Annotated in this window: 58 protein-coding genes, 1 tRNA gene and 2 pseudogenes (2 of these 61 running past the window's edge); 36 read left to right on the forward strand and 25 right to left on the reverse strand. The window is 43.0% G+C overall.

Annotation, left to right across the window (positions count from 1 at the left end; all coding sequences use genetic code 11):
- The 7 genes from V9W66_RS10035 to V9W66_RS10065 form a co-directional block, all read right to left on the reverse strand.
- Positions 1-638 carry the 5' portion of a tyrosine-type recombinase/integrase gene (locus V9W66_RS10035; protein WP_186292801.1) on the reverse strand. 526 nt of this gene lie to the left of the window's left edge, so 638 of the gene's 1,164 nt are visible here — the first part of the coding sequence; the start codon lies at positions 636-638; its stop codon lies off the left edge, out of view.
- 20 nt (positions 639-658) lie between these two features.
- Positions 659-865 carry a helix-turn-helix domain-containing protein gene (locus V9W66_RS10040; RefSeq protein WP_144100337.1) on the reverse strand — a complete coding sequence of 69 codons (207 nt, stop codon included), beginning with the start codon at positions 863-865 and terminating at the stop codon, positions 659-661.
- A gap of 532 nt (positions 866-1,397) precedes the next feature.
- Positions 1,398-1,580, reverse strand: coding sequence for a hypothetical protein (locus V9W66_RS10045; RefSeq protein ID WP_243121809.1), 183 nt, complete (start codon positions 1,578-1,580; stop codon positions 1,398-1,400).
- Between the two features lie 505 nt (positions 1,581-2,085).
- Positions 2,086-2,625 carry a hypothetical protein gene (locus V9W66_RS10050; RefSeq protein ID WP_144095070.1) on the reverse strand — a complete coding sequence of 180 codons (540 nt, stop codon included), beginning with the start codon at positions 2,623-2,625 and terminating at the stop codon, positions 2,086-2,088.
- 97 nt (positions 2,626-2,722) lie between these two features.
- Positions 2,723-4,174 (reverse strand): sensor histidine kinase, encoded by a 1,452-nt coding sequence (locus V9W66_RS10055; RefSeq protein ID WP_144095068.1) that lies wholly within the window; start codon positions 4,172-4,174, stop codon positions 2,723-2,725.
- On the reverse strand, positions 4,158-4,823 hold the full coding sequence (locus tag V9W66_RS10060; protein WP_144095065.1) for a response regulator transcription factor: 666 nt from the start codon (positions 4,821-4,823) through the stop codon (positions 4,158-4,160). Before V9W66_RS10060 ends, V9W66_RS10055 begins: the two co-directional genes overlap by 17 nt.
- A gap of 57 nt (positions 4,824-4,880) precedes the next feature.
- Positions 4,881-5,069 (reverse strand): helix-turn-helix domain-containing protein, encoded by a 189-nt coding sequence (locus V9W66_RS10065; RefSeq protein WP_144095063.1) that lies wholly within the window; start codon positions 5,067-5,069, stop codon positions 4,881-4,883.
- 157 nt (positions 5,070-5,226) lie between these two features.
- Here V9W66_RS10065 and V9W66_RS10070 point away from each other — a divergent pair, with 157 nt between their 5' ends.
- The 5 genes from V9W66_RS10070 to V9W66_RS10090 all read left to right on the forward strand — a co-directional run bounded on the left by V9W66_RS10070 (position 5,227) and on the right by V9W66_RS10090 (position 8,949).
- On the forward strand, positions 5,227-5,595 hold the full coding sequence (locus V9W66_RS10070) for a helix-turn-helix transcriptional regulator (protein ID WP_144095061.1): 369 nt from the start codon (positions 5,227-5,229) through the stop codon (positions 5,593-5,595).
- Positions 5,596-5,789: 194 nt separating this feature from the next.
- Positions 5,790-6,119, forward strand: a complete 330-nt coding sequence (locus V9W66_RS10075) for a plasmid mobilization protein (protein ID WP_144095059.1) — start codon at positions 5,790-5,792, stop codon at positions 6,117-6,119.
- A complete protein-coding gene (locus V9W66_RS10080) occupies positions 6,080-7,393 on the forward strand; it encodes a relaxase/mobilization nuclease domain-containing protein (RefSeq protein WP_144100339.1) in 1,314 nt (437 codons plus the stop codon). The genes V9W66_RS10075 and V9W66_RS10080 overlap by 40 nt, the downstream gene beginning before the upstream one ends.
- A gap of 101 nt (positions 7,394-7,494) precedes the next feature.
- On the forward strand, positions 7,495-7,827 hold the full coding sequence (locus V9W66_RS10085; RefSeq protein ID WP_144093943.1) for a DUF6050 family protein: 333 nt from the start codon (positions 7,495-7,497) through the stop codon (positions 7,825-7,827).
- A 243-nt stretch (positions 7,828-8,070) separates the two neighbouring features.
- On the forward strand, positions 8,071-8,949 hold the full coding sequence (locus tag V9W66_RS10090; protein ID WP_144093942.1) for a BRO-N domain-containing protein: 879 nt from the start codon (positions 8,071-8,073) through the stop codon (positions 8,947-8,949).
- Between the two features lie 236 nt (positions 8,950-9,185).
- Here V9W66_RS10090 and V9W66_RS10095 read toward each other — a convergent pair whose 3' ends face one another.
- Positions 9,186-10,934: an IS1634 family transposase gene (locus V9W66_RS10095; protein ID WP_439362749.1), complete on the reverse strand. Its 1,749-nt coding sequence runs from the start codon at positions 10,932-10,934 to the stop codon at positions 9,186-9,188.
- Between the two features lie 304 nt (positions 10,935-11,238).
- On the opposite strand from V9W66_RS10095, the gene V9W66_RS10100 reads away from it, so the two are divergent.
- The 12 genes from V9W66_RS10100 to V9W66_RS10155 all read left to right on the forward strand — a co-directional run bounded on the left by V9W66_RS10100 (position 11,239) and on the right by V9W66_RS10155 (position 19,890).
- On the forward strand, positions 11,239-11,580 hold the full coding sequence (locus V9W66_RS10100; protein WP_144094922.1) for a nucleotidyltransferase domain-containing protein: 342 nt from the start codon (positions 11,239-11,241) through the stop codon (positions 11,578-11,580).
- Positions 11,581-11,608: 28 nt separating this feature from the next.
- Positions 11,609-11,983 (forward strand): HEPN domain-containing protein, encoded by a 375-nt coding sequence (locus V9W66_RS10105; RefSeq protein WP_144094924.1) that lies wholly within the window; start codon positions 11,609-11,611, stop codon positions 11,981-11,983.
- A gap of 677 nt (positions 11,984-12,660) precedes the next feature.
- Positions 12,661-12,957, forward strand: a complete 297-nt coding sequence (locus V9W66_RS10110) for a hypothetical protein (protein WP_186290096.1) — start codon at positions 12,661-12,663, stop codon at positions 12,955-12,957.
- 5 nt (positions 12,958-12,962) lie between these two features.
- Complete coding sequence (locus V9W66_RS10115) at positions 12,963-13,778, forward strand: alpha/beta fold hydrolase (RefSeq protein WP_144094926.1); 816 nt, start codon at positions 12,963-12,965, stop codon at positions 13,776-13,778.
- 54 nt (positions 13,779-13,832) lie between these two features.
- Positions 13,833-14,006: a hypothetical protein gene (locus V9W66_RS10120; protein ID WP_173909108.1), complete on the forward strand. Its 174-nt coding sequence runs from the start codon at positions 13,833-13,835 to the stop codon at positions 14,004-14,006.
- Between the two features lie 128 nt (positions 14,007-14,134).
- On the forward strand, positions 14,135-15,634 hold the full coding sequence (locus V9W66_RS10125) for a hypothetical protein (RefSeq protein ID WP_144094929.1): 1,500 nt from the start codon (positions 14,135-14,137) through the stop codon (positions 15,632-15,634).
- Between the two features lie 29 nt (positions 15,635-15,663).
- Positions 15,664-15,783 carry a helix-turn-helix transcriptional regulator gene (locus V9W66_RS10130; protein WP_082432734.1) on the forward strand — a complete coding sequence of 40 codons (120 nt, stop codon included), beginning with the start codon at positions 15,664-15,666 and terminating at the stop codon, positions 15,781-15,783.
- A gap of 66 nt (positions 15,784-15,849) precedes the next feature.
- The gene (locus V9W66_RS10135; RefSeq protein WP_144094931.1) at positions 15,850-16,260 is read left to right on the forward strand and encodes a TIGR04076 family protein; all 411 of its coding nucleotides are present in this window, start codon (positions 15,850-15,852) and stop codon (positions 16,258-16,260) included.
- Positions 16,261-16,574: 314 nt separating this feature from the next.
- Positions 16,575-17,828: an ATP-binding protein gene (locus tag V9W66_RS10140; protein ID WP_144094933.1), complete on the forward strand. Its 1,254-nt coding sequence runs from the start codon at positions 16,575-16,577 to the stop codon at positions 17,826-17,828.
- 466 nt (positions 17,829-18,294) lie between these two features.
- Positions 18,295-18,471, forward strand: coding sequence for a helix-turn-helix domain-containing protein (locus V9W66_RS10145; RefSeq protein WP_003864535.1), 177 nt, complete (start codon positions 18,295-18,297; stop codon positions 18,469-18,471).
- A gap of 119 nt (positions 18,472-18,590) precedes the next feature.
- Positions 18,591-19,580 carry a helix-turn-helix domain-containing protein gene (locus V9W66_RS10150; protein ID WP_144094935.1) on the forward strand — a complete coding sequence of 330 codons (990 nt, stop codon included), beginning with the start codon at positions 18,591-18,593 and terminating at the stop codon, positions 19,578-19,580.
- A 1-nt stretch (position 19,581) separates the two neighbouring features.
- Positions 19,582-19,890 (forward strand): hypothetical protein, encoded by a 309-nt coding sequence (locus V9W66_RS10155; protein WP_243121800.1) that lies wholly within the window; start codon positions 19,582-19,584, stop codon positions 19,888-19,890.
- Between the two features lie 107 nt (positions 19,891-19,997).
- Here the strand turns inward: V9W66_RS10155 and V9W66_RS10160 are convergent, their stop codons facing one another.
- The 3 genes from V9W66_RS10160 to V9W66_RS10170 form a co-directional block, all read right to left on the reverse strand.
- Positions 19,998-20,816: an ExeA family protein gene (locus V9W66_RS10160; RefSeq protein WP_439362754.1), complete on the reverse strand. Its 819-nt coding sequence runs from the start codon at positions 20,814-20,816 to the stop codon at positions 19,998-20,000.
- Entirely contained in the window at positions 20,816-22,228 is a 1,413-nt protein-coding gene (locus V9W66_RS10165; RefSeq protein WP_439362756.1) for a DDE-type integrase/transposase/recombinase, read from the reverse strand. Before V9W66_RS10165 ends, V9W66_RS10160 begins: the two co-directional genes overlap by 1 nt.
- Before the next feature lie 74 nt (positions 22,229-22,302).
- On the reverse strand, positions 22,303-22,803 hold the full coding sequence (locus V9W66_RS10170) for a DUF6431 domain-containing protein (RefSeq protein ID WP_186290064.1): 501 nt from the start codon (positions 22,801-22,803) through the stop codon (positions 22,303-22,305).
- 261 nt (positions 22,804-23,064) lie between these two features.
- On the opposite strand from V9W66_RS10170, the gene V9W66_RS10175 reads away from it, so the two are divergent.
- From V9W66_RS10175 to V9W66_RS10195, 5 genes are all read left to right on the forward strand, one after another.
- A complete protein-coding gene (locus V9W66_RS10175) occupies positions 23,065-23,193 on the forward strand; it encodes a hypothetical protein (RefSeq protein ID WP_279231859.1) in 129 nt (42 codons plus the stop codon).
- 254 nt (positions 23,194-23,447) lie between these two features.
- Positions 23,448-23,969, forward strand: coding sequence for a hypothetical protein (locus V9W66_RS10180; RefSeq protein WP_242828381.1), 522 nt, complete (start codon positions 23,448-23,450; stop codon positions 23,967-23,969).
- A 52-nt stretch (positions 23,970-24,021) separates the two neighbouring features.
- A complete protein-coding gene (locus V9W66_RS10185; RefSeq protein ID WP_243121639.1) occupies positions 24,022-25,275 on the forward strand; it encodes a DDE-type integrase/transposase/recombinase in 1,254 nt (417 codons plus the stop codon).
- Positions 25,276-25,277: 2 nt separating this feature from the next.
- Positions 25,278-26,081 (forward strand): ExeA family protein, encoded by an 804-nt coding sequence (locus V9W66_RS10190; RefSeq protein WP_243125600.1) that lies wholly within the window; start codon positions 25,278-25,280, stop codon positions 26,079-26,081.
- 307 nt (positions 26,082-26,388) lie between these two features.
- Positions 26,389-27,450: a Fic family protein gene (locus V9W66_RS10195; RefSeq protein ID WP_144093629.1), complete on the forward strand. Its 1,062-nt coding sequence runs from the start codon at positions 26,389-26,391 to the stop codon at positions 27,448-27,450.
- 930 nt (positions 27,451-28,380) lie between these two features.
- On the opposite strand, the gene V9W66_RS10200 is transcribed toward V9W66_RS10195, so the two are convergent.
- Positions 28,381-29,619, reverse strand: a complete 1,239-nt coding sequence (locus tag V9W66_RS10200) for an IS110 family transposase (protein WP_144094729.1) — start codon at positions 29,617-29,619, stop codon at positions 28,381-28,383.
- Between the two features lie 366 nt (positions 29,620-29,985).
- On the opposite strand from V9W66_RS10200, the pseudogene V9W66_RS10205 reads away from it, so the two are divergent.
- From V9W66_RS10205 to V9W66_RS10235, 7 genes and pseudogenes are all read left to right on the forward strand, one after another.
- Positions 29,986-31,047: pseudogene (locus V9W66_RS10205) on the forward strand (IS4 family transposase); the annotation flags it as partial.
- Between the two features lie 325 nt (positions 31,048-31,372).
- A complete protein-coding gene (locus tag V9W66_RS10210; RefSeq protein WP_144093525.1) occupies positions 31,373-32,344 on the forward strand; it encodes a LacI family DNA-binding transcriptional regulator in 972 nt (323 codons plus the stop codon).
- Positions 32,345-32,562: 218 nt separating this feature from the next.
- Positions 32,563-33,918, forward strand: a complete 1,356-nt coding sequence (locus V9W66_RS10215; protein ID WP_243121628.1) for an ABC transporter substrate-binding protein — start codon at positions 32,563-32,565, stop codon at positions 33,916-33,918.
- Positions 33,919-33,984: 66 nt separating this feature from the next.
- Complete coding sequence (locus V9W66_RS10220) at positions 33,985-34,869, forward strand: carbohydrate ABC transporter permease (RefSeq protein ID WP_144093523.1); 885 nt, start codon at positions 33,985-33,987, stop codon at positions 34,867-34,869.
- 8 nt (positions 34,870-34,877) lie between these two features.
- A complete protein-coding gene (locus V9W66_RS10225) occupies positions 34,878-35,711 on the forward strand; it encodes a carbohydrate ABC transporter permease (protein WP_144093521.1) in 834 nt (277 codons plus the stop codon).
- A 28-nt stretch (positions 35,712-35,739) separates the two neighbouring features.
- The gene (locus V9W66_RS10230; protein ID WP_144093519.1) at positions 35,740-38,199 is read left to right on the forward strand and encodes a GH116 family glycosyl-hydrolase; all 2,460 of its coding nucleotides are present in this window, start codon (positions 35,740-35,742) and stop codon (positions 38,197-38,199) included.
- A 33-nt stretch (positions 38,200-38,232) separates the two neighbouring features.
- A complete protein-coding gene (locus V9W66_RS10235) occupies positions 38,233-39,936 on the forward strand; it encodes a glycoside hydrolase family 13 protein (RefSeq protein WP_144093517.1) in 1,704 nt (567 codons plus the stop codon).
- 310 nt (positions 39,937-40,246) lie between these two features.
- On the opposite strand, the pseudogene tnpC reads toward V9W66_RS10235, so the two are convergent.
- Positions 40,247-41,229: pseudogene (gene tnpC / locus V9W66_RS10240) on the reverse strand (IS66 family transposase); the annotation flags it as partial.
- A 20-nt stretch (positions 41,230-41,249) separates the two neighbouring features.
- Between tnpC and V9W66_RS10245 the strand changes: the two are divergent.
- The 3 genes from V9W66_RS10245 (at position 41,250) to V9W66_RS10255 (ending at position 43,040) form a co-directional block, all read left to right on the forward strand.
- On the forward strand, positions 41,250-42,014 hold the full coding sequence (locus tag V9W66_RS10245; protein WP_420313827.1) for an AlbA family DNA-binding domain-containing protein: 765 nt from the start codon (positions 41,250-41,252) through the stop codon (positions 42,012-42,014).
- 28 nt (positions 42,015-42,042) lie between these two features.
- The gene (locus V9W66_RS10250; protein ID WP_243125570.1) at positions 42,043-42,468 is read left to right on the forward strand and encodes an ATP-binding protein; all 426 of its coding nucleotides are present in this window, start codon (positions 42,043-42,045) and stop codon (positions 42,466-42,468) included.
- A 495-nt stretch (positions 42,469-42,963) separates the two neighbouring features.
- Positions 42,964-43,040 (forward strand) — tRNA-Arg (locus V9W66_RS10255).
- 185 nt (positions 43,041-43,225) lie between these two features.
- Here V9W66_RS10255 and V9W66_RS10260 read toward each other — a convergent pair.
- From V9W66_RS10260 to V9W66_RS10300, 9 genes are all read right to left on the reverse strand, one after another.
- Complete coding sequence (locus V9W66_RS10260; RefSeq protein ID WP_186292809.1) at positions 43,226-44,620, reverse strand: site-specific integrase; 1,395 nt, start codon at positions 44,618-44,620, stop codon at positions 43,226-43,228.
- Between the two features lie 20 nt (positions 44,621-44,640).
- Positions 44,641-44,847, reverse strand: coding sequence for a helix-turn-helix domain-containing protein (locus tag V9W66_RS10265; RefSeq protein ID WP_005541444.1), 207 nt, complete (start codon positions 44,845-44,847; stop codon positions 44,641-44,643).
- 522 nt (positions 44,848-45,369) lie between these two features.
- Complete coding sequence (locus tag V9W66_RS10270; RefSeq protein ID WP_144094842.1) at positions 45,370-45,609, reverse strand: helix-turn-helix domain-containing protein; 240 nt, start codon at positions 45,607-45,609, stop codon at positions 45,370-45,372.
- The gene (locus V9W66_RS10275) at positions 45,594-46,028 is read right to left on the reverse strand and encodes a sigma-70 family RNA polymerase sigma factor (protein ID WP_144094840.1); all 435 of its coding nucleotides are present in this window, start codon (positions 46,026-46,028) and stop codon (positions 45,594-45,596) included. Before V9W66_RS10275 ends, V9W66_RS10270 begins: the two co-directional genes overlap by 16 nt.
- A gap of 488 nt (positions 46,029-46,516) precedes the next feature.
- Positions 46,517-47,431: a sensor histidine kinase gene (locus tag V9W66_RS10280; RefSeq protein WP_014081148.1), complete on the reverse strand. Its 915-nt coding sequence runs from the start codon at positions 47,429-47,431 to the stop codon at positions 46,517-46,519.
- Positions 47,432-47,445: 14 nt separating this feature from the next.
- Positions 47,446-48,252, reverse strand: coding sequence for an ABC transporter permease (locus V9W66_RS10285; RefSeq protein ID WP_055057437.1), 807 nt, complete (start codon positions 48,250-48,252; stop codon positions 47,446-47,448).
- Positions 48,245-49,165 carry an ATP-binding cassette domain-containing protein gene (locus tag V9W66_RS10290; protein ID WP_144094838.1) on the reverse strand — a complete coding sequence of 307 codons (921 nt, stop codon included), beginning with the start codon at positions 49,163-49,165 and terminating at the stop codon, positions 48,245-48,247. Before V9W66_RS10290 ends, V9W66_RS10285 begins: the two co-directional genes overlap by 8 nt.
- A gap of 84 nt (positions 49,166-49,249) precedes the next feature.
- Complete coding sequence (locus V9W66_RS10295) at positions 49,250-49,915, reverse strand: response regulator transcription factor (RefSeq protein WP_014081151.1); 666 nt, start codon at positions 49,913-49,915, stop codon at positions 49,250-49,252.
- Positions 49,908-50,087, reverse strand: coding sequence for a helix-turn-helix domain-containing protein (locus V9W66_RS10300; protein ID WP_144094844.1), 180 nt, complete (start codon positions 50,085-50,087; stop codon positions 49,908-49,910). The genes V9W66_RS10295 and V9W66_RS10300 overlap by 8 nt, the downstream gene beginning before the upstream one ends.
- Before the next feature lie 159 nt (positions 50,088-50,246).
- Between V9W66_RS10300 and V9W66_RS10305 the strand changes: the two genes are divergently transcribed.
- The 4 genes from V9W66_RS10305 to V9W66_RS10320 all read left to right on the forward strand — a co-directional run bounded on the left by V9W66_RS10305 (position 50,247) and on the right by V9W66_RS10320 (position 52,890).
- Positions 50,247-50,603, forward strand: a complete 357-nt coding sequence (locus V9W66_RS10305; RefSeq protein ID WP_144094836.1) for a helix-turn-helix transcriptional regulator — start codon at positions 50,247-50,249, stop codon at positions 50,601-50,603.
- A 249-nt stretch (positions 50,604-50,852) separates the two neighbouring features.
- On the forward strand, positions 50,853-51,182 hold the full coding sequence (locus V9W66_RS10310; RefSeq protein ID WP_144094834.1) for a plasmid mobilization protein: 330 nt from the start codon (positions 50,853-50,855) through the stop codon (positions 51,180-51,182).
- Positions 51,143-52,486, forward strand: a complete 1,344-nt coding sequence (locus V9W66_RS10315; RefSeq protein WP_144100482.1) for a relaxase/mobilization nuclease domain-containing protein — start codon at positions 51,143-51,145, stop codon at positions 52,484-52,486. Before V9W66_RS10310 ends, V9W66_RS10315 begins: the two co-directional genes overlap by 40 nt.
- Before the next feature lie 71 nt (positions 52,487-52,557).
- Entirely contained in the window at positions 52,558-52,890 is a 333-nt protein-coding gene (locus V9W66_RS10320; RefSeq protein ID WP_117513598.1) for a DUF6050 family protein, read from the forward strand.
- Between the two features lie 649 nt (positions 52,891-53,539).
- On the opposite strand, the gene V9W66_RS10325 is transcribed toward V9W66_RS10320, so the two are convergent.
- The 3 genes in view from V9W66_RS10325 to V9W66_RS10335 are tightly spaced (at most 12 nt apart) and all read right to left on the reverse strand, a layout consistent with a single transcriptional unit that may run on beyond the window.
- On the reverse strand, positions 53,540-55,366 hold the full coding sequence (locus tag V9W66_RS10325; protein ID WP_144094174.1) for an antirestriction protein ArdA: 1,827 nt from the start codon (positions 55,364-55,366) through the stop codon (positions 53,540-53,542).
- Between the two features lie 12 nt (positions 55,367-55,378).
- On the reverse strand, positions 55,379-55,858 hold the full coding sequence (locus V9W66_RS10330; protein ID WP_144094173.1) for a hypothetical protein: 480 nt from the start codon (positions 55,856-55,858) through the stop codon (positions 55,379-55,381).
- Positions 55,845-57,671: the 3' portion of a type IA DNA topoisomerase gene (locus tag V9W66_RS10335; RefSeq protein WP_144094172.1), read on the reverse strand. Its footprint extends 273 nt past the window's final position; the window shows 1,827 of its 2,100 coding nt (coding positions 274-2,100); its start codon lies off the right edge, out of view — the gene reads right to left on this strand; it ends in the stop codon at positions 55,845-55,847. The genes V9W66_RS10330 and V9W66_RS10335 overlap by 14 nt, the downstream gene beginning before the upstream one ends.

Below are 57,671 nucleotides of genomic sequence, written 5' to 3' on the forward strand. Positions count from 1 at the left end.
CCCATACGCAGAGAGCAGGCAAAGGAAAGGTTCATTGCTACATAGAGCTTGCTGTCCGTGCATTTGTCCAAGGCAAGACGGATCATGTCCGCTGTCCAGATATCCCGTTTTGCGTACTCCGTTTTCGGGAGGATCACATTGTCAAAGGGATTTCTTGCAATGATTTCCCATCGTACCGCCTGCTTAAACGCACACCGCAGGAGCTTGATGATCTTTTCAATGGTTTTGTCGCTGACATAGGTGGTAACGGCCTTTCGGGTCTTGGTAGACACCGACTTGGTTTTCTGCAAGGTCTGAATATAACCGTCAACCGCACGGGGAGTAACCGCCTGTACCTCCATATCACCGATGATCGGATTGATATAGTTCGCAATCAGTGCCGTTTGGCCGTCATACATAGACACGCCCCATTTCTTTTCTCCGTAAAGAGATACGAAGTCATAAAGGAACTCGGTGATCGTCTGATTGCTTGGTGGGAGAAAAGTTCCCGTGTGCTGCTGATTTTCGATTTCCGCCTTGCGCTTTAAGGCCTCTTTGTGGGTATGCCAGGTTTCCCACTTCTGTTTGGTTTCTCCGTTTTCATCCACATAGTTGTAAACAACGGAATAATTTTTCTTTCGCTTGATTATAGATGCCATATCGTTCTTCCTTTCTTGGATCACAGATCGAGGGAGTCAAGCCACTCGTTAAATGACCGCTTGGAAATGCGTATGGCGTTACCAATTCGCACGATTTTGAAGTGCCCTTCTTTTACAAGGATATATGCGGAAGTTCTTCCGATGCCCAGAATTTGAGCAATATCGTCAACCGTATACGTCCTTCTTTCAGGGGGTTCTTTCTTCGTGCCGTTCCATGTTTGAGACATGAGAACCCCCTTTCAGTTATGAAAAGGAACAGCACGAATATGTGTGGGTAATATAACTTCCACCATTATTTTACCGTGCTGCTCCGTGTTTGTCTGCTGCTAATTGAAAAGTTTACGATCTATCCATAAACTTTCAAAAAAGAAAAGTAGGCTTACGGACGGCTGCTGGCACAGCTCCACGGGAGTCTAACCCCGGCCCATGCTGATGGGTGCGGCGCACAATGCTTTGCGGGCGTTCAATGCGCGAGTATCTTTGACCCTGTCTGTGTGTCATTGCCCGCAAGCCGCTACGCTTGCTTTGCGGTCTGGTGCTGTTCGCTCGCCCGTTACAGTGGTCCCGTCCTGCGGACTTGAAACGAGGTCATGGCGCACCTGTCGTATGGCTCGGCATAAACAGGAATGTATCCGTTTGCCTTATACTGCGGCGTTGGCCTCCCAACGGGCTTTCTTTGTCAAGGTGCTTACTCCGTTCACGAAAGAGAGAAACAGGGAAAGGGTAAGCTGTTTCCGCTTTCAGACCGGGCTTGTCAGCTCATGCTGACAATGGAATGAGCTTGTCCATCTCCATCTGCGGAAGGTCGCTGAATGACAGTTCCCTGTCACGGCGCCTCTGCATTTCCCGGAGGTAGTCGATTGCCTCATGGTACAGTACCAGCTTGCAGTAAGCATCGAACTGGCACCGCTCGCCATAGTCATTGCGGGGGATCATATCCATCTTTTCACCCCCTTTCCTGGGGGAATGAGGTGGGTTTCTCCCTTTCCGCTAACAAGGCGAACGCAAAGCCGCTCGCTACCCGCTAAAAGTCTCCTTTTTGAAAATTTCTTGAAAATTTTTTTCGAGGCGGGCTTGTCCTCAGAAAACAGCAAAAAGCGCCCAGCAAGTCGCAACGGACCTGCTGGGCGCAGAAATGTTTTGTAAAGAAGATTGCTTACATGGTATAGTTCATATCCAAAGCCGGACTGCTCCGACGGAGGGGCTACGCTTTTTTTAGCTGGTGCAGATCATGGATACTGCGAAACAAAAAGAAGGACACGGCAAAATAACCTCCAATCGGCTACCGTGTCCCTGCAAGTCGTCATTGGTTTGTGTAAACGTAAAGAAACGGCGGCTCTGAAAATCAAAGCCGCCGTTTCAAATGGGCGTGTCAAATTGTCTGCTCTACGACGGCTTTTTTCTTTTGCCGTCGTGCGGCAGCGTCTAAATCAACTTTTGTACGCTGTTAATCGGCAGTAGTGCTAACCCAATTAGGATTGAAAGTTGTCATGCACTCAGCGTCTCCATCCACGGATTTAGATACGAGAAGTCCGTTTTTGATGTCATTCAAGGTTTGCTCATATTCAGCAATACACTGATCTGTCATTTCCTGTGTCCACTCGAAACGGCCTTCGCTGGTTTCAACCATTGTGTGCTCATCCGCCATTTCTTGAAGATTTTTCTTTTCCAGTTCCAGCCATTCTTTGTACTCATCATAGGTCCACCAGTCGTAGTTAATTGTGGGGTGGCTGCTTTCATAATCTTCTTCAGACACCCAGGTTGCGCCGTTGTCCTCACTGACAAAGTTTTTGCCACTTGCTTTATCCTTATAACTTATAACGCCATCCGAATTATCTGTCATGGACGCAACCGTTTCCTGCTGTGCAAAATTGGTCGCTGGTGCATTTAATGCACGAGCTTCTGCAAACGCATTCACGGGGCCTATTGCGCCCAATCCCATTAGTGCTGTTAGAGCCAGCGCTCCCATCATCTTAGTTTTTAACATTTTGTTTTACCTCGCTTTCAAAAATTATAGCTGCCCTTTTAAGGACAGCTATAAGATAACAAAATGATTTGGATATAGTTTGCAAGGAATATGGAGTTTAGATGGAGTTGATGGCTCCTCTTTCTTGCTGCATTTCAAGCCAGAACACCACGCCTCTGCTTGTGTTTTGGATACCATATTTTGCGTGGTGCAGTTCCATGATTTTGCGGACGATATAAAGTCCTAAGCCTGTTCCCCCAGTATTACGATTACGGGAGGTATCCGCTCTGTAAAATGCTTCAAATAGATGGGGTATCATTTCCTCCGGAATATGGACGCCTGTATTTTCAACTTTGCAGGAAACGATATTTTTATCGTTCGACAAGGATATATAGATTGCCTCGCCATTCGGTGAGTAGCGAATGGCATTTACCAAAACATTTTGAATAGCTCGTTCCATCTGTGCTGGGTCTGCATCACACAGGATTTTATCAGGAATATCCACGGAAAGAAAGATTCCTTTTTCAGACAGCAAATCGGTCACATCAGCTATTTGTACCCGAAGAAGCTCTGCAAAATCAATCGTCTTATATTCCGTTCTCTGCTTTCCGTCTGTTTTAGATACATAGAGCAGTTCTTTCACTAATGTTTCCATTTTTTCAACAACGGCCAGCGACCGATCCATATATGTCTCTTGATTTTCATATCCTTTGACCTTATTGAGCATCCCCATTAAATGACCTTTCAGAATTGTCAAAGGCGTTTTCAGTTCATGTGATGCCGCCGAGAAAAATTCCTGTTGCCTTTTTTCAAGTTCTCGCTCTTTTGATATTTCGGCCTCTAACTCGGAATTACTTTTTTTCAGTTCTGCCAATGTATGCTGTAAATTATCCGATAAAGTATTTAAGCTGTCCGAGAGTATTCCTATCTCGTCTGAACGATTAGAATTTCCGTGCGGCTCAAAATTGAGCTGGGCCATTTTTTGCGATGTGCTGCTTAATTCAATAATTGGTTTTGTTATATAACGTGAGTAAATGACAGAAAACAAGATGGACATGAAGAAGATTCCCAATATAACCAGCGGAACGGTTTGCCAAATCGCCTCTGTTGCCTGATTGACGGACACCGTATCACTTTGCACATAAAGGGTATAGTCGCTACCTAACAGGTTAAACACATATCCTGCTTCTGTCAGTAATTCGTTACTTGTAATAATTGCGCTATCAGGATTTTCTTGAATCGTAGCAATAGAATCCTTGTCTGTTGTTATCGTCAATTTATCACTTGAATATAAAATATCTCCATAACTATCTTCAATATAGGCAGTTGCTTTTGTCTGTGCGGTGAATTGCTGAACAAGTGAATAACATTCCTCTAAGGAACCAGCCTTTTCCAATACTGGCACTAAATCATTTGCTTGCTTTTGCAATTCTGCGCTAAGTCGATTGCTATAAGTTTGGGGAATGTATCTCGCCATACTGAAAACAGAAAGCAGACATACCAAAATCAAAAGAACCGTTGTCGCTAAAAAGAGCTTTGCCGTTAGGCTCGTTTTAATTTTCCTTATCAATTTTGTATCCCACCCCCCTGATTGTTTTTATATAGTCAGCATTTAACTTTTTGCGAATGTTCTTTATATGACTGTCAACGATCCGATCTTCGACCTCCAAATCGTCCGCCCACAATCGGTCAAGTAGCATTTGCCGAGTAAAGACCTTTCCCTGATTTTCAAGCATAAGCCTAAGAAGCGCAAACTCTTTGCTGGTCAAAACAACCTCGTTTCCGCCTTGATATACATGGAATCCATCAACATCCATACTCAACTCTTTATAAGTAAGCAGGGATTGATTTTGATTTTCCACAGTCCTACGGCGAAGAATAGCCGCAATCTTGCACAGCAGGATTTTGGGCGAAAAGGGCTTTGGAATGTAATCATCAATCTGCTGTTCAAAACCCCGCAACTGGTTTTCTTCATCCGAAAGCGCAGTAAGCATAATAATAGGGACTTGTGACCTTTTGCGAATGACCTCACATACACCATAGCCGTCGATTTTAGGGAGCATAATATCTAACAGCACAAGGTCGATTGTATCATCAAACATTGCAATCCCCGCCACGCCGTCAGAAGCAACAGCAACTTCATATCCCGCATCAATCAGATGGTTTTTCAATATATCCTGAATGTCAATATCGTCCTCGACAATTAAAATCTTCTGCATTGTTCCACCTCCAAGTCTGTAGTGTAGCATAGTTTTTTGAATTTCCGATGAAGCTCATTATTCTTCCTTGTCTACGAGCGACTTTCTCCGCCCATCAACAGGCTTTTCAGCGTCCTTTGGTATCAACCACATACGGCTGAATTTTGCAACACCCGGTATTCGGTTTTCTTCGCACAGCTTTTGAACCCGTCGTTCGGAAATGCCCCACTTTTTTGCCGCTTCTGGGGCAGAGATATATTCAAGCATTTTGCTATCCTCCCGTAAAAAATCCTTTGTTATTATTATATACGGTTAGCCGAATGATAGCAATACCGAGATATGAAATATAAAGTGTATGAAGAATGGATATCACATCATTCCATGTGCAGACTATGAAATATAGAATGTATGTGGGTGATGTTGAATGGCAAAAGTTGAAGACTGCCCTGGCTTTGAAACCTTCGGTGCAGATGTAAAAGAAGCACGGAAGGCGAAGAACCTTGCACGAAAAGATTTAGCCGAAAAGGTGAACATTGATACCAGGTATCTTGCCAACATCGAAAACGAGGGCACGATCCCAAGCCTGCCGGTCATCATTCAGCTTGTAAAAATCTGCGGCCTGCCGATGGAGAGATATTTCAATCCAGAGGTCATGCGAGAGGAAAGCGAGCTGCGCCAGCGGGTCGGACAGAAGTTAAAGCTCTGCCCGGAACAGTATTTGCCTATCGTGGAATGTGCCATTGACGGGGCCTTAAAAATTGAAAAGCCGAATGAAGAAACGGAGGGTGTCTGAACATCCTCTGTTTTTCTTATTTTGCGGGCATTTTGAGGTTTCCGCAACGCTTTATAAGTAGGGATAAGATACGGTAGCAAGCACAGCAAGCGAGTACCCGCTTGCGAATTTTGAGATTTTCAGGTCCCTTACCCGAAAATTCAAAATTGCTTGTTGGGATAGTCCCAAACCCTTATGAAGAACGGAGGCGGCGCATGGCAAACCGAAAGCGGAATATCCAAATGAAATTCTATGTTACGGAGGACGAAAAACGGCTCATAGACGAGAAAATGAGCCAGCTCCCCACACGCAGATATGGTGCCTACCTCCGCAAGATGGCGATTGACGGATATATCATCTATACGGACACCGCAGATATCAAGGCATTTACCAAAGAGCTTTCTGCCATCGGCCGGAACATCAATCAAATTACCAAGCGAATCAACGCCGGAGGCCCTGCATATCAGGCCGACATGGACGAGATACGGGAAAGGCTGGACGAGATATGGCAGTTACAAAGACACATCCTATCAAGTCAACGCTGAAAGCAGCCATTGACTATATCTGCAACCCGGAAAAGACGGACGGAAAGCTGCTTGTTTCTTCCTATGGCTGTGCCGCCGAAACTGCGGATATCGAATTTTCCTGGACCCGCCGCCATGCCATCGACAAGGGCACGAACCTGGGCCGTCACCTGATCCAAGCCTTTCAGCCTGGGGAGGTCACGCCGGAACAGGCCCATGAGATCGGCATGGAGCTTGCAAAAGAAATTCTGGGCGGCAAGTATGAGTTTGTCCTTACCACCCACATAGACAAAGATCATGTTCATAACCACCTGATTTTCAATACGGTCAGCTTTGCGGATCACAAGCATTATCATTCCAACAAGCGGAGTTATCACTATATCCGCCGCACTTCCGACCGGCTTTGCAAGGAACATGGTCTGTCTGTCATTATTCCTGGACAGGACAAGGGCAAGAGCTATATTGAACATCAGGCCACGCAGAACGGCACCAGCTATAAGGCAAAGTTGAAAGCTGCCATTGACCGACTTCTGCCAGCCTGTTCCAACCTGGAAGAACTGCTTCGCCGCCTGCAGAGAGAAGGTTATGAGATCAAGCGCGGCAAGTATATCTCTGCCAGAGCACCGGATCAGGAACGGTTCACCCGTCTGAAAACGCTGGGGGTTGACTACACCGAAGAAGCCCTTGCCGCCCGGATCGCCGGACGATCCAGACCTTCCCGCCAACCGAAACGGCAGGACGGAAAGATCAGCCTGCTCATTGATATCCAGAATAACATTAAGGCACAGCAGAGCGCAGGCTTCACCCATTGGGCGAAGCTGAACAATCTGAAACAGGCCGCCAAGACCATGAATTTCCTGACCGAGCACGGGATAAGCAACTATGGAGAACTGGAAAGCAAATTGACCGCATTATCCGCACGGAGAGATACCGCTCATGCAGAGATCAAGCGGATAGAAAGCAGAAGTGCCGAACTTGCCCTTGTGATGAGGCACGCCGGAACTTACCGTCAGCTAAAGCCGCTTTATGAAAGATACCGTAAATCGAATGATAAAGAAAAGTTTCTGCGGGGGCATGAGAGCGAGATCATCCTTTTTGAAGCGGCCGCCAGAGAATTAAAACGGCTGGGGACTGTGCCGCTGCCGACAACGGAAAGCATGAAAACGGAGCTTGCCAATCTCAGCGCAGAAAAGGAACGCCTTCTTGCGGAGTACAAAACCGCAAGAACCGAAGCCCAGGAATACGAGACCGTCAAGCAAAATGTGGATGCACTGCTGGCCGTTCCAAAGGAATAGGAACAACAGCGGCGGCATGAACTTGAATAAATTTCTTTGAAAGACGCTGGGCGCAGCTCCCGGCATCCTGTATAATGGAACTGCGGAAGGAGGTTTTACCGATGACAAGAAGCGAAGCAATCAAAGCATTATTCTTCAAAAGTGTACTGCCCGTGACCGTGGCACTGATTCTGTATTGTATCTTCAAATCCGCCTGCATGAAGAACGGAGAGCTTGACTATGTATGGCTCTGGATACTCTGCGGGCTGCCGTTTGGCCTCCATCGGATGTGCCTCTGGATTGTGCCGGGCGGCGGCTCCCTGGGTGGAGGAATCGCCCTGTTTGCATTGAACTTTATTATCGGCGGCGTGATCGGTGGTTTCGTTCTGGCATGGCGGTTGATTGTGGCGGTGTGGTATGTACCGCTGACGGTGTACCGGCTGATTATTGGATGATTTTCTTGCGTTATGGAAATATGGAAAACTGCCGCTCGTGCCGATGGAAAAGCCATTCACAACCTGATGGAAAAAGACAAGCCTTTTCCCACAAGTCTGCAAACAGCTTTCCCACAGCCTCACAATCCTGGCAGTTTACACACATTCCCACAACGCCTACTACGGCGAAATTTGCTTCTTTTATAGAAATAGAACCCCATTCATGTTAAAATTAAAATACATACTCTAAGGAGGTTGAAGCGCATGGACGAAAATAATTCCATCCAGCTTTTTGAAGATAGAAAAATACGCACCGCATGGGATGAAGAACAGGAAGAATGGTATTTCTCTGTTCAAGATGTCGTTGCGGTTTTGGCGGAAAGCTCCGATCCGAAACAGTATATAAAGAAAATGCGTACTCGTGACCCAGAACTGTCTGCCAACTGGGGTACAATTTGTACCCCAGTTCAAATGCCAGCCGCGGATGGTAAAATGCGAAAAATCCAAGCAGCCAATACCGAAGGATTGTTGAGAATTATCCAGTCAATTCCTTCTCCAAAGGCAGAACCTTTTAAGCGTTGGTTGGCTCAAGTCGGCCGTGAACGCATTGAAGAAACGATTGACCCGGAACAGGCAATCGACCGTGCATTAGAGACCTATCAAAAAAAGGGATATGATACAGACTGGATTCATCAGCGACTTCTTTCTATCCGTGTCCGTAATGAGCTTACCGCGGAATGGCAGGAGCGCGGCGTACAGCAAGGCAAAGAATATGCCATTCTCACCGATGAGATTACGAAAGCATGGTCCGGCATGACTACTCGGCAATATAAGAAGCTGAAAGGTCTGAAAAAAGAAAACCTTCGTGATAATATGAGCACAATGGAAATTGTTCTGAATATGCTGGCAGAGGCAACAACCACAGAACTGTCAAAAGCACATCAGCCGGAAGGCTTTTCTGAAAGTCAAAAGATTGCCCGTCGTGGCGGCAGCTATGCCGGTCAGGTTCGACAGGATATTGAAAAGGATACCGGGCGACCAGTCATTACATCGCAGAGCGCCGCACAGCTTAATGCCGTAGTCGTTGACATGATAGAAAGTGTAGCGGAAACGGAAAAACCTGATAATGACGAAAACAAATAAAAAAAGTGGGAGTACAGCCGATCGGATGAACCGAAAAGTTGTACTCCCGTTTTGCGTGACAGAAAGTGTTTGAATATGTGTCTTTTTTTACAGGCGTCAGTAAGCAAACATCTTGTAAAAGGATATCGCATATGCTATACTCCTATCTTTGACAGTTGTAAGGTGACAAAACGGCTACAAACCCAGTAAATATGGGTGTTGTGGCCGTTTTTCTTTTTGCAGCGATATGTACTATATTATCCTTGCTTTGATTTTATCTGTTTTGTATTCTTGATGAGAGTCCGCATATCTGCTTTAGTAATGAATTCATGATCCGTTCTAAAATCAAATATTTTATGTAAGGCATCGGTTAGTTCGGTTCTTGTATAAGAGGGGATATATCCGCTCGCTGTGTTCAGCAGAGTCATTTGCATAGAGCGTAATGTTTCCAATATCTGGTCTGCTGTATAAAGATTCCCAAGTTTCTTTTCCAGTAGACGGTAGAGTAAAAGGCTGATGTAACAAGTCATGAAATGGGCTTTTATCCGATCTTCTCTTCTGACATAGATTGGTCTTGCTTCGAATTCTGTCTTCATGATCCGGAAGTTTTCTTCGATTTCCCAACGTTGTTTATTGATCCTTATGATCTCTGAAACATCACCTTCCAGGTTTGTGATAACTGCATAAAACCCATCATACATTTCTTCTTTCTGGATCTGTTCTTCATCAAGATCATAAACTTGTTTTTCAGCAATCTCACCATCAGTAGTAACGGAAGTCTTTTTCACGAAACGCATAGGATCGTTTTGGCTCTTCCCTTTTCTTTTGCGCCCAGGTGTTGTGATTATCCGTTCAGCCCTTTCAATTTGTCGGGTGCGGATCTTTCGCTGGTAGGCTTTGTACTTAGGAGAATAAGTGACAATTAAAGTCTCATCCATGTCCCCTGTAACAACTGGTACTTCCTTGTAGTAGATCGTGTTATAGACTTCTTCATCTGATTCGTCTAGCGTACGGATGTCTATAAATTTATCCGCTCCGATCCTGCGGAACTGAGTCGGGTTCAGAGCAATCTCACGATCCTCTTTTTTCATTTTTTTCAAAGAATGTGTGATGATATAAGCACGGTTTCCTAAGGAATTGAATCTTCGGTTGGATGTACTTCCAAGTCCCGAATCCGAACAGTAAATGAATTCACTACAATTAAAATCTTGAAGGATTTTAGACTCCAATGATTTCAAAGTCGTCTGTTCGTTCTGGTTACCCGGAAAGATGTCGAAGGCAAGAGGAAGACCGTCTGCATCCATAAACAATCCCATAGTTACGATTGGATTAGGACGGTTTTCTTTACTTTTTCCATAGCGTCGGAAATCATCTTCTTCTTCGATTTCAAAGTAATAATTCGTGCAGTCATAATAAAGGACACGATCGTTTCTTGGATAGAGGAAATTTGTATTTTTATAAAGTTCACTCTGTATAAAATCAGATTCCTCTGCAATCACGGAAAGAGAACGATATACGTCCTGGAGACTGTATTTAGGCGGTTCCAACAAAGACTGACAGTACTCATAGCTGGCTAGCTTGCTGGCTGGGGAAAGAATCCTGGCATAAACGAGATCTGTGAGTATCGCATTCAGATCATATTTAAATTTATGTCTGCTTTTGATTGTTCGACAGACTTTGTCTAAACGGAGCTGAGTGCACAGTTCCTGAAGAAACAGATATCCAACATTGAAAGAACGACGCTCATTCATAGGGATAGTTGCCGCTTTGGAGAACTCTACAGACACTTTTCCGGTATGCTGCTTATAAAGTTCTGTTTCTTTTGCTGCCTGTTCCTTTGCCCACACCATCAACTTGTCTTCATTCCCATCAAACTGTTCCAGAAGGGCATTGTACTTCCCAAGTTTTTTATAAATACATGAAGAGGCTTTTCCGTTTTCTTTGCGGAAAGAACGATAAATATATACATCTTTATTATTTTTACTGCCTGTGATTGCGATATACATGATAAATAAATCCTTTTTTCTTTTATTATACCACACTATTACAAACAAGTGCATATAAAAACGTAAAAATTGACATAAAAAATGCAGGTTTTATAAGGCCTGCAGGGTGATTTTTAATTATTCAACTGTCAAACTCCCGGGTGTCACCAGGGACAGTAAAAAAGCCACAAACACCGTCCCCATTATCATCTGCTTGTGATTTTCGCTTATTTGAGTTAAAATTATTATAGAAACATTGAAATGATGGATGACAAGTACTTTGATTCTTGTAGGCAAAAAGATGCCAGAAAACAGGAGGGATGATATGTGCACGAAAAATGAACTGAATAGTATTTTACAAAAGTTGACACAGATTTATCGCTCAGTATATGGAGAAAATCTTGTTCAGGTAATTTTATATGGCTCTTATGCAAGAGGAGATTATCATACGGATTCAGATGTGGATGTTGTCGCGATTGTGCATGGTGACAGGAAAACATTGCAGCAGCAGTTGAAAAAGGTATGGGATTCCTCTTGCGAGCTGGAGTTAGAGTACGATACAATTCTTTCTCCGACAGTAATTCCATATGAAGAGTTTAAACAATACCAGACAGATCTTCCATATTATCGTAACATTTCACAGGAAGGAGTGGTAATTAGTGCCTGATAATCGAAGGGAACTGATAAAATATTGACTGGAAAGTGCAAGAGAGCGTTTAAATTCAGCAAAAGTATTGCTTGCATCGAAAAGTTATAAAGATTCTATCGGAAGATCTTATTATGCCATGTTTACTGCGGTTCGCGCATTGCTTGCAAAAGATGGCGTTGATTATTCAAAACATGCAGGAGTCATTTCCTATTTCCAGCGAGAGTATATTAAAACACAAAAATTCGAAAAGAAATATTCAAAATATTTGAGTCAGGCATTTCAGATTAGAAACAATACGGACTATGCCGATTTTTTTGTAGTATCATTTGAGGATGCCCGTGAACAGGCTGATAGGGCAAAGGAGTTTTTAACGGCGATAGAAGAGTTTTTAAAAATAGAAGATATTGGTGAAAACAAATAAAATATTTCTTGAAGCAACTACAGACGGGGTAAGATATATTTCTATACCCTGTCTTTTTTGTATATATAATTTCTGAAAATATCGAGAAGGAATACCAGAAGCTTTTGGAAACACTGTCTCCGAAACAAGAGGAAGTGCTTACGAAGTATTGCGATGAAATATTTGCCAGCGGAGCAGAGACAGAAGAGTTTTTCTATCGCCTGGGTATAAAGGATGGACTGAGATTAAAAAGTACGGTAAAATCTGTATTAGAAATGATGTCGTGAAATCGGGATTGTAGAAGAAATAGATAATTCAGTTGTCGCAATTTTGGCGACAACTGAATCAGACGGTAAAACGAAGTATACTTTAGAACTACTAGTTCTGGCAAATTCGTTGGTTGTGCGGATTTATGCACTGTTATTTGATGTAAACTGATAACATCAGAATTAGATAAATCAGATAAAAGAGACAAAAGAGAAGAGATATGTGGCTGCCGGATTTTTTTTATTCAAAGACTTTTAAAATCATAGCGACAGTAATTCTTAGTGTTGAGCTGATAATTATAATTACATTGAAGGTAGTGGATCTTTACTGTGATGAACCGGGATGCTGGAACAAAAAGGATTGGGGAACAAACTATTGCATGGAGCATATTAACAGTATTTATGAAGAGGCGATGAAAAGAGAAAGAGCATATGAAAATTCTTAAAGAAAAAACAGTACGAGTAACAGCTATTCCAGTAAATCCCAAAGAAGTTATTCTTCTGGAAAAAAGAGTACTCCATCGCGTTCATACAATACATACAGCAATTCTTATTCATCCCGGAGAAACGATTCCTATGATGTTTATAATTATGATGATCCGGATGATTTCGCCGATGACTGGGCTGAGAAATTTGGTGGAGGAAATTATGATGGCGGATATGATGATGCGTATGATTACTGGGAGGAGAACTACGGGAATTAATAATACAAGGAAATTGTGGAGGTGAACTTGTTGAAAGAAAGTACATATCAAACTCCTTGTGGAACGATTCACTATTGGTCAAGTATTCTGAGTTTGGATACAACGACGCTTGTATTTCTTCCAGGGCTGACTGCTGATCATAGATTGTTTGATAAGCAGGTTGAGCACTTCGTGGGAAAATATAATATGATTGTATGGGATGCACCAGCTCATGCCTCATCCTGGCCGTTTCGGTTTGATTTTGACTTGTTTGATAAGGCAAAATGGCTGAATGGGATTCTTGAAAAAGAAGAAATCATAAATCCAATTATAATAGGTCAATCAATGGGTGGATATGTAGGACAGGCTTATGCACAATTGTATCCCGATCGTCTGGCAGGTTTTATCTCCATTGATTCAGCACCGCTGCAGAGGAACTATGTGACAGCAGTGGAAATCTGGCTTCTAAAAAGAATGGAACCAGTATATGCACATTACCCATGGAAGTTGCTTTTGAAATCCGGAACTGAGGGAGTTGCAACTTCTAATTATGGCAGAAATCTGATGAAGGAAATGATGCTGGTCTATGATGGTAATCAACATCGTTATGCCCAAATTGCCGGGCATGGATTTCGTATTCTGGCTGAGGCAATGGAAAAGGATCTGCCATATGAAATCAAATGTCCTTCCTTGTTGATATGTGGCACAAAGGATCGTGCCGGTTCATGCATAAGGTATAACAGAGCATGGCATCGAAAAACGAAAATTCCTTTAAAGTGGATTGAAGGGGCCGGTCATAATTCTAATACAGATAAACCGGAGATGATAAATAGTTTGATAGAAGAATTACTTTCAAATATTTTATGAGAGTCAACCTAAAGTTATTTGAATTGAAAAATCGGGAGTTAAAGGACAAAGCTTATGAAAAGCAAAAAGATAATTATAGGAGTCACTATCGGAATAATCGCAACAATACTTTGGAGCGTTGTTTTTATAAACTCATTAAACAGCATGGCTGGAATTGGAATCGGAATATGTCTGGGTATATCTTTTGGTATATCTGGCAGTCTTATTTTTTCAAAAAAAGATAAGTGATGATACAACTTCAAGTTTTGAGGGATGACAAGCGGATCAGTATGATATTAATTGAAAATGCGTATATGGTTGATTGGTGTGTGCGGTAATATACTATATTCAGAAAAACTATTCAGGAGGGTGTTAGTGTGAGAAAATCAGATTGGGCAAAATGGTTGATCGTGATTCCGGCAATGCTAGGCATTGTGTTGGTAACCTATGTGGATCGTACAACAGATATCTGGGGATTTGGTGCATTTATCTGCCAGCTGATTGCGATTTTAGAATTGGCTTATGGTATGCGAATCGCGATGCTGGCACAGAGTAGAAAGAAGTCCTGCCGGTTAACACCGGAAGAACGACATGAGTATGCACAGTATTTATATGAGAAACAATATCAACGTTACCCTGCTGTGGCGAATCAGATGCTTTTGGTTATGGCAAGGATGAGTATACTTCTTGACAATTATGAACGGGCTACACAGGAGCTGGAAGATATTTGTATAGATAAATTTAATCCGGCACAGTTGAAGGTGTATTATTACCTGAAAGTGGTTACAGCAGTAGTGGCAGGAGATACAGAAGGGCTTCAAGAGAGCCAGATGCGTTATGCAGGGATTCCGGATACTAAATGTGTATATCCGCCAGAAGCTGAGCTTGCTGAATGGATAGAGCAGAGAGATACAGTGCAGATGGCAGAAGCACTGAAAAAGGTAGTGCCGGATAAGAAAGAGCATCCGGTACGGATCAGTGTCATTACTTTGATTCTTGCATATAGTACCTTCTTTTACGGATTGTGGTATGGTATAAACCGTGATATGGGATATGAAGTGAGATATCGTTTCGCAGAAATATCGATTGCTGTTATTACAATCAGTCTGGCGATTCTTTTAATCTGGGGAATCGTAAGCTTGTACAGACACAATTGCCAGGCATTATCCATACAGCCTGGTAAAAACAGAGTGGCATTAATAATCATTTTTGGAGCTGCTGCGATATTTACACTTTTGATTATTGGAATGAGTGGTCTGAGTGTAGTGTTCGGAATGGATGGAGCGGAGACGGTGACTGGTCATGACAGCAAATATACGTATATAACCGTGCAGGAGGATTATGGCGGCGAGCGGAGATATCGAACCAATAATCCATTTATTATGCAGAGTATGGATGGTCTGTGGTGGTCTTCGGATATAATGGATGCTGAAGAAGATAACGAAGAATCATCGGATGCGGATACAGAGGATTTCCCAGTGACAGAAGATACTCAGAACGGAGATGTGGTAGAAGATTATGAGGCAGAAGGACAGCATGATGGTCTGACGATTCAGAATGCGATGCTGGCGGTCTATAATTATCTTCAGGAGAATAATGCACTTCAAAATATGGCATTCAGTTACACTGCGAATGCAAAAGGAGAAATCTATGGTGTTGTCAGTGAAACGCAGGAAACAAAAGATGGTAATACGGTAAATGTAAAATATTGTCTGTATGACAACGGGGCGAAGACGGATGCGGATGGTAATTCTTGCGAAGAACTGGTGTTAGAAAAAGTATATCCAGACGGTAATTACGAGACCGAATTGGTAGATTTTTATCTGGTAAATACGGATACGATGCAGGTGACAGATGAACAGAAGAATACGTGGTAAAATAAATTCTGGGGAAGTAGGTGCATTATATGACAATGGGAGAAAGAATAAAACAACTGCGAAGTGCAAATGGGTTTACACAAGAAATGCTTGCAGAAAAAATGAATGTGTCCCGTTCGGCGATTGCAAAATGGGAAGCGGCAAACTAAAATTATTCGGATTGAAAAATCGAAATTTAACAGGCAGAAAATTTTGGACGTAAAGGAGCTAATTATATGAATTACGAATGCAAAATAACGGTATTGGAGACAAAGGTGTTTCCAGAATTACAGGAAAAGTATTTGGCTGATCCGAAATCAGGTCCGTGTCCTTGCTTTAAGGCGGGAGATACATTTCTTCTGAAAAGAACGCCAGAGCAGGATGACTTTTACCATCTAATGAACGGAAAATTCTGCGGAGAGGCATGGGATGCCATCAGCCGATATGTCTATGCGGCACTGCAGGGTGGCTCCATTATGCGCAAGTGGACAAATGACGACAGAATGATGATCGCCTGCTGTAATGACGGAACACGCCCTGTTATCTTCAAGATCGAGCGGATTGACATTCCAGAGAATGAGGAAGAAAAGCTGTGGTTGGAAAAGCAGAATTTCAAGAATACAGCGGATGATGCCTATACAGGCTGATAACTTCAAGTTTGTTGAACTGAATCCGAAAAGCATTAAGGCGCAGAGGAGATAGAATCCTTTGCGTAAAAGACTAACGAACATATTTAATGAAACATCGGAACCATCTTCTTTTTGTTGTTTACCTATAATAACGATTGGAGTAGTCGATTATAGACACTGCAATCAAAAAAATCTGAAAATATATTTATCAACATTACATAAAAATGTGTAGATGCACATAAAATGGGAATACATATTGAAATTCAGGTCGTTCTGTGATAGAATCTCATTACTAAAAAGTGTGCAGATGCACGGGAATGGGGAATGTAACGATGGAGATTAAAAGAGACGTTTACCTACAGCAGCTGATCGAGCGAAAAGATAATGGAATGATAAAGGTGATTACCGGCATTCGTAGATGTGGCAAATCCTTTTTGCTGTTTACCATCTTTAAGAGATACTTACTGGAGAACGGCGTTGATGTTGATCATATTATTGAGATTGCATTGGACGGTATTGAAAATGAGGAACTAAGAGATCCTAAGGTGTGTTTCAAGTACATCAAAGATGCCATGAAAGACGATGGCAAATACTATCTGCTTCTTGATGAAGTGCAGTTTATGTCACGATTTGAGGAAGTGCTGAACAGCCTGCTCCGCATGAGCAATATTGATGTGTATGTCACCGGAAGTAATTCCAAGTTTCTGTCCAGCGACATTGTGACCGAGTTCCGTGGCAGAGGTGATGAGATTAGAATCTATCCTCTCTCCTTTGCAGAGTTTTATTCTGTCTATGACGGCGATTATGATGATGCCTGGGATGACTACATGATCTACGGAGGATTGCCGCAGATCGTAAGTTTCCAGAGCGAACGACAGAAAGCGGACTATCTGAAGAACATCTTTGCAAATGTCTATCTGAGGGATGTTATTGAAAGAAATAAGATTCAGAACGTGGATGAGATTGGGATTTTGGTTGATGTGCTTGCATCTGCAATTGGCGCACCGACCAACCCTTCAAAGATTGCCAATACATTTGCCAGTGAGCGCCAGATGACTTATGCTAATAAAACCATCTCCAAGCATATCGACCATTTGACAGATGCCTTTTTGATTTCCAAGGCAAGCCGATACGATATTAAGGGCAGAAAGTATATCGGTGCAAATCTGAAATACTACTTTACTGATCTGGGACTGAGAAATGCACGTCTGAATTTCAGACAGCAGGAGCCTACTCATATCATGGAGAACATTGTTTATAACGAGCTGCTGATCCGTGGCTACAATGTTGATGTGGGTGTCGTGGATATCTTCGATAAGGATAAAGAGGGCAAACGTGTTCGCAAGCAGTTGGAGGTTGACTTTGTGGTGAATCAAGGAAACCAGAGATACTATATCCAGGTTGCATATGACATGACTTCGGAAGAAAAACAGACGCAGGAGTTCAATTCTCTGCGTAATATCCCGGACTCTTTCAAGAAGATCGTCATTGTAAATGGCAGCAAAAAGCCTTGGAGAAATGATGAAGGTTTTGTCATCATGGGAATGAAGTATTTCTTGCTGAATGCGAATAGTCTGGAATTTTAAGTCGATTTGAGTTGTTGCTGTGGTGTTGTTCTATTTCAAAAAAGAGTGAAATGATATAAATAAGGCCACGGCTGATTTCGTGTTGGAACAGCCGTGGCTCAGTTTATTTTTTTATCCGTACAAACGAGACTGTTCCGCAGATTATGTAGAACAGACAGAGTACGATTCCGATAGTGAGAACATACGAGAATAAAGATGAAGTTAAGAACGAGATAAACAAAAGTTTGTTGAATTAAAAATGAAATAAAGTTCCAGTAATCATAGAGTGTATGGATTCAATTCCATATGCTCTTTTTCTTTACTGAAAAATCTAATGTTACGAGTTTCTTACGAGTGGTATTTAAAAAACTCGTAAGAAAAAAAAGTAAAAAAATTTGCTTTTGACCACTGTAAAACATGCTCTGAGCGTTTCGTTATATGAAGGGATAATTTTTCTTTCGTATTTCAAAGAAAAGAGGATAAAGAAATGTCAGAGAAAAGATGTTATACAGTTCAAGAGTTACAGGAAATTTTAGGAGTCAGCAGACCTACTATTTATAACCTTTTAAAGAAAAAGGAATTCCGGTGGATCCAGTTGGATGGCGGAAAGTATCGTATCTCAAAGAAGAGTTTCGATGACTGGCTCGATAACTTGGAACAGTAAAAAACAGGGTGTTGATCAGGCAGATTTTGTCTGCATCGACATCCTAAATTTTTATCTGGATTTGAGATATGATATAAGAAAAAAACACTAACACTAAAAAGACAGGAAGTGAAGAATAAATGGCAACAGCAATTATGAAACAAAAAGGAGTTCCGGAAATAGACGATGTGGAAGAAATCATTTCGAAGATTTCAGAAGAAAGTCCTTACAAACGGCGTCCAACACAAAAGAGAACCTGGATGACCGTGCCGGAAATGGGAAAGCTGCTGGGATTAAAAAAGACAGATCGATACTGGCTGGTGCATAAAAATGTTTTTGAATCTAAAGAGATTGCCGGAAAGATACGAATCAATATTGCCAGCTTTGAAAAATGGTATGCCAATCAGATTAAATATCATAAAGTTACCGGAGAAGAGCCAGGGAAAGAATTGAAATCCTGGTCCTATTCTGTTAAGGAAGTCGCGGATCTGTTGGGCGTTGATGATTATCTTGTTTATGATTTGCTCAAAAAAAATCAAATGGAAGCGGTTATTGTCGATTACTGGAAACGAATACCAAAAGAATCTTTTCAGAAATGGTATAAAAGCCAGTCCCGGTATCGAACAAAGGAAGACAGAGAAAAAGACGCCCTTCTGGAAGAGGCAACTATTACAATGCCTGAGATGGCACAGCTGCTTGGAACAACCAGAAGCGCAGTATATACAATTCTTGATAATCCAAAGTATAGTCATTTTTTTGAATTCATTGTGATTGCAGAAAAGAAAAGGATTACAAAAGAGAGTTTTCAAAAATTCCTGGAAGGTCAGGACCGGTATAAACTGGATCCATCGAATGATTATGAAGAACTTGCGCAGGAACAAAATATTGCCCTGGCTAATTTCCGGCGGAAGAAATTATCACAAACCGGAATACGAGGAAGCAATGGAAATATAAAGTATCTTACTTTTGATGAAGCTTCCTATCTGGCAAAGGTCAGCAGAAGCATGATCAACAAGTGGGCGGATAAAGGAAAGTTCACAGTAATAAAAGTTGGCAGTCGAGTTAGGATCCGTCGGGATGAATTTGAGGACTGGATGGAACAAAGAGATTTGGAAAGGAGCATGCAATAATATGGCATCAATAAGAGAACGAAACGGAAAATTCAATGTAATCTATTCTTATACGAATGAAAAAGGTGAGAGGAAACAGAAATGGGAAACCTATGAAACGAAAGCCGAAGCAAAGAGAAGAAAAAAAGAAATTGAATATAAAAAAGAGATGGGATCATTTGTCGTTCGTAAATGCAAAACACTGGATGAGCTTATTACAGAGTATGTTGCACTGTATGGAAAAGAAAACTGGGCGCTTTCTACATATGAAGGAAATGTCTCTCTTATCAACAACTATACTATCATATTCTGGATGATGACCTGTTACTGATCTCATGAGACGTCACCGACTTGCCCACATGAATTGTCATCAGATTGCTTAACTTTCTGTCACCAGCCCTTATAGGGCTGCCGCCTGAATACAGGCGGCGATAAGGTTTATGTAGTCATGGTTCTGAGCATTTCATGTTCCACGACATACTTAATCATATAATCATCAATCAGACGTTTCTGGTTTTGAAATGCATACATAAGAGCCTTTTCACAGATCCGATTGATCATGCGCGGAATTCCGGCCGATGCTTTATGGATTTCATCCAATGCCTTGGTTGTAAATACTTCCTGGGCACACCCAGAGTAATCCATATGGCTTGCGATATACTGTTCTGTTTCAGACCTGTCCAGATGTGGCAGGATACAGTACATATCGATACGCTGGCGGATAGCAGCATACCGCTGTAGTTTTAGTTTGTTTTCCCAGAGTTCTGTCTGCCCGACCAGCACAACAGCCATGGGACTCATGGAATCAAATCTGTAGTTAAGCAGGAAGCGGAATTCTTCCAGAGTCTCCTTCTCAATCAGATGTGCTTCATCAAGGATACAGACGACTTTCTTATGCTGCACTCCCCGGATGATCTCGATCTCCTGTTGAAGCTGACGTTTGGAATCACCGCGGTAAAACCGGGCTTCAAGTCCCAACTGATCCAGCAGACCCTTATAAAACCATCGTGGTGTCAGCTTTGAATCCGACAGATAAAGAACGATGTAATCCTCTTTCGGAAGTTCCGAGTAGAATCTGCGGATCAATGTTGATTTACCACATCCAGGGTCAGCCGTTACGACAGCAAACATCTGACGGTCTGCCACATAGGATAACCGTCCAAGGGTCTCGCGAAATGCATTGGATTCATACAGTTTTTCTGGCGGAACATCACGTACAAACGGAGTATGTTCCATACCAAAGAAGGTTTCATACATCAGTCATCCGCCTCCTTCCGGTAGGAAGCAAAGGAAATGGCATCTGCCATCTGCTGTTGGTTCTGTTTATAACGTACCTCCAGTGCATCAAGAAAGCGGGAGGTCGTAGGGGTCTGTTCCTGCATGGAAGCAGGAAGAGTCGGTCTTTTGTCACAATACGAACCGATTTTTAGCGGAGCTGCGGTAAAAGGCTCCGCTCCCTGATAAGAAATGGTGATCTGTTCCGGTGCTGCAGGATCATAAGAAATCTCTACAGTGTGACCAATCAAAGATGGTTTTGTTTCGTAACGCTTCCCACGGAAACTGATGCAGGCTCCCTTGTCGACTTTCCTCTGTTCATGATGGAGAAAGGCTTCAGATACCACGGCTGCATCAAGGAATGTCAGTGGGCGGCTGTCCCGGTTCCATTCCTGAAGCGGTGATATCCCTTCTTCCGGAACAGTAGCTCCAAGGCTTTCGTAGTATTCTGCGATACCAGTATGCTTTTGCTTATGATAGTATTCATCCAGATAGACTGTCCAGAGACGGTTCAGTTCTTCCAGTGTCCTGATATTTTTGAACTTTGATTCACGGATGAAGTCATCTACCACCTGATGGAACTTTTCAATCTTGCCCTTGCTTTTCCCTGAACGTGGTTTGGCATGCATGACATGGATTCCCAGTCTGGCAAGTGAGAACCGGATCTGTTTTGCGATGTACTGACTTCCATTATCAAAGTAACAGGCATCAAAGGTGCCATAGCGGGAAATGGCCTGGTGGAAGGTATCCTCAATGATGGATTCTTCCTGATTATCGTAAAACCGTGAAGAAAGCAGATATCTGGAATGGCCATCAATAGCAGAGGACAGATAGGTCTGTACCTTTGCACCATGTTTCCCAATGGGAAGTTTTGGACCATACTTAATATCACCCTGGATCAGCATCATGCGGTGGGGCTTGCAGAAACGTTTGGAAGAACTGTTTCTGGCCTCCTTGTACATCTGCATCTGTTTCTGACCATAACCAGCCCTGTATATGTGCCGCTCAAGGGTCGATCTTTTCAGAATACCCGGTGCTACAAGACCTTCCGCTTCCAGAATGTAAATGATCTTAGCAACTGACCGTTCCGGGACTTCCTTACGGAGCTGAATCGCCTGTTCCAGAAGAAACGCAAAATTTTTCGGAAGATTCTGTGAACGGTGTTTTTCACGATCAGCTGGTTTAAGACCTGAGAACTGTTTTTCTGCGAATGCTTTTTCATACCGGTAAAGAGTACGGACAGAAATGTGATTCTCATCAGCAATCGTTCTGCGCAGCTGTAAGCGTTTGGCATCATCCAAACCTGTCTGAAGAAGCGGTGAGATCAGCTGGAAACGGTGAAGTGCCTCCTGATCCTGCCACTGTTGTTTTGTAAATGTATCACTTGTACTCATAGTATAGATACCTCCTTTTGAGATCACTATACTATCTGCACGCATGACAAACGAACCAAAGCAGGTGCATAGATCTACCAGAGGATTGACGTTAAAAATCCACCGCTGTTATAAATGAGCCGGAGGATAAGTTCCAGCCAGTTTTGATATCTGTTTCTGATCTTGTTGAGCAGCAAGTCGGAAGTAAACAGGAGTTCCTCTCCCAGATTCAATATCTGATATCCGACTGTCCGTAGGTATCCCTCTATGCGCTGCAGGTTTTCATGAAACCATTGAAGCCAGCGGAGCATGGTGTTGAAGGACGGATAATCCTCAGAATCCAAGTCATCCGGACGGATAACTTCATCCAGAACACCGGCAATCACCTCTGCTTCGTAGTGTTTATAGGGAACAAGACAGTCAGGAAGTTCATTGTGGTAGCTATGACAGTCCTGACATCGAAACCTGCGGATCATCAGACGTTCCTTCGTTCCGCCCTCCTTTTTGCGGATGCGGGGACGGGAATCCCTGTAACGGAGCATTCCCTGACAGACAGGGCATAAATGGGAGTTCTCACTGCTCTCAACAAAAAACACCAATATCCTCCTTGAGGACCAGTGTGTAATCTGATATAATAATCATGGTTTTTGACCATGGTCTCAGAGTACACAACTTTCCAGGTAGGGTGCTCTGGGACCTTTTTCTTTCTGTAAACTAATGACAGTATACAGATCATTCCAGAGACAAGCAAGTAGATCAGCATTATGCTAATTTAAGAAGTCAACAACAATGACCGAAGGAAAAATGCAGAGCTTTTTGAAGAAGCATTTTATGAGAAAAAGAATCTGGATCCACAGATGCATGTACAGCAGGAAAATAATAATGCACCTGTTGCTGATGAAGTCAATCCGGAACTTTTGGCAAAAGTATTGGCTAATCCGGAGATGCGGGCGTTGCTCAATTCACTGGCGAAGACGATGAAGTAATGAAAAATAGTGAAAAAATAGTGTAATTATTATCAGCTACACTATAACAAACCGATTTTTTACTTTTCATGCAAAATAAAAGAGATCCTGGCATAAAGGAATCTGACGTATTTTCCATCAGATTATTTTATCCTGAGACCTCTTGTGTTATCATATGGTTTTGTAACCACGAAATAAAAAGCAGAAACCTCCCCGACCAAAGTTCGATTTCTGCTTTCACCCAAACATAGCTTACGCTACATTCATGCATACCTATGATAACAGTTAATACAGAAAACTACAACCTTATTTCTCAGGATTTTTACAATAAAACAATGGATTCTCTCGATCTGAACCTTATTTCATGTACCTGCGGTCACTCCGGCTGTCTCATCCGCCATGGCTCTTATAAACGCAGTGTCCAGCTTGCTGACAGAATCATCTCCCTTTCTGTTGTTCGTGTGTACTGCAAAGCATGTGGGCATACCCATGCGCTGTTACTTTCATCCATGATCCCGTATTCCCAGATCCCTCTGGTTCTGCACGTCCGTCTGATCCATGCTTATGAGCATGAGACCGGATTCCAAAACATACTGGCAGAACAGTACCTCGTGGATGAAAACAACCTGAAATCCATCATCCGGAACTACCGTTTACATTGGAAGCAACGGTTGCTCTCCATGAGGCTTCACCTCCCCGATATCCCCAGCCTGATTTCAGGATGTTTTTCCCTCTTTTCCAGACAGTTCATGCAGATTAAATCAACCTCCAATAAACTTTTTATCCTGCCAACATAACCTTACACGACAGGTCTGGTTTTATCCCTTATCCTTTAGAAAAAGGAGGCAGATGAAATCTATGAAACAAGAAAAACAACAGGAAATCGCACTGATGCGCTATGGCACCATCGCACCGATTATTGCAGGACTTGATGAACGTTATCCAAGCAAGACCGCTTTTTACACGGAAATTTCTGCAAAAGGACTCATGGGACCCGACGGGAAGCTCCATCATTATGCTCCCGCCACCATTGAAAAATGGTATCTGGACTATCAGAACCATGGTTTTGAAGGTCTCGTCCCGAAAGGGCGCTCAGATGCCGGCATGAGCCGCAAGCTTGACGAAGAACTTCAGGAGAGAATCCGGTATTTCAAGACCAACTATCCACGCATGTCTGCGGCCGCTATTTACAGGCAGCTGAAATCCGATGGCTCTGTAATAAACGGACAGGTATCCGAATCCACCGTCAGCCGCTTTGTGAAACGGCTTCAGTCGGAACTGCGGCAGACACCGAACAAGGATATGCGCCGATATGAACGCCCCCATATCAACGAAGTCTGGTGCGGGGACAGCAGTGTCGGTCCCCGCCTTACAGATTCGGACGGAAAAAAACACCGGGTCTATATCATTGCCCTGATCGATGATGCCAGCCGGTTCATTACCGGGATCGATGTGTTCTACAATGATAACTTTATCAATCTGATGTCCGTTATGAGATCAGCCATAGCAAAGTACGGGCGCCCCAAAGTTTTCAACTTTGACAATGGGAAATCTTATAAGAACAAACAAATGGAACTCCTGGCTGCAAGGATCGGTACAACACTCAGTTACTGCCAGCCATACACTCCTACCGGAAAAGCCAAGATCGAGCGATGGTTCCGGACCATGAAGGATCAGTGGATGGCAGCCCTTGATATGCGGGATTTCCATTCACTGGAAGAACTGAGGGGAAGCCTGCATGCTTTTGTCCAGAGATACAACCAATCCCCCCATTCTTCCCTCCACGGGCTGTCCCCACAGGACCGCTTCTTTTCGGAACCGGAACAGATCCGCAGGCTTTCTGAGGAAGACATCACCCAAAACTTCCTTCTGGAGATTGAACGCCGGGTATCTGCTGACAGTGTGATCGTCATCGACCAGATTGAATACGAAGTTGATTACCGTTTTGCACGGCAGCGCATCCGTCTGCGCTATTCTCCGGATATGAAAGAGATCTTCATCGTGGAATCGGATGGAACACTAACCCCGATCCGACTTCTGAACAAAACGGAAAACGCATTGATAAAAAGAGAAAAAGTACACTTATGTAAAGGAGACGAATGAGCATGGATTATACTGCAAGATACGGATTGGAATTCAATCCTTTCCTGAAAAACTCAAAGGAAGTCCTCGTAGAAACACAGGAGTACAAGGAGGTTCTGTTCCGGCTGGACTACCTGCTTACCACAAAAGGTTTCGGGCTCCTCACCGGAAGCGCCGGAAGGGGAAAGACCACCGCAGTCAGGAACTGGGCTTCGGGACTGAACACTTCCCTTTATAAAGTGATGTATTCCAGTCTTTCCACCCTGACCGTAAATGATTTTTACCGGAACCTTGCCACTGAGCTCGGAGCCCAGCCTGCATTCCGCAAGACCGATAACTTCAAGATCATCCAGGATGAGATCAACCGTCTCGTACTTGAAAAACGACAGACGCCTGTCATTATCATAGATGAAGCGAACTATATCGGAAACGCAGTGCTCAATGACTTAAAAATGCTGTTCAACTTTGAAATGGATTCCAAAGACCGGGCAGTTGTTCTTCTTTCTGGTCTGCCACAGCTCAACAGCACCCTGCGCCTGAGCATCCACGAACCTTTCCGCCAAAGGATTGTCATGAATTATAACCTGGAAGGTATGACAAAAGCAGAAGGACATTCCTATGTTACTGCCAAGCTGAATGGCGCAGGATGCACACAAACGGTATTCGAAGACAATGCACTGGAAGCAATCCTCAATGCAGCGAATGGGACCCCACGTATGATCAACAAACTGTGTAATGCAAGTCTGTTGGTTGGAAACAGCTCAAATTTAAATATCATAACCGCCGATGCCGTCATGCAGGCAATCAATGACTGTGAACTCGGATAGCTTTAGAAACCATCATGTAAGATAATCTGCATGATGGTTTTTTCTCATAAAATAACGTGCCTGAAGCGTCCAAAAATATATGCTTCATCCCATCGTTAGGTGCTCTGAAAGACCCGTTTTAATCTGATGGAAACGGCAGCGTTTAATTTGCCGAATAACAGTGTAATTTTAGTGAAAAAACGATTCATAAAACGATATAATATATGGATGAAATGAGGATATTTATTGTGTATATGGATATTCTATCTCCATCAAATTTATTGAGATCTCCATCATTTGATGATAGAATGATGGAGATAAATCAGAAATGAAGGAGATTCCTATGAGAGACTTTGATTTTATTGTAAGTCCTGCAAAGTTGTTAACACCTGAAATTGTTCAGATGGTTAGCAGCATCCATGAACATAAAGGTAAACAGGAATTATTTCTGGAAGCAAACATAGATAAACTGAAAACACTTCTGGAAGTTGCTTTAATTCAAAGTACGGGAGCATCTAACCGAATTGAAGGTATATTTACAAGTGATAAACGTTTGGAAGAACTGGTAAGTCAGAAAGCAGAGCCACGTAATCGGTCTGAACAGAAAATTGCAGGTTATCGTGAAGTACTTTCCACAATTCACGAAGGCTATGAACATATCAATCCAAGACCGAACATTATTTTGCAGTTACATCGAGATCTGTACTCCTATTCACAGGGGTCTGCAGGCGGAAGTTATAAGAACTCCGATAATGTAATTGCAGAAACAGATGCCGAGGGCCATCAGAAGGCACGTTTTATTCTAGTTCCCGCATTTCAGACTGCTGAAGCGATGGAAGAACTTTGCACTCGCTTCCTTGAAGCATGGGAAGCTGACCGCATTGATAAACTGGTTTTGATTCCCATGTTCATTCTGGACTTTCTGTGCATCCATCCTTTCAATGACGGAAATGGTAGGATGAGCCGTTTGTTCACTTTACTGCTTTTTTATAAGGCGGGATACATCGTTGGAAAATATGTCAGTATGGAAATGCTGATTGAAAAGACAAAAGAAACATATTATGAAGCCCTTCAAGTAAGTTCTACTGGCTGGCATGAGGGCGAAAACAGCTATGAGCCTTTTGTTAAATATTATCTGGGTATCATGCTGAAAGCATACAATGAATTCGAAAGCCGTGTAGAGCATTTGAAGCATCGGAGTCTTTCTAAGCCTGATAGAATTAAAGCGGTTATTGATAACAAGGTTGGTAAAATTACAAAGAAAGAAATCATGGAGCTTTGTCCTGATATAAGCAAAATTACCGTGGAAAGGACTTTGACGAATCTGGTTAAGAGTGGGTATATCGCAAAAGTTGGTGCAGGTCCATCTACTGGTTATGTCCGTGTTTAAAAATATGAAAGCAGCTTATAAATTTGCCAGTCAAAAACGCATGGACAAACCGTCTCGTATGCGGTATATTAATTGTAGACAAGAAAATATCTTGTACTTACGATAGGAAAGTTTAATTGAATACTGTTTACCATAATCGAACGTACGAAGCATGGTGGTCATATAACAGATGTCGATGATAATATCAAGGCATTCCCCGATTATTAGTTGGAGCAAACAATCAGCTAACTTTCAGAGCTTGACAGAGAGTGACAATAGGTTGGAGCTTTCCTAAGACTCTATTGTAGGTTCGATTCCTATAGGAGACGCTACATTTTAGCGGTAATGAAGACAAAATCATTGCCGCTTTTTTCATGCAATTTTATCAATTTCAATGGCAAATTTGTCAGCGAAAAGTGAGTGAAAAATGGATTTTGTCAGCGAAAATGAAATCTTGTTATCAGGATTTATTTTTCAGATTGTCACCAGGAGAGATAAGGCACAATGTAGTATAAGATTTGGGGTGTAAATCAGAGTAAAAATAACACAATTTTCTTGCCTGGTATAAGGCCCGTCGGAAGAGTCCGTTCAGACTAGATAATAACAATCTATTCTGGACGGGCTTTTTTGCGTGAGCAATGGGTCAAGGTCCAAGCTTGCTTGAGACTTTGACGAATGCTGCGACAACGAGCGAGTAATGCGAGTGCGTTCAGGGAAAGGAAGTTGCCTAAGGGAAAAGCGGCATTTGCATATAGGGCATTAACAAAGGAAGTATTACTGACTAAAACTTCCCACACCGATATGTTGTGTTGAACCTTGCTACGAAAATAAAAATCGCAGCCAAGACTTGAACCTTGACAACAAATGTTTTCAACAATTATGAAAGCATCACTATAAAGCAGTCATAATAATGGCTGCCAGCAGTGAAATATGATTTGTACAAAAGATGGATTATACTTGAGCTTCAACCGTATAGCCATGTTTTTCTAATTCTCGTATATAACGGGAAAGTTGTTTTTGCTCACAGTTTTTGCGCCTGACTTCAAAACAGTTTTCATCAAAATTAGTGCCTTGTTTTAGCATTGTATAAATGATAACAAGTAATTTACGAGCAAGAGCGACAATGGCTTTTCTGGCTCCTTTTTTCTGCTTGATTCTCCAATACCAGGCTGAAAGATATGTGTTTCGTTTGCCGGCAATTACCCAGGCAATCTCACAAAGCATACTTTTTATATAAGGATTGCCTTTTGTGATAGAGGTACTTTTTCTTTTTCCGGCACTCTCGTTATTGCCGGGACACAGACCGGCCCATGAACAGATGTGTTCTGCAGTTTTAAATGGTTTCATATCTGTACCGATTTCGGCAATGATTGCACAGGAAGCAGTTGTACTTATTCCATAGATAGTATTTAACTGTTCAATTTGTAAAGCGAATGGAAGCATATCTTCCTGAAGATGAGTTTCAATTTCAATAAGATGCTCTTTCATGGAATCATAATGACACATGAGGATTTTTAAGAAAGATTTTTGATGTTCTGAAAGAGTCCCATTTACAGACATGAGGATTTCATCAATGCGTTTTCTGGTTTTTGTTTTGAGATAAGAATCCAAAGATATTTTATCAATCTGTCCATGTTCCATCAAATGTAGAATAATGTTTCTGCCGGAAGCACCAAAAATATCAGAAATAAAAGAAGACAGACGAAAACCGGAACTCTGCAGGAATTTTTCAACCCTGTTTTTCTGGGAAGTAATATCGCGGATAATACTCTTGCGATAACGGTTTAAATCACGAAATTCACGAATCCTTTTTTCTGGAATAAAACTTGCATTAAGGAGTCCTGCACGTAGTAATGTAGAAATCCATTCAGAATCACGCATATCAGTTTTTTTGCCAGGAACGTTCTTCATATGGCGGGCATTAACAACTAATAAAGTGATATCTCCAGAGAAAGCATCTTCTAATATTTCGTAAATTGGAATCCAATAAATGCCAGTGCTTTCCATTGCAACATGATGGCAATTCTCAGAAATGATCCAGTCTCGTAAAGCAAGCATATCAGGAATTAAAGTGGTAAATTCACGAATTTCAGAGTGAGTAGGTTTACCTAATGGACCAGTTAGGATACATGCAACAATTTTTTCTTTGTGGATATCCAAACCACAGGAAATTTCTAAAAGATCTTTCATACAGACAGCCTCCTTTATAATAGAATTGACAGGAGATTTGCCCGAGATAATATGGACTTTGCTACTCGTGCTATCTGTAAAAGATGCGACAATATGCTGTACTCAAGGGCAAAACATTTACGTTGAAAAACGGGGTGAAAATCCTCCAAGGTACAATCAAACTTAATCCTGTCAATAACTATTGTAAAACAAGGCAGGAAGTAAAAAAAGTAGTGGAGGTCAATCCTCTATTTTCATTATAGGCTGTGATAAGCTTTCATGATTCGTTGAAAATTCAATATTTCAGCCAATAAAAAAGGCATAAATCTAATCCGTTTGGTATAATGGAATTGTCCAGAAACCATCTTTACAAAGGAGATTTATGCCATGTTCAGTATACCACAAAACCATTTCAGTGAGAATGACTTAAGTGATTGTGTTCAGCGATTTTTTTCCAAACATCATGTTGGTAAGCTTCTTGCCAGATGTAATGGAATGAAAGAAAAAGGTATTTCACCTGTTTCTCTGCTTCGTTACAAACTCAGCAACATTTTTGTCGGAAGAAGTATGTATATGCAGCAACGAACCGGCTCTTTTAAGGAAGATTTTTCTAAGAACACTTTTTACCGTTTCCTTAATTCTGCAAAAACAAACTGGCTCCGTTTTACTTCTCTTCTTGCAGCCGACATCGTCAACAATGACATTCGTGATCTGACAAATCAGGAAAGAAAAAATGTCTTCATTATTGATGACAGTCTTTTCAACCGTACCAGCTGTAAGAAAACAGAACTGGGTTCAAAAGTTTTTGACCACACAGATATGCATTTTAAAAAGGGCTTCCGGATGCTTACTTTAAGCTGGAGTGATGGAAATACACTAATTCCTGTGAACAGCTGTCTGTTAGCATCCGCAAAGGACACTAATATCATTGGCCCGGTAAAGGATTTTGATCACAGAACACTTGCAGGAAAAAGACGTAAGCTTGCTCAGACAAAAGCACCAGAGGCAATGATGACATTACTGGATACAGCCCTCAGTACAGGACTGAATGCAGACTATGTCCTGTTTGATTCCTGGTTTTCCAACCCGGCACAGATCACAGCCATTCATTCAAAGTGTATGGATGTGATTGCCATGATTAAGAAAAGCAGCCGGATCAAATATTCGTACTATGGTGAGCAGCTGAATATCAAAGAAATCTATTCCCGGAATAAAAAGCGTCGTGGCAGATCAAAATATCTGCTTTCTGTTGATGTCATGGTAGGAAAGGAAAATCCAATTCCGGCAAAAATCGTATGCGTAAGGAACAAAGCGAACCGCAAAGACTGGCTTGCTTTTATCTGTACAGATACGACTCTTTCAGAGGAAGAAATCATCCGCATTTATGGAAAACGCTGGCAGATTGAGGTTTTCTTCAAAGTGGGCACAGCAGACAGCATGCTGGATATCCGGATAATTCCAGTAGGAAGCCCAGCAGTCATGCATGGCAATCCCTTTGAACTCCGAAAGAACGCCGCATTGCTCCATACCTGCAGTTCCACGCTTGGGACTGATACTGCCTCATCACTCTGATGGATATATTCCTCAGAGTTGCATGGCTCTGAATAGTTACCAAAAAACAGCTGATAAAAAAGAAAAACAAAATAAAAACAGAGAATTACCGGAGAATAAACAGAGAATAATAAATAAAATACGGAGAAAATAAGAAAAAACCATTGACAGATTTTCTGAAAAGGTGTATTGTGAGTATAACAATTCAAAATAGGAGAGAAATATGAGTACTATACAGGATGTGGCTCAGAAAGCCGGAGTATCAGTATCAACTGTATATAAAGTTTTTAGTGACAGTTATAAAACGCGTGATGAAATCAGAGAACGTGTGCTTAAGGCGTGTGATGAACTGAACTATTCGCATCATTCTATAATAAAGAAGCGTAAGCTGTTGGGCATGATGTTTAGTGAAGTTACGAACCCTTTTACCAATACGTTAATGCAGATGATCATTGATGAGCTGGGTGATGAATATGATATTGTCACTTTGTTTAGCAATGAGGATTTGACGAGAGAAAAGCAAAATATAACCTGTCTGGAACAGATGAAGGTTGATGCGCTTATTTTTGCAACATTTTCGAATCAGGAGTATCCGGAAATTAATAAGATGATCAGCGATGGTAAACCGGTAATACAGTTTTTTATGCAGACACATGCGGGAGCAGATGCGATTTTATTTGACGATGAATTAGGTACCTATCAGGCAGTAAAGTATCTTATTCAAAATGGACATAAAGATATCCTGATGTTATACAAATACAGAATAGGATTTCCACAGAGAAGCAATGGATATAGAAAGGCCTTTGAAGAAGCAGGATTAGAAGTGGATGATCGCTATTTATATGATATTCCATATAATGACAGCATCCGTGGAGTAATTCAGAATAAGATTCAGGAATTAAAGCCATCTGCAATTCTTGCGGTAAATGAAATAATTGCAACCTCTACAGTATGCGCTTTAAAGGAAATGAAGTTTATGGTTCCGCAGGACATCAGTCTGATTATATATGATGATCTCCCGTGGGCAGCAGCCTCTAAGTTTACAACGATAGGTCATGCTTTCGATTCGGCAGGATCACTATGCAAAAATATATTAATGGAAATAACAGGTCTTGAGAAGAAACATACTCCAGTCCGGCTTGTGATTGATCCGATGCTTATAGTGAGGGATTCTGTAAGAATTTTAACTAAATAAAATGTAACTACATGAGCAAAGGGAACTGCGCAGCAGTGAGTTTGCGAATGGAGTTCTGAATAGTTACAAAAAATGTGAATTAAGACATTACTCCGGAGGTATGTTTTAATTGCAAAAGAATTATGTACTTTCCAGACAGAGACAGGTATTAGTGAAGGATATGGCATGATTTTGGAGCAAATAGAATTTTAGTCATGAAACAAATGAGAGGGAAAATAATGGTAAAACGTATAATGGGTTTAATCCTGACAGGAACAATGATAATGTCATTACTGGCATGTGGTAAAGCGAATACTGATACTTCGAAGACAACGCAGAGCGACAGCAATAGTAGTATCAGTAGCAGTAGTGAGGGCGATGAGATTACCTTTACGTTTGCAGAGCATGTTGCGGATATTGAAAATCAGGCACCGCAGGTATATGCAGTAGTACAGGAATTTATGAAACAGAATCCTGATATTAAAATCGAAATGACGGGGGCTGCACAGGATGAGCATACCCAGAAAATCAAGCTGGCATCTCAGTCTGACAGCTTGCCGGATCTTTTTTATTCATTAAAGGGCGATGCTGATGCATTAGCTGAGGCGGGAATGCTGGCAGATCTTTCAGAGGATATTCTTAATGATCAAGAATTCGTGGACGGATTTCTGCCCGGTATGCTTTCAGTAATGGAAAAGGATGGAGCTATTTATGGATTGCCTGCAGAGACTTTCTGTAATGGGATCTGGTACAATAAAGCATTGTTTGATCAGTGTGGTCTGGAAATTCCTGTAACCTATGAAGACTTCATGAACTGTGTTAAGGTTTTCAACGAAAATGGAATTGTTCCAATGGCAAGAGGAACAAAGGATGTATGGAGCAGCTGGTCCCTTATGACAATGCATTGCAGGTATGGTTTCTTTGACCATATTGATGGAATCCTTAGTGGAACAGATAAGTGGCTGAATGATGACTATTTACGGTTTTATGAAAAACTGCAGGATATGGCAGGGCGGGGAACATTCCCGGATAATGCTTCTTCAATAGGATACTGGGAAGCTACAGAAATGTTTCTTGGTGGACAGGCAGCAATGTTTGACAGCGGTGCGTGGGATACAAAGAAATTTGATGAAAGTGACCTTAAGGATAGCATTGGTTTCTGGTGGGGACCGACATTTGAAGATGGAGTTGGAAATCAAGAAATTTCCATGAAAGCACCGTCTCACCCATATTGTGTATCAGCCAAGACCCAAAAAGAAGATCCGGAAAAATATCAGGCTATTATTAAATTTTTAAAATTCTATTATGGTCCTGAGGGGACGGAAATTATTGCAGCACAAAATCAGAGTGTGCCGGTTACCCGTTATGAAGGAGAAATTGATGCTGATAAGTACCCGGTGTTTGCAAGAGTGATTGAACGGATGAATGATGATTGGGAAAGTCCGGATACCTGTCCTAATATGAAATTGCCCGGACAATTTGAAACTACATATTTTGAGAGTATGGTTGGTGTTATCAATGGTATTTATACGCCGGAAGAAGCTCTTCAATTTTTAGATGATCAGACGGAAGCGCAGGGTATTATAAATAAGTAATCAACATAAATGCTCTGTCAGAGTCTAAGCATTCTGACAGAGCATTTTTAGTGAGGTGAGAAATTTATGCATTGGTTAAGTAAAAAAACCACAAAAATTATCATGATTATGCCGGCAGTAATTTTGTTCACTGTTTTTTATCTGGCACCTATTTTTATCAGTGTCTATTATAGCTTTACCGATTTCTCTGGAATTGGAGCGGCAAAATTTATCGGTTTTAAAAATTATCAGGTATTGCTGAATGATAAATTCTTTTTTATTGCTTTGAAAAATACTTTTATTATTTTGATTGGTATAACAATTACCATTCTGCCATTGTCATTTATTGTGGCATTACTTCTGGAAAAACCATTTCGGGGAAGTGGAGTTGTGCAGTCCATGATCTTTGCACCAAATGTAATTGCACCAATATTAGTCGGTCTGATCTGGTTGTTTATTCTGGATCCGAAAATGGGGATGATTAATGCAATATTGAGGAGTATCGGACTGAGTGATTATCAACAGCAGTGGATTGGAGGTAAAACCCTGACACCCTATTCGGTTGCCTTTGTATATTTATGGCAGGTGCTTGGTTTTTATACAACTATTAATATGGCCGGCCTGAGAAGTATTCCGGCAGATATTTATGAAGCGGCAGAAATTGATGGTGCGAATTATTTTCAAAGGATACGAAAAATAACCATACCTATGATGAAAAATACAATAGTGATTAACACAATACTGATCATCACAGGTGGATTCAAAATCTTTGAGACCGTAAAGCAGCTTACCAATGGTGGACCGAACCATATGTCAGATGTGTTGGTTACCTATATGTATGATACTACCTTTACTTCATCACGTTACGGATATGGTATGGCGGTTGCTACGGTATCATTTGTCCTGTGTCTGATTTTCTCGATTATTTATCTGGCTAATGTCGGGAAATCATTAGAGCAAAAGGAGGGATAAATTTGAATATGAAAGCTAATTGGAAAACGATTTTGTCTAGATGCGTACTATTCGTTATTACAGCGGTAACTGCTATTCCTCTTTTATGGTTGGTTGTCTTGTCCTTTAAATCAGATACCGATATTTTGAATAATCCATTTTCTCTGCCGGAACATATTGATCTGGCCAATTACAGGAGAGCTCTTGATACATTGCCATTATTTAAAATGTTCGGCAATACACTTATTGTTGCAGTATTTGCATTACTGATCAGTCTGGTCTGCACCTTTATGATATCCTATGCGATCACAAGACTGCATTTTGATCATGCGAAAATACCAAATGGCTTGTATTTATTGTTTGTGTCAGGACTTACGATACCGCCATATATTGTTATTTTTCCTATCTATCGGATTATTGTGGCAATGGGGCTGCTGGGAAGCAGGGTGTCCCTGATTTTTCCATTGGCAGCAACAACGATGGCATTGGGAGTTCTTTTAATGGTAGGATTTCTGAGAGAATTTCCGACCGAAATAGAAGAAGCGGCCATTATTGATGGATGTAATATTTATCAAATGTGTACACAGGTTGTATTGCCGATTATTAAGCCGGTTCTGGCAACAGTAATTATTTTTAATGTACTTTATTTCTGGAATGAATACCCAATATCATCCGTACTGGTGAATGATACAAATATGATGACGATTTCACTGGGAGCGTCAATGTTCCGGGGCAGATACAGTATGGATTACAGTGGAATGATTGCAGCTACGGTCATTATCATTGTTCCACAGTTGTTTTTTTATGTTTTCTTTCAGAAATATATTGTTGAAGGTATGACAGCAGGTGCAGTCAAGGGCTAATTATTAATAGAAGGAGAATATCAGATTTATGAAAAAAATATATTCAGATGACGAATTGTTTTGCAATAATGAACAAAAGGCATATTCCGGTGATGCTGGATGTGTGGATTTTCTGTTAGGGGGGATCGGAACCGGAAATGTTTCCCTTGGAGCCAGAGGAAATCTTACAACCTGGCAGATTTTTAATCAGCCGGGACAGCTGAATCGTATGCCATATACTTTTTTCTCTATATGGATGAAACAGGATGGAGGAGAAGCCGTTTCCAGAGTGCTGGAAAGTAAGCTTAATCCACCGTTTAACAGATCACAAGGTTTTTTCCGAAATGAGGTTGCAGGTCTGCCACGTTTTGACAGTTCTGTAATGACCACAAAATATCCCTTTGTTAATATTGAATTTCGGGATGAGGAAATACCTGTTCAGATCAGTCTGGAAGCGTATACACCATTCATTCCGCTTAACGCGAAAGATTCAGGAATACCGGGGGCTTATCTGAATTATAAGGTGAAAAATACTACGAAAGAGAACATAGAAATTTCCATTGCCGGTTCTATGAATAATGCAGTAGGATTTGAAGGATATAATAATTTTTCTTTTATGAAGCATGCTGGTGATAGAGAAAATGAATATCGCAGTGATGATGTTATCCGTGGAATTATGTATACGGGAAAGAATTTTTCAGATAAACATATTACATGGGGAAACATGGCATTATCCACAACAGAGAAAGAAGAATATATTACTAAAAAACCTCTCTGGTATCAGGGACAGTGGACAGATGGTGGAGAAGATTTCTGGCAGGATTTTTCTACAGATGGAAGACTCAACAATGAAAGCATCTATGATCAGGTTGGAAGTAACTGGGCGGAAAAGTCTGATTTCAGTTTTCTGCATTTTACAGATAAAATCGGCTCCTTGTGTATCACCCAGACATTAAAGCCGGGAGAGGAAAAAGTTTTTCCTTTTATTCTCAGCTGGTACTTCCCTAACAGACCCAAGATGTGGATTGAGTTAGACAAAGACAAGCAGGATATCGTTGACGGAAATTATGATGTTACGAAAAACTACTATGCAACCCTCTTCGAGGATGCCTGGAATGTGGCTTCTTATTTAGCCGGTAATGCGGACAGATTGTATGATGAGAGTGCTAAGTTTGCACATGCGTTTTTTGACACAACCCTCCCTGGTTATATACTTGAAGCAGCAGCAGATAATATTACGGTAATGCGGAGTCCTACATGCTTTAGAATAGAAAACGGTGATTTTCTTGGATGGGAAGGTGTAGATGGTGCACTTGGATGCGGTCCCGGAAATTGTACACATGTCTGGAATTATGCACAGAGTGTAGCTGTTTTGTTCCCGGAACTGGAGCAGTCAATGCGAAGGATAGAGTTTGTTGATGAAATACGGGATGATGGATACATGCCATTCAGAGCTTATACGCCATTTGATTTACCACAATGGGAAATGACACCGGCTGCAGATGGACAGCTCGGCTGTATTATCCGGTTATACAGAGAATGGGTTATCAGTGGGAATGACTCTTTGATAAAGGAATGTTGGAATGGGGTCAAAAAGACTCTGGATTATACTTTGAAGGTATGGGATTGTGATGAGGATGGAGTACTGGAGCAGCCACAGCATGTTACCTATGATACAGAGTTGTATGGAATCTCCAGTATGGCAACCAGTATCTACATTGCTGCATTAACAGCGGCAGCTGAAATGGCAGAATTTATGGAGTATGATGACCTGGCAGACCGGTATCGTAAATTGGCAGCGGACGGTGCAGGTAAACTGGATAAGGTAAGCTGGAATGGAGAATTTTATGAGCAGGTATTAGATAATGTGAATGCCTATCGTTATCAGTATGGAAAGGGATGTCTGTCAGATCAGCTTTTGGGACAGTATATGGCATTCAATGCACAGCTGGGTTATATCTTACCTGAAGAACATGTAAAGAAGGCGGTACAGTCTGTTTTTGAGTATAATTTTGTTGAAAAAGCAAAGAAGAATGTACATGCAGAAAGAGCATATATTTTAAATGATGAAAAGGGGCTTACCCCATGTACCTGGCCAAATGGTGGTAAACCGATTTTCCCGTTTGTATATTATGGAGAAGTCTGGACGGGGATAGAATATGAAGTTGCAGCTTTGTTAGTCCGTACTGATCAGGTGAATGAAGCATTAACCATTGTTAAGGCGCTCAGAGACCGTCAGGATGGTTTTAAGAGGAATCCTTTTAGTGAAAATGAATCCGGTTATTACTATACAAGAGCAATGGCATCTTGGGCGGTATACGAGGCTTTACTCGGATATCACTATGACATGCGTAAGCAGGAACAGTCTTTTGAACCGAAGCTGAATGAAGATCATTTTGATGGTTTCTGGTGCAATGGAAGACAATGGGGAGTTGTTCACCAGAGGAAGGATAATGACGGAACCTTGTATCAGACCACAGAGGTATTATATGATGCGGTTAAAATGTAAAGATCAGTGTTTTCTGATCATGGAGGGAGCATAATGGACCATAACGAGCATTGGTGGCAAAAGAGCGTGGTATATCAGATATATCCACGTAGCTTTATGGATAGTAATGGCGATGGAATAGGTGATTTACAAGGGATCATAAGTAAATTGGATTATTTACGGAATCTGGGGGTAGATGTGATCTGGCTGTCTCCCTTTTATGCATCGCCTAATGCGGATAATGGATATGATATTAGTGATTATCAGAAGATTATGGAGGAGTTTGGAACCATGGAGGACTTTGATGAGCTTTTAAAAGAAGCTCATCAGAGAAATCTGAAGATTATTATTGATATGGTAGTGAATCATTCCTCGGATGAACATGAGTGGTTTAAAAAGAGCAAAGCAGGGATAGAACCCTATCGTAATTATTATATATGGCGAAAGGGCGTTGATGGGAAAGAACCCAACAACTGGCGTTCTAATTTCAGTGGAAGCGCATGGACCTACTCTGAAGAACGGCAGGAATATTATCTGCATCTTTTTCATAAAAAACAGCCGGAATTAAATTGGCAGTGTGCGGAATTGAGAAATGAGATTTATCGTATGATGAATTGGTGGCTGGATAAGGGAGTGGATGGATTCCGTCTGGATGTTATTAATTATATAGGTAAGAATCCGGAATTTCCCGATGGAGTCATTGGAAAAGATGGTTTGGGCGATTTTGTACCGTATGCAGTAAACCTTCCCATCTCTCATGATTATATAAAAGAGATGAACAGTCAGGTATGGCATAACAGAGAGGGAATTCTTACGGTAGGTGAGACGCCGTTTGCCAGTACGGATGATGCCGTTCAATATTCCTGCTTGGACAATACGGAGCTGAATATGGTTTTTCAGTTTGAACATATGGATCTGGATAATGCGGAGGATGGCTCTAAATGGTCTGACAGACGTATTCCGTTATTGGAATTAAAGAGAAGCTTCAGCAACTGGCAAAGAAAATTATACGGAAAAGCATGGAACAGCCTGTACTGGTGCAATCATGACCAGCCACGTGTTGTATCTAGACTGGGTAATGATACGGATACATGGTGGAACAAATCAGCCAAAATGCTGGCTACATGCCTGCATTTTATGCAGGGAACTCCCTATGTTTATCAGGGAGAAGAGCTTGGAATGACCAATTATCCATTTTCGGATATCAGAGATTTCCGTGATGTCGAAAGTATTAATGCTTACCATGAGTATACAGAAACCTTACACGTAGACAGCGATAAAATGATAAGTTATCTGAGAAATAAAAGCAGGGACAACGCCCGTACACCGATGCAATGGGATGAAACCGATGAGGCAGGATTTACTACAGGCGTCCCGTGGATGCCGGTAAATCCTAATTACAAAGTGATAAATGCCGCTGCTCAGATTGGTGATGAGGATTCCGTTTATAATTACTATCGCAAACTGATCTCTCTGAGAAAAGAACATCCGATTATCGTAAATGGTGATTTTGAACTTGTGGGAGAGGATGATGCTGATGTCTTCGTATACCTGCGTCATTGGAAGGATCAGATATTATGGGTGGCATGCAATTTTACAGACCGGATGCAGAAAATCGTAAGTCCGTCGTCAAATCATGCAGAATACCGGAAGTGGCATGTGATCTGTGATAATTATAGTCCGTCAGGAGATGCTTTCGAAAAAGATCAAATAGAACTGCAGCCATATGAGGCAGTAGCAGTTCTTGGCAATCCATGATACAGTGTAGAGCGGAAAGTGAAATTATCTGAAATGTAATGAGAGACAAGAGTAATCGGACAAATCCGGTTGCTCTTTTTATTTTGTATAAGCTATAATGTAACTATTCAGACCTCATTCGTAAAACCGCTGCTAACGCAGCTCAAGTTTTACTCATTGAGGTTACTTCGCCATATAAAATTGCTGTTCTGTATGAATGCAAGCATTCACAGAAAGGTAAGTAGGTAATCATCCGTATATTGACATTTTATAAAAGCCATCTGATACTGTTCCTGGCTGTCTGCCAGATTCTCCATCAGATGGCTTTGTATTATTTTTTTAGTTTAGTATGGCAGTATTCCGGAAGATCTTCTGACCATGGAAGCAGTTTCTTTAATTCTTCCTTTTTAGGAAAAGCTCCCATTTTTCTGAGTTCATCCAATATATAAGTCAGATATGCGTATGGTTTCAGATGGTTCAGAAGTGCCGTTTCTGTAATACTATAGACAAGGGCACTGGCATCTGCGCCCCGTATGCTTTTGGCAAACAGTCAGTTACGGCGTCCTACTGCAAAGTCTTTCAATGCACGTTCTGCACTGTTGTTGTCTATGCTGAGATGACCATCTTCCAGATACCGTCTCAGATATACTTCCTGATTAAGCGTATACAAAATGGCATCACCAATAAGGGAAGATCTGTCTACAGAATCTTCCATCGTATGCAGCCATTCAAACATGGCATCCAGTACCGGACGGGACTGTTTCTGGCGCTCCGCATATTTTTCTTCCGGTGTTTTGTCATGGATCATCTCCTCAATCTTATAGAGGATCCCGATCCTTGACATCGCCTGATATGCAACCGTCTCTTTCAGCTGTTCTTTTGTGAAGTCTTTTTTCAATGCTGTGAGGGCTGCATCAAAACGTCGTCTTGCATGGGTAAGGCACCCGCTTACTATGATACCTTCTCCTAAACTGTGATAAGCCTGATATCCATCGCAGGTCAGATACCCATGAAACCCGTCCCTTAAAAAATTACAGGATGATATCCCGTACGGGTCCTTTTATAATCGAAGAGTACCATCTGTGGGGATCCACTGAACTCATCCGTGAGATATACCCACATCCAGTTCTGGGTCGTACCTTTCTGATCTGGTTCTCCGAGTACCTGGATACGGCTTTTATCACAATGGATATATCTGCTTTCCAGAAGTTTTTCTTTCATCAGCTGATACAGCGGTTTCAAGTATCTGTCTGCACAGTTTATGATCCGGTTCGCCATAGTCTTTGTGGAAAGATCAAGATCATATTGATGATAAGACATTAGAAATAGTAGGAATGGATGAAGATAATATATTCAAAACCATGGATGCTATTACAAATGCGATATCTGATTCCTGTGAGCCGAGAATCAGACCGGATGTTACATTACAAACCGTAAATGATAAAACAGTCATTGTTGTTGAGATACTTCCAGGTGCGATGCGCCCGTATTATATAAAGTCGGAAGGAATGACAGAAGGAATTTATATGAGAGTGTCCCGGACAACAAGATCAGTAGAAGGATATATGCTAAAAGAGTTAATTCTAGAAGGTCAAAATCGATATTTCGACAGTGAGCCATGCAGAGAATTACAGATTACAGATGAAGATATTCAAAATCTTTGCAAGATCATGAAGGAAACTGCCATCAAGAACACGTGGCAGGATAGTGAAAAAGCAAAAATTAAAGACATTACAAAAAACACATTATTATCATGGGGAATATTAACAGAAGTTCAGGGAGAGATATTTCCAACAAATGCATATGCTCTTCTAACAGGACAATTGCGGATGCAGCCGATTATACAGTGTGGGTTTTTTAAAGGAAAAGACAGAGCATATTTTGTAGATCGAAGAGAATTTGATGGTCCAATTCAAAATCAGGTAGATGTAGCTTATCAATATGTATTCGAAAAAATTAATATGGGAATGCAGATTCATGGCATTTATCGTCAAGATGTATATGAATTACCAACTGACAGTGTGCGAGAGCTGATAGCAAATGCTGTCGCACACCGCAGTTATCTGGAGCCTGGAAAATATACAAGTAGCAATATTTGATGATCGTCTGGAAGTCACTTCACCAGGAATGCTGTTAAATAATGATTCAATCAAAAAAATGATAGAAGGATACTCCAAACCGAGAAATCCGGCGATAGCAAACGCATTTGCATATATGAAGATTATTGAAAAATGGGGAACCGGTATTCCAAGAATATTCCGTGAATGCAGAGACTATGGTTTGCCTGATCCAGAACTTATTGATTTTGATGGTGATTTTCGAGTGAATATGTATCGGAATAATACAAATAAAGCTTCAAATGAATCTTTAAATTCAGATGAAGCAGTAATAATGGCTATGATTAAAACGAATCCACAAATAAGTCAAAAAGAAATGGTTACAAAATCTGAATTTTCAAGATCAAAAATTCAAAGAATTTTAAAGGTCTTACAAGGAAAAAAAGTACTCTATCGAGAGGGTGCAAGAAAAAATGGTTACTGGAAAATTCTATAAATTTGCCAGTCAAAAACGCATGGACAAACCGTCGCGTATGCGTTATATTATTTATAGACAAGAAAATATCTTGTACTTATGATAGAAAAGTTTAATTGAATACTGTTTACCATGATCGAACGTACGAAGCATGGTGGTCATATAACAGATGTCGATGGTAATATCAAGGCATTCCCCGATTATTAGCTGGAGCAAATAATCAGCTAACTTTCAGAGCTTTACGGAGCTTGACAGAGGGGGTATTCAGAATAACTCGAATTGAATCGGAAACAGTTTTATATAGTGTCCCATATGGGTTTACCTTACTTCAGATTGACAGAGAGTGACAATAGGTTGGAGCTCTCCTAAGCGGCAGATTGTTCGATTCCTTCGAGCAGTAAAAATTGCATAAATCTTAAAAATGTCTCAGTAGCTCAGCTGGATAGAGCACACGCCTCCTAAGCGGCAGATTGTTCGATTCCTTCGAGCAGTAAAAATTGCATAAATCTTAAAAATGTCTCAGTAGCTCAGCTGGATAGAGCACACGCCTCCTAAGCGTGGGGTCGGAGGTTCAAATCCTCTCTGGGACGCCAGAAAGCACCGCTGCAAGCCTTTTTTCGGGGTTTGCAGCGTTTTTTTTCCTCCTTCTCCCGGTAATTTCACTTCCGTTACCGGGAGATTTTTATACGCCGCATGATGTATATTTGCTAATTGGACTCGAACGCTTTTCAGAAATTTGCTAAGAAAATTCTGCGTTTTGCTAATTCGATTTTTCGGATCACTTTGCCGGGGCTTGCGCTGCTATCAGGGCTGCGAGCGCACTTGCAAGCTCCGGCGACTTCTGAAGTTGCTCCACAAGGCTTTCAAGGTCCAGGGTCGCAGGCTCCGATTTTGCCGGTTCTTCCGGCGGACGGACATTGCGGAGATCAGGCTTGGCATAGAAGGCTGTCTCAAATTTCTGAGCATTGACCTTTCTATCCTCGTCCAGAATGTGAGCATAGATACTGGTTATCATGTCGATCTCGGCATGGCCTGTATCGCCCTGGGTGGCTTTCAGATCGCCGTGGTTCAGTTTCAGCTTGTAGGTGGTACTGGAATGACGGAGAGAATGAAAGACCACCTTCGGCAGCCCTGCGTCCTCACGGAGCTTTGCAAACTCTTTGAGGATGATCCGATCCTCGCAGGGGCGGCCATTGGGAAGTGCTACAACCAGATCGAAGTCCTGATACTCGTCACCCAGGAAGCCTTTCAGCTCGTCCTGGGACTTTTTCCATTCTCGCAGAATATAGGCAAGCGTTTTCGGCAGCCACACCTTACGGATACTGGAATCGGTTTTCGGCTTTTTCAGAACAATTCTTGTGCTGGTGTTCGGCATGAGCGGAGTGAAGATGTAATAGATATCCTTCTCACCCAGCGTTTCAATCGCCCGTTTGGAAGCCCGTGTCAGCTCCTTGTCGATGTAGACATAGGCATTATCCGCCGCAATATCTTCATCGGAAATATGGACGTTCTCCCAGGTCAGCCCCAGGATTTCACCCATACGCAGAGAGCAGGCAAAGGAAAGGTTCATTGCCACATAGAGCTTGCTGTCCGTGCATTTGTCCAGGGCAAGACGGATCATATCCGCCGTCCAGATATCCCGTTTCGCATACTCCGTTTTAGGGAGAATCACATTGTCAAAGGGATTTCTTGCAATGATTTCCCATCGTACCGCCTGCTTAAACGCACACCGCAGGAGCTTGATGATCTTTTCAATGGTCTTGTCGCTGACATAGGTGGTAACAGCCTTTCGGGTCTTGGTAGACACCGACTTGGTTTTCTGCAAGGTCTGGATATAACCGTCAACCGCACGGGGAGTAACCGCCTGTACCTCCATATCACCGATGATCGGATTGATATAGTTTGCAATCAGAGCCGTTTGGCTGTCATACATAGACACGCCCCATTTCTTTTCTCCGTAAAGAGATACGAAGTCATAAAGGAACTCGGTGATCGTCTGATTGCTTGGAGGGAGAAAAGTTCCCGTGTGCTGCTGATTTTCGATTTCCGCCTTGCGCTTCAAGGCCTCTTTGTGGGTATGCCAGGTTTCCCACTTCTGTTTGGTTTCTCCGTTTTCATCCACATAGTTGTAAACAACGGAATAGTTTTTCTTTCGCTTGATTATAGATGCCATATCGTTCTTCCTTTCTTGGATCACAGGTCGAGGGAGTCAAGCCACTCGTCAAATGACCGCTTGGAAATGCGTATGGCGTTACCAATTCGCACGATTTTGAAGTGCCCTTCTTTTACAAGGATATATGCGGAAGTTCTTCCGATACCCAAAATTTGAGCAATATCGTCAACCGTATATGTCCTTCTTTCAGGGGTTTCTTTTTTCGTGCCGTTCCATGTTTGAGACATGAGAACCCCCTTTCAGTTATGAAAAGGAACAGCACGAATATGTGTGGGTAATATAACTTCCACTATTATTTTACCGTGCTGCTCCGTGTTTGTCTGCTGCTAATTGAAAAGTTTACGATCTATCCATAAACTTTCAAAAAAGAAAAGTAGGCTTACGGACGGCTGCTGGCACAGCTCCACGGGAGTCTAACCCCGGCCCATGCTGATGGGTGCGGCGCACAATGCTTTGTGGGCGTTCAATGCGCGAGTATCTTTGACCCTGCCCGTGTGTCATCGCCCGCAAGCTGCCACGCTTGCTTTGCGGTCTGGTGCTGTTCGCTCGCCCGTTACAGTGGTCCCGTCCTGCGGACTTGAAACGAGGTCATGGCGCACCGGCCGTATGGCTCGGCACAAACAGGAATGTATCCGTTTGCCTTATACTGCGGCGTTGGCCTCCCAACGGGCTTTCTTTGTCAAAGAGCATTGAGCCTCATTGCCGGACCGTTGGGACAAGGAAAGGGAGAGAAACTTGTCCCGCAGGTTTTAGACCGGCAGTACCTTAAAGCCCGTCACGATGCTGTGGATCAGCTTCGTTTCCAGCCTAAGCCGCATATTTTCATCGACATACAGGTAGGTATTCCCGTATTCGTCCTTCAGCGGCCTGGTGGCAAGAGCTCGGATGTACTTCTGATAGTGAGCGACCACGGCGGCAAGGGCGTCCTCGTCGCCGTTCACGGCTGCCAGGATCACAGGCACCGGGATAGGTTTCACTTGTCCGGCCATTCAAATCCCTCCTTCATCAGATATTCGCGCAATTCTTTCAGCGTAGTAAGGCGCCGCTTCGATACGGTCTGATGGACGATGTTCAGCTTGTCGCTGATCTCACGGTCCGTCATGCCCAGGAAGTAGGACAGCAGGATCACATCCCGCTTGCCCTCCGGCAGTTGTGCCAGAGCGTCGGCCAGAAGATTGCCGGTCACGACGACCGGAAGCCCCTGCACATCAAAGACATGCTCGTCCATGAAGTGCTTGTCCCATACGGCGGTCTGCTCCAGTTCGGAAGCTGTCAGCTCACCCAGGGATTTTTCCTGGTCCCGGAGGCGGGCATATTCACGCTGGATATACCGGGCCTCATTCTTCAAAACCTTGACGCAGAAAGCGCCAAACTGATTCTGAATACGCTGCTCATAGGAGTCTTTCATTTTCTCACCTCCCTTCGCGCCCGCAGGTGCGGGGTGGTGACTTCCTCCCTTTCGCCTCAGTAATGCAAGGCTTGCGTTTTTGGCAACCGCAAAGGGAAGAAAATTTTTATGAAAGGCTCCGCTGGGTGGCCGAGGCTCGCATAAACAGAAAAATGCGCCCATCTGCAAGACGCAGACAGGCGCAAGGGAATTATAAAAAGTATTTAGATGATTTGACAGTTCATATATGAGGGTAGAAGTGTCCCCGGCGGTGGACGAGCTTTTTTTGATAAGCTGAAATGTGCCGTACTTTGTCGATACGCTCTATATATATCATGGCGGCTACCTCCATTAGCCGCCGTTTTTACGGTGTTAGGGTCGTCGTAGACTTGCCGATAGGCAAAAAGAAGCGGCGGCTCTGAAAATCAAAGCCGCCGTAATTTAGAAATGGCGCGTGAAAATACCTCTGCTTTGCGACGGCTTTTTTTCTTTTGCCGTCGTCCGGCAGATTATTTTTTTATGAGTAAGGGCGAAAAATCAATCGTAATCATAAAATTATGGTCATGTATTTCAATTATTGGATTTGTACAATTCATCATAAGTAATAGCTTTTTCACAATGTAAAGTCCTTGTCCAGACGTACCATTACTTCTTGAAACATCTGCTACATAAAAGCGTTCCAACAGTTTTGAATATTCTTCTGTAGGAATAGATGCAACAGGATTTTTAATACAGAGTTGTACAGAATCTGCAATATTAATTAGTTGAATTACAACATTATTTGTAGTGGATGTTACCGCATTGAATATAAGATTTTGTATAATACGAATACACGCCTTTCTGTCAGCATTAAGATAGATGTCCATATTAGGTATTTCTATTTGGGGTTCAATTCCATTAACGCTGAAAATCGAATAATTGTCTAGCAGGATTTCAGTAAGCAATGAGCATAGCTCAACCTTTTCATAGTAAAATGGATATTGTCCTGCTTCTAAAAGAGAGATTTGATAAAAGTCATCTATGAGACGTTCTAATCTCAATGCTTTTCCGGATAATGCTGAAATATATTCCGCTCTTTTTTCATCAGGCGCACTTGATAGAAGTTGCAAATATCCGCGAATGGAAGTTAGTGGTGTCCGTAAATCATGAGAAAGGCAAGAAATATTCTCTTTTAATTCATTCTCCTTTTTTTGAATTTCGCCCAGATAAATATTATCTTTTGATACAATCTGATTTATGATTTCAACCAAATGCTCTAACCGCCTATCAGATAAAGACACTGTAACTAACTTTTTCGTTTTCCTATTCAGAATAGCATTTAGTTGGACGATTACTTTATATATCTGTATTTTCCAGTTAATTAAGGAAATTGAAAGAATAATGACCAATGCTATCAGAACAAGAAACATAATCGCCCAACCCATATTCTACCTCCCTTTTACTTGATTTCTTTTCTAATCATAATAAGACCGCCAACAATCAAAAGAGAAATGCACCCTATAAAATAGAATGGTAAGTGCTCAATAATACCCATTGTGCGACAAGAGCTAAAATTCATCCAATAGTACATCGGATTTCCATATACAAAAAATTTTAAGGGTATTGAAACCGTCTCCATATCACTCCATAGCATTAAGTAAACAGACGCTCCACTGAATACATATAAGCAGCAAATCCCTGTTACAATCCCTGTATTTTGAATAACGACACATAAAAAAATAGAAATGCTTTCTAATGCTAATAAAACCGTTCCGCAAGCAAGAGCCCATCCCAAAAGGTTTATTACTTCACTCGCAGTTGGAATGTAACCGGATTGTATGATTTCAATAACGAAAAATGTAGCTACAAAAATCAGATACGTTATCAGAGACACCACCAATATTGTAATCGCTTTGGTGTAGTAGAGAATAGTTCGTTTAGTGCCGTATGCAACAGATAACTTGATTGTACCCGTATTATATTCTTTTGTAAAAAATATGGTTGCAAATAAAATGCCAATAATCCAGAAAAAGGCTGTATATGCAAGAGATGAGCGGGCAACAGTTTGAAACGTTGGTATTTCACTAGATAGATAACACTTAGCTTGAAATCCGATTACACTTTCTGTTCCATCTCCGGCTCCAAAAAAAGTCATGTCACCAAGTGCAAAAGAGACCATTATAACCGCCGCACATACGCCTAATATAGTTATCAATATCTTTGAGTGACGCAATTTATAAAATTCAGCTTTAAAATGGTTAATCATTTTGGCACCCTCCTATCAAATTAGTGTAATAAGTTTCAAGACTATCTCCAGATTGTGCTAACTGATAAATCGTAATGTTATTTGCACTTAGCAACGCTGATACTTTTCCGGCATTTTCAACATAATCATATAGATGAATACTCTTGTCTGGCATAACAGAAAAATTTGAAGTATTCAGTTTGCTTTCCAATAAAACACTAGCAGCAGCTACATCATTCACTTGCAACAACAAATGCTTTTTGCAGCGTTTGTCTAACTCTGTAGCGGTAATTTCCTGTAAAAGTTTCCCCTCATGTAAGATACCATATCTATTTGCTAATTGATGAAGTTCCGTGAGAATGTGACTTGAAATCAAAATAGTGATTCCACGTTCTTTATTTAGACTTTTGAGTAAGTTTCTTAATTCGATAATTCCAGTAGGGTCTAGTCCGTTAATTGGTTCATCTAGTACGAGAAATTCAGGATTTCCAAGCAAAGCGATTGCGAGAGCTAGTCTCTGCCGCATACCCAAAGAGAAATCTTTTGCTTTTTTCTTTCCGGTATCTTTCAAACCAACTAATGCTAAAGCATTATCAATGCAACCTTTTCCTGGAATACCGCGTTGCAAACGTTGTACCTCCAAATTTTCATAGGCTGTCATATCAAGATAAAGAGAAGGGCTCTCAATAATACAGCCAATGCGCTCACGCTGCTTTGCAAGTTTCTTATTGCTTTCACCGAATAAAGCAATTTTGCCAGTAGTAGGTTCTGCCAGTCCGGTTAGTAAACGAATCATTGTTGTTTTACCGGCACCGTTTTCTCCGATAAACCCATAAATATCTCCTTGCATTACAGACATAGATACTTGATTTAGGGCTAGTGTATTGCGATACTTTTTTGTGATGTTGATAGCTTCAAAAACTGTTACGTTCATATTTTCACAGCTCCTTTCTTGTTATTTAGTATCGCAGACAATTCCTTGAATAATCTAAAGGTAAAGCTAAAGATTATCTAAAGCTCACTTTGCAAATCGGTAACCCAAGCCCCATATGGTCTTAATTCGGCAGCCTTCGCCCTTTAATTTTTTTCGTAAGTTACTTATATGTGTGTTAATGACATCATTATCCCTTGCAAATGGTTCTTGCCAAATACTTTCATAAAGATTTTGCTTAGAAAAAACTTTATCAGGATATTTCGCCAGTAGTTCTACAAGTTGATACTCTTTTGCTGTAAGCACAATAATTTCGTCTGCAACAGTAACTATTTTTGAAGATGTATTAATGGAAAGTTCTCCAAAGGTCAAACAAAGATTGGGAGTATCTTTTTGACTTCTTAGCAAATTGCGTTCAATTCGCGCTAGTAATTCGTCCAAATCAAACGGCTTTGTTAAATAGTCATCAGCACCCAAGCGTAGCAGTTCAACTTTGTTGAATGTTAAACTTTTTGCAGAAACAACAATTACAGGTACGTCTGAAAATTTTCTGATATTTCTAATTAACTCATCTCCACTGATAAAAGGAAGCATTAAATCTAAAATAATTAAATCCGGGGATAATTCTTTTATACGTTCAATCGCATTTGCACCAGTAAGTGTGAAGAAGACTTGATAATTGTACTTTTCCAGATGGTCTTTTATCATAACGCAAATTTCTTTATCATCTTCGATAATTAAAACATTATTCATGTTGAAACTCCTTTCTGCGTCTATCAGTCGGCTTTTCCGCGTCCTTTGGTATCAGCCACATACTGCCAAATTTTGAAACGCCCGGTATGCGCTCCCCCTCACAAAGTTTCTGCACCCGTCTTTCAGAAATGCCCCATTTTTTTGCTGCTTCGGGGCAGGACATATATTCCATCTTCATCCATCCTTTCTCCAAACGCTATCAGTATAATTATATACGGGAAGGCGTACAATATCAAGGTCGCAAATATGAATTATTTTAGCTAATAAAGGGAATTGTATAGACATATCCAGAAAGAAAGATGAACAGTAAAATGTAAATGGGTGAATAAATATGGCAAAGAGACCAGTACAGAAAATAAACTTTAGCCCTTATGGGGCAGCAATCAAAACAGCAAGGACGGGACAGAAAGAATCCCGGAACAAAGTGGGCGATGAGATGTATCTTTCTCCCCGCTACCTCGCTAATATTGAGAACAAGGGGCAACATCCGAGCCTTCAAATTTTTTTGGAGCTCATGTCCCGTTATCACATCTCCGTGGATCAATTTCTCTTTGGGGACACGGCAGATGGGAAATCCACGGTGCGCCGGCAGCTTGACGCCCTGGCAGATGAATTGACCGACCGGGAGATCGGGATCATCATTGCCACCGTACAGGCTGTGTTGAATGCCAGAGAAAAGGGGGAGTGACCATGCTCCCGGCACAACTGAATAGGAACTGACAGGCGCTATGAACGGATAAGTTTGTAGCGTTTTTCTTTGCGTTTTGGTAGCCAAAGTGAAGGTTTTGGTATTACTTAGGTACGAGAAAAGAAACGGTAGCAAGCACAGCAAGCGAGTACCCGCTTGCGAATTTTGAGATTTTCAGGTCCCTTGCCCGAAAATTCAAAAATGCTTGTTGGGATAATCCCAAACCCTTATGAAGAACGGAGGTGGCGCATGGCAAACAGAAAACGGAATATCCAGATGAAATTCTATGTCACGGAGGATGAAAAACGGCTCATAGACGAAAAAATGAGCCAGTTACCGACACGCAGATATGGCGCCTACCTGCGGAAGATGGCGATTGACGGGTATATCATCTATACGGACACCGCAGACATCAAGGTATTTACCAAAGAGCTTTCCGCCATCGGTCGGAACATCAACCAGATTGCCAAGCGTGTCAACGCCGGAGGTCCTGCGTATCAGACCGACATGGACGAGATACGGGAAAGGCTGGATGAGATATGGCAGTTACAAAGACGCATCCTATCAAGTCAACGCTGAAAGCGGCCATTGACTATATCTGCAACCCAGAAAAGACGAATGGAAAGCTGCTTGTATCCGCCCATGGCTGCGCCGCCGAAACCGCGGATATCGAATTTTCCTGGACCCGCCGACACGCCATCGACAAGGGAACAAACCTGGGCCGCCACCTGATCCAAGCCTTTCAGCCTGGGGAGGTCACGCCGGAACAGGCCCATGAGATCGGCATGGAGCTCGCAAAAGAAATCCTGGGCGGCAAGTATGAGTTTATCCTTACCACCCACATAGACAAAGATCATGTTCATAACCACCTGATTTTCAATGCGGTCAGCTTTGCGGATCACAAGCATTATCATTCCAACAAGCGGAGTTATCACTATATCCGCCGCACCTCCGACCGGCTTTGCAAGGAACATGGTCTGTCTGTCATTATTCCTGGACAGGACAAGGGCAAGAGCTATATTGAACATCAGGCCACGCAGAACGGCACCAGCTATAAGGCAAAGTTGAAAGCTGCCATTGACCGACTTCTGCCAGCCTGTTCCAATCTGGAAGAACTGCTTCGCCGCCTGCAGAGAGAAGGTTATGAGATCAAGCGCGGCAAGTATATCTCTGCCAGAGCACCGGATCAGGAACGGTTCACCCGTCTGAAAACGCTGGGGGTTGACTACACCGAAGAAGCCCTTACCGCCCGGATCGCCGGACGATCCAGACCTTCCCGCCAACCGAAACGGCAGGACGGAAAGATCAGCCTGCTCATTGATATCCAGAATAACATCAAGGCACAGCAGAGCGCAGGCTTCACCCATTGGGCGAAGCTGAACAATCTGAAACAGGCCGCCAAGACCATGAATTTCCTGACCGAACACGGGATCGGCAGCTATGGAGAACTGGAAAGCAAATTGACCGCAGTATCTGCACGCAGGGATGCCGCTCATGCAGAGATCAAGCGGGTAGAAAGCAGAAGCACCGAACTTGCCCTTGTGATGAAGCACGCCGGAACTTACCGGCAGCTAAAACCGCTCTATGACCGATACCGCAAATCAAATGACAAAGAAAAGTTTCTGCGGGGGCATGAGAGCGAGATCATTCTTTTTGAAGCAGCCGCCAGAGAATTGAAACGGCTGGGGGCTGTGCCGCTGCCGACAACGGAAAGCATGAAAACGGAGCTTGCTAAGCTCAACACAGAAAAGGAACGGCTCCTTACGGAGTACAAAACCGCAAGAACCGAAGCCCAGGAATACGATACCGTCAAGCAGAATGTGGAGGCGCTGCTGGCCGTTCCAAAGGAACAGGAACAACAGCGGCGGCATGAACTGGAATAAATTTCTTTGAAAGACGCTGGGCGTAGCTCCCGGCATCCTGTATAATGGAACTGCAGAAGGAGGTTTTACCGATGACAAGAAGCGAAGCAATCAAAGCATTTTTCTTCAAAAGTGTACTGCCCGTGATCGTGGCACTGATCCTGTATTGTATCTTCAAATCCGCCTGCATGAAGAACGGAGAGCTTGACTATGTATGGCTCTGGATACTCTGCGGGCTGCCGTTTGGCCTCCATCGGATGTGCCTCTGGATCGTGCCGGGCGGCGGCTCCCTGGGTGGAGGGATCGCCCTGTTTGCATTGAACTTTATTATCGGTGGTGTGATCGGTGGTTTCGTTCTGGCCTGGCGGCTTATTGTGGCGGTGTGGTATGTGCCGCTGACGGTGTACCGGCTGATCGTTGGATGATTTTCTTGCGTCATGGAAATATGGAAAACTGCCGCTCGTGCCGATGGAAAAACCATTCACAACCTGATGGAAAAAGACAAGCCTTTTCCCACAGGCCTGCAAACAGCTTTCCCACAGCCTCGCAATTCTGACAGTTTACGCACATTCCCACAACGCCTACTGCGGCGGCTATCCATCCTTTCCTATCCAATCCTAATGAGAAAATACTATGGAAATTCCTTTTCAACGGAGGTACAATTTGTACCCCTGTTCAAACAACAGAACCGTGTTAAAGTAATTTGATGATAGCAAAAAGAAAAAGCGGGAGTACAGCCAATCGGATGAACCGAAAAGCTGTACTCCCGTTTTGTGTATCAGAAAGTGTTTGGAATCGAGCCATTTTCTCTATGTGCCAGCAAGCAGACCGACACATGAGGAATCATAAAGGCTCCCTTTGAAAATACGAATACAGGGAATTATTCTGCGTTTTTCGCCCCCTTATCTTCACATATTTTAGACCGTTTGGAATTGTAATGCGGACAAGCGACCAGACACGCCCGGAAACTCTGCTTGCAGCCGTGAACACATTTTTTACAGATATGGTTATACTGCCGCCTGCCGTTCTCACCCAGGAAGAACGCCCATTCTAGCCGCCACTTCTTGCTTCGGCTCATAGGCAGTCATGCTCCGGCACATCACGGCCGGGCTTCTTGCCCTCCGGGGGCTTATGCTCAGCACATTCCCGTTTGGCATCCTCTAACCGCTCACGGATGGAAGGCTTCTCCGGCGTTGTCCGTTCTGCGTACTCCTGGGCTTTTTCCAATTCCTCGCCGCGTCTGCCGTTGTTGATAACACCGTCGATCATGCCGTAGTCATCCTCCAGCGTCATTTCAGCGGTGCGGAGAGGATTGTCCTTTTCCGGCTGCTCCGCTGCCACGGCAAAGGCCCGTGTACCGTTTCCCATGATAAGATACTTTCCATCATCGGAAATATGGTGGACACCATAACCGGCTGCCTCCATCTGCTCCCGGCTCATAGCCGTCACCTGAAAGCTGCCCCTGGGTGTCTGCACACGTTCGCCAGTTTCAAAACGGTCTGGCAGATAAGCGAGGTCTTGCTTCTCTGCCGGGACAGGGAGAACAACGATATTGCCATTGATCTGCATAAATCGTTCCGGCGTTTTGAACTGTTCCGTGTATTTCTGGATCAGTTCCGGGGACAGGGAGGCAAAATCTTCCTCACCAAGTCCAACCACCAAAAAAGTCCCTGCTACGATATCATAAATTTTTCCATTTTCATCCCGCAGCCCACGGTTCAGGTCAAGCCCGATGAGCTTTCCTTCATCATTGCAAACCAGCGCCACCGGGTCAGAATAGGGATAAGTTGCGCCAATGTCTCCGCCGACCTCCGCCTGCAGGGAATGAAGATTGGGGTCGATCTCCTTCACATAGGGTTCCTTCATAGGTTCCACTACAAGCACAGTCATCTTTTCCGAGGCAGCCCTTTCCGCAGCGGACAGCATTTCATCCGCATGGGACTTCTCCGGGTCCTCCAAAGCTGCCTTGACCTCCGCCGGGTCAAAATCAAGAAATTCCTCATAGCCCGTGGCGTCCTTGAATTTTTCGATCTCCGAGGGAAGATAGTCCTCCTGCGTCTGCCCCAGCGCCGCCAGCTTTTCATCCAGTGCGGAAATGCGTCCGGCCATCAGGCTTTCGTAAATTTCTTCCTTTGCGGCGTGCGCCTCTGGGTGCTCCGCCGCATACTGCGGATCGTTCTGACGGAAAAACTCATCCATGTCAAAGGCGATATCCATAGCCCACTCGGATTTTTCTTCTTCGGGAAGATCGTCCTGAAAAGTCATCACCCGGTACTCGTCGGGGATACTGCCGCGCTCACCGTCGTAATACTCATGGAAACTGTCACCCGTATCACGCACATAGCCCTGATCCGTGAAGGTGCCGTTTTCATCCATCGCCACATCCCGACCGTAGGCCTCATAGTCTATGTAGTTCTGCAGATGCTCCGGCACCTGCATGACCTCCAGCTCATCAATGTAATAGCGGCCCAGATCGTCATAGTCATGGATATCGGGATAAACCTCATAACAGTCCAGATTCTCGGTGAGGTTGATGATCTCCTGCAGGCTGCCGCAATGGTCGCCCATTTCCATACCGGCCTGAAACTGTGCGTATTCGCTTTCGCTCATTTCATCCAGCTTCGATGCCAGATAATTCAGCTCGTCCAGATTTTCATATTCACCCAGCTTACTGTAAAGACCGTCCACATAGCAGTCATAGTCCGTGATGAACCATTCCTCATAGGGCTGGCCGAAGTCGTCCTTCTGGCCGATCCCGATACGCTTAAACACTTCCTTCAATTCCTCGGCGGTGGTGGGAAACTTCACCCACTCGCCCACAAGCTCGCCCTCGTTATATTTCCCAAGATTGGTGATAAAGGCGGCAAAGGGATAATCCTTGTCGTGATCGTAATATGGCATATCAGCACCTCCTTACAGTTCCGGCGCAGACTTTTCCTTGTGGGGCTGCGCCTTGTTTTTTTCCGCACATTCCTTCTTGCCCTGTTCCAGCCGTTCCCGGATGGAAGGCTTTTTCGCCGGCTCCGCAGGGCGTTCATGATTCCACTCGTCGCCGGAAAGAGAAATATATCCGTGTTCCGTAAAATGGCCCTGTTCCTCCTGCATGGCGTACTTGCCAAACGGAACAGGGTCGATCGCTTTCAGAAGTTCCGGGGGCAGCAGCATATCCATGTGCTGTGCCAGATACCGCCACCCCAGATCGTTCAGATCGTGGATATTGGGCTCAAATACGAAATAGTCGATGTTGGCCGCAAACTCCTTGAACTGCTCCGGCGCTGTCAGCTTGAAGGGCGAGGTCTGCACCGCCGCCAGCACCTCCCGGTCCTCCGGGGAGAGGGCAGCTACCGCCGCCCTCACTTCGGGTAAATGTTCCAAAGTCTTATTTTCTGCCATCAGCACCAACCTTTCTTTTTGGAAATTCCAGCTTGAAATTGATGTACTTGCCGCCCGTGTCGTTCAGGATCACCGCAGCGTCATAAGCAGCCTGTTTCTTTTCAGACCACATTCCCTTGACATTGGTACGACCCTTGTTCAGAAGGTCCGTTGCCATCTTCTTTGTCAGTTCCTTCTTGCGGCTCGTCCAGAAGCGGTCATTTTTCCAGAGGACAAAACCGCAGGACCGATCTGAACATGCAAAGTTATTCTTGCCCTCATAGACCGGCTGGCCGCAGCGGGGGCAGGTGCCGATCACTTCCTTCTCCGGGGCAAACAGCTTTTTGCCATCCTCGGAAATGCAGGAATAGGTGGACACGATCTCTTGAACCATCGTGCGGATACCGCCCATGAAGGTATCCGGGTCAGCGCCGCCCCTTGCGATCTCCGTCAATTTCTGCTCCCATTCCGCTGTCAGCATGGGAGAGGTCAGCGGCTCCGGCAGGACCGTGACAAGGTTGATACCGGCTTTTGTGGGGATCAGGCTCTTGCCCTTACGTTCCACAAATCCGGCTGCCACCAGCTTTTCAATGATGGCTGCCCTGGTCGCAGGCGTGCCAAGACCTTTTCGCTCCGCCTCATCGGGAATATCATCCTTGCCTGCGTTCTCCATAGCGGACAGGAGGGTATCTTCGGTGTAGGGCTTCGGAGGCTGGGTGAAATGCTCGGTAACAGCAACCTCCGCGCCGTCAAAAGTCTGCCCTTCGGTGAAGTCTGGGAGCGTATCGCCGTCCCCATCCACAGGCTTTTCTTTCAGGGATGCACGGAAAATGCGGTCGATTTCCCGCCAGCCTTCAGAGATGACGCACTTGCCCTTTACGGTGAAGGAATGGTCGCCGCAGTCGAAAGTTGCCGTGACCGCCTCATACACATACGGCTCCGCCGATGCACACAGCAGCTTGCAGCATACCAACAGGAACAAATTACGCTCGCCCAAAGGCAGAGCCTTGATATCCGCTTTTTCAATCTCCATCGTGGGAATAATGGCGTGATGGTCGGATACGTCCTTGTCGGAAATCATGGCCTCCACCAGCGGAAAGAAGTTGCCGCAGCCATCAAAGGGCGGCAGCTTTGCCGCCAGGTGGATCACGCAGGAAGCCGTTTCTGCCATGTCGGAGGTCAGATACCGGCTGTCCGTGCGAGGATAGGTCAGCAGCTTCTTTTCGTAGAGGCTCTGGGCGTAGTCAAGGGTCTGCTTTGCTGTGTATCCGAACAGGCGGTTTGCCTCCCGCTGCAAGGTGGTAAGGTCATAGAGCTTCGGAGGCTGTTCCTTCTTCTGCTCCTTTGTGACAGAGGTACAGGTGACGGCCGCACCCTTGCACATGGCCGCTGCCTGTTCCGCCTCTGCCGGATCGGTGAACTTCTCCGACACCGCTTCGGCTCCGTCCAGTATCAGGCGCAGCAGATGATATTTTTCTTTGTGGAACAGCGTGATCTTCGCGTCACGCTCCGCCAGCATTGCCAGTGTGGGGGTCTGAACACGGCCCACATTCAAGGTACGGTGATAGAGAACGGAGAAAAGACGAGTGGCGTTGATCCCCACCAGCCAATCCGCTTTCTGACGGCAGAGGGCAGATTGATACAGGGCTTCATAATCGGCGCCGGGGCGCAGGTCAGAAAAGCCCTCTCGGATAGCACTGTCCTCCATCGAGGAAATCCAGAGGCGAAGGACCGGCTTGCGGCAGCCGGTCATTTCATACACCAGCCGGAAGATCAGTTCACCTTCACGCCCGGCGTCACAGGCATTGACAATGGTATCCACGTCGGAGCGATT

This window comes from Blautia massiliensis (ex Durand et al. 2017) (assembly GCF_051861785.1).
Classification (GTDB): domain Bacteria; phylum Bacillota; class Clostridia; order Lachnospirales; family Lachnospiraceae; genus Blautia_A; species Blautia_A luti_A.

Coding starts and splice junctions, on each gene's coding strand:
- V9W66_RS10225 (WP_144093521.1), top strand. CDS start 34,878: ATGAAAGCTAATTGGAAAACGATTTTGTCTAGATGCGTACTATTCGTT.
- V9W66_RS10110 (WP_186290096.1), top strand. CDS start 12,661: ATGAAAATTCTTAAAGAAAAAACAGTACGAGTAACAGCTATTCCAGTA.
- V9W66_RS10220 (WP_144093523.1), top strand. CDS start 33,985: ATGCATTGGTTAAGTAAAAAAACCACAAAAATTATCATGATTATGCCG.
- V9W66_RS10060 (WP_144095065.1), bottom strand. CDS start 4,823: ATGCAGAAGATTTTAATTGTCGAGGACGATATTGACATTCAGGATATA.
- V9W66_RS10185 (WP_243121639.1), top strand. CDS start 24,022: ATGAAATCTATGAAACAAGAAAAACAACAGGAAATCGCACTGATGCGC.
- V9W66_RS10270 (WP_144094842.1), bottom strand. CDS start 45,609: ATGGCCGGACAAGTGAAACCTATCCCGGTGCCTGTGATCCTGGCAGCC.
- V9W66_RS10320 (WP_117513598.1), top strand. CDS start 52,558: ATGACAAGAAGCGAAGCAATCAAAGCATTTTTCTTCAAAAGTGTACTG.
- V9W66_RS10250 (WP_243125570.1), top strand. CDS start 42,043: ATGCTGTTAAATAATGATTCAATCAAAAAAATGATAGAAGGATACTCC.
- V9W66_RS10145 (WP_003864535.1), top strand. CDS start 18,295: ATGTCAGAGAAAAGATGTTATACAGTTCAAGAGTTACAGGAAATTTTA.
- V9W66_RS10235 (WP_144093517.1), top strand. CDS start 38,233: ATGGACCATAACGAGCATTGGTGGCAAAAGAGCGTGGTATATCAGATA.
- V9W66_RS10150 (WP_144094935.1), top strand. CDS start 18,591: ATGGCAACAGCAATTATGAAACAAAAAGGAGTTCCGGAAATAGACGAT.
- V9W66_RS10040 (WP_144100337.1), bottom strand. CDS start 865: ATGTCTCAAACATGGAACGGCACGAAGAAAGAACCCCCTGAAAGAAGG.
- V9W66_RS10230 (WP_144093519.1), top strand. CDS start 35,740: ATGAAAAAAATATATTCAGATGACGAATTGTTTTGCAATAATGAACAA.
- V9W66_RS10315 (WP_144100482.1), top strand. CDS start 51,143: ATGGCAGTTACAAAGACGCATCCTATCAAGTCAACGCTGAAAGCGGCC.
- V9W66_RS10260 (WP_186292809.1), bottom strand. CDS start 44,620: ATGGCATCTATAATCAAGCGAAAGAAAAACTATTCCGTTGTTTACAAC.
- V9W66_RS10280 (WP_014081148.1), bottom strand. CDS start 47,431: ATGGGTTGGGCGATTATGTTTCTTGTTCTGATAGCATTGGTCATTATT.
- V9W66_RS10075 (WP_144095059.1), top strand. CDS start 5,790: ATGGCAAACCGAAAGCGGAATATCCAAATGAAATTCTATGTTACGGAG.
- V9W66_RS10305 (WP_144094836.1), top strand. CDS start 50,247: ATGGCAAAGAGACCAGTACAGAAAATAAACTTTAGCCCTTATGGGGCA.
- V9W66_RS10140 (WP_144094933.1), top strand. CDS start 16,575: ATGGAGATTAAAAGAGACGTTTACCTACAGCAGCTGATCGAGCGAAAA.
- V9W66_RS10160 (WP_439362754.1), bottom strand. CDS start 20,816: ATGTATGAAACCTTCTTTGGTATGGAACATACTCCGTTTGTACGTGAT.
- V9W66_RS10295 (WP_014081151.1), bottom strand. CDS start 49,915: ATGAATAATGTTTTAATTATCGAAGATGATAAAGAAATTTGCGTTATG.
- V9W66_RS10310 (WP_144094834.1), top strand. CDS start 50,853: ATGGCAAACAGAAAACGGAATATCCAGATGAAATTCTATGTCACGGAG.
- V9W66_RS10195 (WP_144093629.1), top strand. CDS start 26,389: ATGAAGGAGATTCCTATGAGAGACTTTGATTTTATTGTAAGTCCTGCA.
- V9W66_RS10050 (WP_144095070.1), bottom strand. CDS start 2,625: ATGTTAAAAACTAAGATGATGGGAGCGCTGGCTCTAACAGCACTAATG.
- V9W66_RS10180 (WP_242828381.1), top strand. CDS start 23,448: ATGATAACAGTTAATACAGAAAACTACAACCTTATTTCTCAGGATTTT.
- V9W66_RS10245 (WP_420313827.1), top strand. CDS start 41,250: ATGGATGAAGATAATATATTCAAAACCATGGATGCTATTACAAATGCG.
- V9W66_RS10165 (WP_439362756.1), bottom strand. CDS start 22,228: ATGAGTACAAGTGATACATTTACAAAACAACAGTGGCAGGATCAGGAG.
- V9W66_RS10330 (WP_144094173.1), bottom strand. CDS start 55,858: ATGGCAGAAAATAAGACTTTGGAACATTTACCCGAAGTGAGGGCGGCG.
- V9W66_RS10130 (WP_082432734.1), top strand. CDS start 15,664: ATGACAATGGGAGAAAGAATAAAACAACTGCGAAGTGCAAATGGGTTT.
- V9W66_RS10100 (WP_144094922.1), top strand. CDS start 11,239: ATGTGCACGAAAAATGAACTGAATAGTATTTTACAAAAGTTGACACAG.
- V9W66_RS10265 (WP_005541444.1), bottom strand. CDS start 44,847: ATGTCTCAAACATGGAACGGCACGAAAAAAGAAACCCCTGAAAGAAGG.
- V9W66_RS10215 (WP_243121628.1), top strand. CDS start 32,563: ATGGTAAAACGTATAATGGGTTTAATCCTGACAGGAACAATGATAATG.
- V9W66_RS10080 (WP_144100339.1), top strand. CDS start 6,080: ATGGCAGTTACAAAGACACATCCTATCAAGTCAACGCTGAAAGCAGCC.
- V9W66_RS10300 (WP_144094844.1), bottom strand. CDS start 50,087: ATGGAATATATGTCCTGCCCCGAAGCAGCAAAAAAATGGGGCATTTCT.
- V9W66_RS10275 (WP_144094840.1), bottom strand. CDS start 46,028: ATGAAAGACTCCTATGAGCAGCGTATTCAGAATCAGTTTGGCGCTTTC.
- V9W66_RS10285 (WP_055057437.1), bottom strand. CDS start 48,252: ATGATTAACCATTTTAAAGCTGAATTTTATAAATTGCGTCACTCAAAG.
- V9W66_RS10290 (WP_144094838.1), bottom strand. CDS start 49,165: ATGAACGTAACAGTTTTTGAAGCTATCAACATCACAAAAAAGTATCGC.
- V9W66_RS10045 (WP_243121809.1), bottom strand. CDS start 1,580: ATGGATATGATCCCCCGCAATGACTATGGCGAGCGGTGCCAGTTCGAT.
- V9W66_RS10175 (WP_279231859.1), top strand. CDS start 23,065: ATGCATGTACAGCAGGAAAATAATAATGCACCTGTTGCTGATGAAGTC.
- V9W66_RS10090 (WP_144093942.1), top strand. CDS start 8,071: ATGGACGAAAATAATTCCATCCAGCTTTTTGAAGATAGAAAAATACGC.
- V9W66_RS10200 (WP_144094729.1), bottom strand. CDS start 29,619: ATGAAAGATCTTTTAGAAATTTCCTGTGGTTTGGATATCCACAAAGAA.
- V9W66_RS10095 (WP_439362749.1), bottom strand. CDS start 10,934: ATGTATATCGCAATCACAGGCAGTAAAAATAATAAAGATGTATATATT.
- V9W66_RS10070 (WP_144095061.1), top strand. CDS start 5,227: ATGGCAAAAGTTGAAGACTGCCCTGGCTTTGAAACCTTCGGTGCAGAT.
- V9W66_RS10065 (WP_144095063.1), bottom strand. CDS start 5,069: ATGCTTGAATATATCTCTGCCCCAGAAGCGGCAAAAAAGTGGGGCATT.
- V9W66_RS10155 (WP_243121800.1), top strand. CDS start 19,582: ATGGCATCAATAAGAGAACGAAACGGAAAATTCAATGTAATCTATTCT.
- V9W66_RS10085 (WP_144093943.1), top strand. CDS start 7,495: ATGACAAGAAGCGAAGCAATCAAAGCATTATTCTTCAAAAGTGTACTG.
- V9W66_RS10325 (WP_144094174.1), bottom strand. CDS start 55,366: ATGCCATATTACGATCACGACAAGGATTATCCCTTTGCCGCCTTTATC.
- V9W66_RS10120 (WP_173909108.1), top strand. CDS start 13,833: ATGAAAAGCAAAAAGATAATTATAGGAGTCACTATCGGAATAATCGCA.
- V9W66_RS10135 (WP_144094931.1), top strand. CDS start 15,850: ATGAATTACGAATGCAAAATAACGGTATTGGAGACAAAGGTGTTTCCA.
- V9W66_RS10190 (WP_243125600.1), top strand. CDS start 25,278: ATGGATTATACTGCAAGATACGGATTGGAATTCAATCCTTTCCTGAAA.
- V9W66_RS10210 (WP_144093525.1), top strand. CDS start 31,373: ATGAGTACTATACAGGATGTGGCTCAGAAAGCCGGAGTATCAGTATCA.